This is a genomic window from Polyangium sp. 6x1 (assembly GCF_029946515.1).
In the GTDB taxonomy this organism is placed as follows: Bacteria; Myxococcota_A; Polyangia; order Polyangiales; family Polyangiaceae; genus Polyangium.
In genome coordinates this window covers 115,344-165,584 of sequence record NZ_JARZHH010000023.1, presented here as the reverse complement: position 1 = coordinate 165,584, position 50,241 = coordinate 115,344, and the positions used below count along the sequence as shown (strand labels likewise).

Here is a 50,241-nt window from a genome sequence, read left to right as displayed (position 1 = left end):
CGCCCTGGCCCCCCGCGCCGCCCTGGCCGCCCTGCCCCGCGACGCCGCCGGAGCCGCCCTGGCCCCCGATGCCGCCCGCGCCCGCGACGCCGCCCGAGCCCCCATTGCCGGCGGCGCCTCCCGCCCCGGGGGTGCCCGTGCTCGTGTTGGATCCTTCCCCGCCGCAACCCGCGGCAGCTGCGCCCACGATGAGAGAAAATACGCCGGCGACCAGCGCAACGCGCGTGAAGTTTCGCATGCCCGACTCCTGCAAGCGCCCCGGGCGAATGCTCGGGGGGAAAGCAATCGTCGCACGGGCCGGGCGATCCTGTAAAGAAAGGGGTTCCCCCGGGACGGGAGAAATGGCTTGCGAGACGCTGGAACGGCCCCCGGGCCACGGCCGAGATACGCCGCCGCAATGTGGTCATGGATGGTCGCGAAACTGACCACGCGGCGCGTCGTGCAGCGGAGAACGACGCGGGGCTTGCCGCGCCGGAATGGCGACGGGACACTGAGCGCATGTTGCATGCTTCTTCACGGTCCCAAGGCTTTCGTTTTGGTCGATGGACAGGCCTCGCCCGCGCGGGCAGGCTCACGGCGAGCAGCGCGCTCGTCGCGGCGCTGCTCGTGCTTTCGAGCGGCGGATGCGGGCAAGAGGGCCGCGTCCGGGAGGGCTCGAGCGGCGACGCCGGCGGGGGCGGCGGGAGCGGCGGGGACGGCGGCGCAGGCGGGAGCGGCGGAGGCGCGCCGCGGGATCCGATGCCGCTGCGCGTGGTCAACTGGAACGTACACAATTATTTGAACGACAAGAACGACAGCGCGGCGGTGGACGAGGTGGTGAGGACAACCGCACAATACGTCGCACATCGGAAGGCGATCGGCGCGGTGCTTTCGGTGATCGACGCGGACGTGGTGGTGCTCCAGGAGGTCGAGAACGAGGCCTCGCTGTCGGACCTCGTGCAGAGCGAGCTCGGGGGCAAATACACGGACATCGGTATTGTGGACGGGAACGACCCGCGGGGCATCGACATCGGGATTTTATCGAAACTGCCGCTCGACGAGGTGGTCTCGCACAAGGACGAGCAGTTCCCGCTGAATGGGACGGTGGGGCCGACCTATCGATTCTCGCGCGACTGCCCCGAGTACCACCTCACCTACAACGGGCGGAAGCTCGTGCTCCTCGGCGCGCATTTCAAGGCGAAGGAGGACGACAATCCGAACAAGCGCCTCGCGGAGGCGCAACGCACGCGCGCGATCGCGAACGCGCTCGTGAAGGAGGACCCATCGCGGGCGGTGCTGGTGCTCGGCGACTTCAATGACACGCCGGGATCGCCGCCGTACCTCGCGGTCCTGGGCGAGGGGGACGCGATGTACACGAATGCGCCCGACTTCGTGCCGGCGAACGACCGCTGGACGTACGATTATCAGGGAGCGCTGGAGCTGGTGGACCACCAGATGTCGAATCCCCTGCTCGCAGGAATGCTCGATACGACGTCCGTCACCATTCGCCACGGCAACGACGTGGACGACGCGACAGACCACGCGCCCATCGTGGCAACCTACAACGTCAAATAGTCGACGAGCAAGCTCAGCAGAGGCCCGAGAAACGCCGCGAACGCCTCGAAGCTAGGGAGGGCGACGCAGGAATACACATGTATTCCGAGGAGCCCGACCGACGATTCGAGGCGTGCAGCAAGTTTATCGGCCCTCTGCTAAGGGCAGATCGTGGTCGAGACGATGACGTCGTCGATGTTCCACGAGGCGTACGGGTAAACCAGCGTCGAGGCGATGTTGAAGCCCCAGCGAATCCGCATGTTGGCGTTCTTGTACTGGGAGATGTCGTAGGAGACCTTCGTCCAGGAGGAGGCCGTCGCCCCGCTCGGTCCGCTCTGCCAGACCTGGATCCAGGCCGTGCCGTTGAACACCTCGATGACGTTGTTCATGAACGGCGTCGTGTCGCTGTTCAGCCAGCGCTGGAACTGGAGGTAGACGCCGGGCGCCGCCGAGGCGTCGAAGGCCGGGCTCGTCAGGTAGTAATAACCGTGCGTCGTCGCGCTCTGCGAGGTCGTCGAGCAGCCGCCGATGACGACGCCCGCGATCTTGTTGTCGCTCGAAGACGTGGTGTCGTTCGTGGGATCGTTGTGCGTGCCGCTCAAGTTCGCGCAGCTGCCGCCGACGGCCGCCTTGATCTCCCACTCGGACCCGAGGGTCCACCCGGGGGCGTCGGCGAAGTCTTCGTAGAGGTAGGTCGTCGGGCCGCCCGTGCAGATGAGCTGGCCGCTCGCGCAGGCCGTCGTGCCGCCGCAGCCGCACGCGGCGCCGCCGCCCGGGTTGCCCTCGTCGATCTGGCCGTTGCAGTTCTCGTCGATGCCGTTGCAAATCTCGGGCGTCACCGACGAGTTCGGCTCGCAGACGAGCCCGCCGCTCGTGCACTTCAGCGTGCCGGTCGAGCAGCCGCCCGATTGACCCGTCTGGCAGGAGACGCCGCCCTCCGGGTTGTTCTCGTCGACCTCGCCGTCGCAGTCGTCGTCGACGCCGTTGCACTTCTCGGGCGACTGCGGGGTGATCGGGAAGCAGTCGATGGAGCTGCCGTTGCACGCGATCGCGCCATTGGCGCAGGCGCCCAGCAGGCCCGTGCCGCACTGACCGCCGGTGCCGGGGATGTCCTCGTCCGTGGTGCCGTCGCAGTCGTCGTCGACGCCGTTGCACGACTCGGGGACGGGCGTGACGTCGGGGATGCAGGTGAGCTCGCCGGTCGTGCAGGCGTACTTGCCCTTGGCGCAGGCGCCGAGCAGGTCCGACGTGCAGCTCTTGCCCTTCTCGGGGAACGAGTCGTCGACGAGCTGGTCGCAGTCGTTGTCGAGGCCGTCGCACTTCTCCAGCGTGGGCTGGAGCGGGATGCACTGGTTGAGCTGGCCGTTCTCGCAGGTGACGACCGTGACCTGGCAGGCGCCGAAGCCGCAGCTCGTCGTCGCCATGTCGTCGACGCTCCCGTTGCAGTCGTCGTCGATGCCGTTGCAGGTCTCCGCCGACTTCGGCACGACCTCGCCCACGCACTTGCTCCAGGTGCCGCTCACATCACACGTCTGCTGACCCGGGGTGCAAGGCCCGATGCCCTGCGTGCCGTCGGCGCCCGAGTAACAGGACTGCGTTTGCCCTTCGACGCAGGGGCAGTCCTCGTCGACCTCCTGGTCGCAGTCGTTGTCCATGCCGTCGCACAGCTCGTCGCTCGGCGTGCACGCCGCGCCGCCGCCGCCCCCTTGGCCACCGGCGCCGCCCTGGCCGCCGGTGCCGCCGGCGCCTCCAGCATTCGTCCCCGCGGAGCCGCCTTGCCCCGCACTCGTGTTTTCGTCCGTGCCACCTGCGCAGCCGAACGCATGAATTGCCAAGCAGCCAAGCGCCACCAGCGTGGCGGGGATCGTCGATCGCATCGGGCCTCCGAACAACACGGCTCCAGGCGCACGCGCACCCGGAACTCGCACGCAAGACCAGGATGTTTCCAGGATTCTCGGGCCGCGTAAAGCGCTGAAGGTGCATCGCGGACGGTGATCCCGGCACGGGGGACAGGGCTGAGGTAAGCTCGGCGTCATGGCTTCGGGCAGCTCGCCGACGAACAAACGCACGCGGAAACGCGGGCGTCGTGACGTCGGCCGCGCCTTCGCCATCGCGCTCTGCGCGCTGTTTGCCCTCGTGGGGGCCATCCCGCTCGTCCTCGGCGCCCTCGTGCGAACGGGCCCCGTGCGCGCGTGGGCCGCGCGGGAGACGGCGACGCTCGTGGAACGGGAGCTCGGGATCGTCGCGCGCTACCGGGTCGCCGTGCAGGCGTGGCCGATGGCGATCGATCTCGAAGACGTGATCGTCGACGCGACCGACGGCGGCGCGCCCGTGCTCGCGGTGGAGCGGATCAGCGTTCGTCCGCGTGTATTTTCCCTGCTCGACGGGCAGCTCGACGTGGGCGAGGTCGAGGTGCTCGGGCCGCGGATCCGCGCCGTCGTCGAGGGCGGCGCGCTGAAGAACCTGTCGTTCAAGCTGCCCGCCTCCGCGCCCTCGACCGAGAAGGCGCGGGCCCCGTTCTCCTCGCTCGCCGTGACGGACGCGCGCATCGACGCGCTCGTCGAGGGCGTGCACGTCGTGACGAGTGAGGTCGACGTCGACGTGTCCGCGGAGGACGACGGGGCCTTCGAGATCGCGCTCCGCGCAGGGAAATCGACGATCGTCCGGACGCACCCCATGCCGGGTCGGCCCGACGAGGACATGGTCGACGAGGACGTGATCTGCCGGCTCGACACGCGGGTGCGGCTCGACGCGGAGGGTCTGCTCGTCCGGCGTTTGACGCTGCTCGGCGCGGCCGATCTCGATCCGGACGCGGGGACGAGCCCGGGGTGCGAGCTGCCGCGCGAGGACTGGCGCTCGGTGGAGCTCGAGCTCGGCGCGCTGCGCGTGGAGCTGCCGTCGGGCGGCGCGCCGCTCGCGATGCCCGCGTTCCGTGGCCGCGTGCGGACGCGGCTGCCGGTGCCGATCGCGCATCGCTTCGTGGACACGCCGTGGCTCACGGGCGCCGTCGGCCTCGACGTGGAGGTCGAGCACGACGGCAAGTCCACGCTTCCGCGCGTGGCGGGGCGCATCGAGGCGGATCGGCCGGGTCTGTCGGGCAAGGTCTTCGCGACGACGTTCGAGGGCGAGCTGTCGATCGCCGAGGACGTGGTGCGCGTGTCGAAGATCGAGGTCGGGTGGGCCGACGGCAAGGTGTCGATCGCCGACGTGAAGATCGAGCCGTTCGCGACGGGCGCGCCGCTCACCGCAGGTCCGATCGAGATCCGTGACGTCCAGTTCCCCGGCCTCTTGCGGGATCTCGGCGTGCACCCGCAGGCGTACGTCGCCTGGCACCTCGAGCGAGGCCACTTCGAGCGGTTCGCCGGGACGCTCTCGCCGCTCTCGCTCGACGGTCCGATGGAGTTCACGACGCGGAACTTCGAGGTCTTCGACAAACCCACGACGGATCCCGCGCGCGGGCACATGATGGGCGTGGCCGAGGGCAAGCTGCGCGGCGCGTTCCGCGTGCGGCCGACGGGCATCGTGCTCGACGACCTCGCGATCGAGACGCCGAAGTCGGAGCTCCACACCACGGTCAAGCTGTTCTTCCGGGCCTTCCTCGACATCGAGATCGCGAAGGGATCGCACGTCGATCTGTCGGAGATCTCGCCGCTCAAGAACATCCCGATCGCGGGGCTCGCGGACATCAGCGCCTCGGCGCGCGGGCCGTTCACGCGGCCGAAGGTCGAGGCCGACGTGGCGATCAAGGGCTTCGAGTTCGCGGCGTTCTCGTTCGGCGACGTGGAGAGCGCGCGCGTGTTCTTCGAGCCCTTCGATCTGCGCCTCGCCGACGTGCACCTGCGCAAGGGCGACAGCAAGATCCGCGCGCCCGAGGTGCACGTCGACTTCGACGCGGGCCCGAACGTCGTGGTGGACGCGGAGGTCGACACGCAGAGCGCGCCGCACCTCTGGCTCCACGACTTCTACAGGATCGTGCACCTCGACGACGATCCGCGCTTCGCCGAGATCGACGGCAACGCGAGCGGGACGGCGCGGGTGCACTTCGTGGTCGGCGGGCCCGAGGATCGCTGCGGCGCGGGCCGCCTGCGCGTGAAGACGAAGATGCACCTCGAGGAGGTGGCGCTCTTCGGCGAGAAGTACTCCGACGGCGACGTCGACGTGGATCTCGACTGGGAAGATCGCGAGGCAGGCGCGGCGGGGATGAACCTCGACGTGCACGCGGCGAGCCTGCGCAAGGGCACGGGCTCCTTGCTCGCGACCGTGTCGGTTCGTCCGGGCGGTCGTGTCTCGGGGCAGGCGATCGCCACGGGGATCCCGATCGATCACCTCGACGCGCTCGGCCGCATGGGCAAACCGCTCGACGGCTCGATCTCGGCGATCGCGAACATCTCGGGCACGGTGAGCCAGCTCGAAGCGCAAGCCGACGTGCAGATCTCGCCGATCCGGATCGGGCCCTCGTCGCTGCCGTCGTCGCAGCTCCGCGTGCTCATGGGAGCCGAGGGGACGCAGGCCAAACCGATCGGCTGGACGCGCTGCGGCAACCCGCGCTCGGGGCCCTTCGATCGAGCGGAGTTCGACAGGGACACGTCCGCAGGCACGTTCCGCGTCGACGGTCTGCTCGCAGGCGGGCAACTCTCGCTCGAGGACGTGCGCATCACGCGGCAGAAGCACAAGGTCGTGACGGGCAAGCTCACGACGCGTGGTCTCGATCTCGGCACGCTCGCGAACCTGATCCCGGGCGTCGCATTCAGCGCCACGCCGCCGCACGGAAGCCTCGACGCAGCCCTCGAGATCCGTCGTCTGCCCCTCGACGATCTCGCGAAGAGCGACGTGGTCGTCGCGCTGACGGGGCTCGATCTCGATCGCGGCGGGCGTCGCGTGTCGCTGCGCGGAACGCCCGGGCCGATCGTCGTGCAGAACAACACGCTCACGCTGCCCGACCTCGAGCTCGTCGTGCAGAGCGGCTCGGGTTTGTCGGCGCCCATCGCGCTCGGCGGCCGCGTGCAGCGCCTCGTGACCGCGCCCGAGTTCGACGTGGGCCTGCGCGTCGGCCCGCTCGATCTCGGGCGTCTGTCCGCGGACATGCCGCAGGTCTCGCGCGCGAAGGGCTCGCTCGAAGCGAACCTGCGCGTGCAAGGCACGACGAACGCACTGCGGTACGGCGGTTCGGCGCGGCTGCGCGGCGGCGAGCTCGCGCTGCGAGGTTTGCCCGTATCGATCGACGACATCGAGGTGGACGTCGCCGTCACGAACAGCGAGGTGCGCATCCTGCGCGGCGCAGCAAAGGTCGGCGGCGGCGAAGTGAGCCTGACGGGGCGCATGCCGATCCGCGGCTTCGAGCTCGGCACAGCCGAGGCGTCGATCCTCGCACGCGGCGTGAAGATGCCGCTCGGCGACGGCATCAACCTGACCGCAGACGCCGACCTCTCCGCGTCCTTCCGGCCAAGCACATCCGACGAGGAGCGCGCAGAGAAGAACCTGCCCGAGGTGAAAGGGACGGTGTCGCTGACATCGTTCACGTACTCGCGGCCCATCGCGCTGAGCCTCGACCTGAACCAGCTCGCCGGCGGCCCAAAGCGCACCGCCGTCGAAACATACGACCCGAAGAACGACGCACTCCGCTTCGACGTGAACGTGGTCTCGCCGCGGCCCATGCGCTTCTCGAACGGCCTCGTCGACATGCTGCTCGAAGTGACGCCGCCCGGGCTCGCACTCTCCGGGACGAACCAGCGCTACGGAGCACGCGGCAACCTGCGCATCCTGCCAGACTCGAAGCTCCGGCTGCGCAACAGCGAGTTCACGGTGCGCGAAGGCTCCGTCCGCTTCGACGATCCCCTGCGCCTCGCCCCGCGCATCGATCTGCGCGCGCAGACCGAGTACCGGCGCTACGCAGCAGCCAGCGCCGCAGGCTCGGCCCCCGCCGACACGAGCACGAGCGCAGCAGCCACAGCGACGCTCGGCCAGCAGTGGCGCATCAACCTCTACGCCCACGGCGATCAGGAAAACGTGAAGCTCGACCTCACGAGCGATCCACCCCTCGGCCAGGAGGACATCGTCCTCCTGCTGACGCTCGGCCTCACGCGAGCCGAGATGGATCGCGGCCTCGCCTCATCCCTCGGCGAAACCGTAGGCCTCGAAGCACTCGCCGCACTCACCGGCGCAGACAAAGCCGTAAAGACGATCGTGCCCCTCATCGACGAGTTCCGCTTCGGCACGTCCTACTCGTCGCGCACAGGCCGCACCGAGCCAACCGTCACACTCGGCAAGCGCATCACGGAAGACGTGCGCGCCACCGTGACAACAGGCATCACCGAGAACCGCGAGGTCCGATCGAGCATCGAGTGGCGCCTCGGCAAACGCGTCATCGTGCAAGGCGCCTACGACAACACGAACGACGTCTCGAGCTCGCCACTCGGCAACCTCGGCGCCGACTTGCGTTGGCGGTTGGAGTTCGAATAGAGGTCGTTTCGCCGGGGTTTCACCCCGGACCCCGACCAGGGGTTGTCCACCCCTGGACCCGGACCAGGGCCTGCCCTGGACCTTTGGTGCATCGACCGCGATGCGGTCGATGCAAAGGATTTCAGCCGAAGCCAGGCAGGTCGTCGAGCGCTGCGCGGACCGGCGCGTAGCTCTGCTCGCGACCAGGCACCCAGCGGCGCAGCCCCTCCATGTCGAGCAGCCTCCGGTGCTTCGGGTTCGCGTACGCCATCTCCGAGAGGATGCGCTTGAACGCCTCGACCTTGTCCGCCGCGAGCGTGGGCATCGCGTCGAACATGCGCAGGTCGAACGTCGGCGTCGTCCAGAGGACGTCGACGATGCGCGGATCGACATGCCCCGCCGCCTGCTCGGCCTGAAAAACGAGGCTCCCAACCGCGCCCGCATGCGCCCGCCCCTCGTGCACCGCCGCGAGCACCGCAAGCTCACTCGCCCCCGTATCGCCGTGCTTGCCGACGTCAGAGTCGAACGCGAGGATCTTCACCTGGTTCAGATCCACGCCCGCTTGCTTCAAGTAGTAGAGCGGCAAAATCCGCGACTGCGCCGAGTCGCGTGTCCCCACGGCCAGGACCTTGCCATGGAGGTCCGTGAGCTTACGAACGACGACCTCCCGGCGGATGAGGATCTTCGAGCAGACGTCGCGATCGCGATCACGCATGGCGATGCCGATGGCCTTGCCTTCGGTACGCCGCTTCACACGCACATGGGAGATGCCAGAGTTCCAGGCGATGTCGACGTGCCCGTGGAGCAGGGCCTCGATCAGCCGCTCGTAGCTGGAGAAAAGCGCGAAATCGAGGGACACGCCGTGCTCCTGGAAGTGCTCACGCATCCCCTCCCAGATGGTCACGACCTTCGGGTCGTATGCGACCGCCCCTATCAGGATCGTCGGATCAGCCATGCCGTACCTTTTGGCGAGCAACTCGGGCGGACGGTAGCATCGGGACGGGCGTCTCCAAAGGGCCGCGAGCCCCTCTGTGCCCCCATCCACCTCGGCCCGTGCCCATCCCGCGTTTTTCCCGGTCCCAACGAGCCCGCTGCCTCACCGCGGCCAGCGCGCTCGTCTGCCTGCTCGGCGCAGCCGAGGCAGGGGCGCAAGCCGCGAAAAACCAGGGGACGAGCCCCGGCGAAAGCGCAGCACTCGCCGGCGAGGAGCCGCAAGCCGCGCTCGCCGCGCCGCAGCTCAGCCCACCGCCGGACACGAGCGCGCTCACGGGCAAACCGATCAAGCGCGTCGACGTCGTGACCGTAGGCTCGCGATGGAGCACGTCGCTGCGCGTCACGAAAGTCCGCGCCGGCGAGCCGTTCCAGCCCTCGGCCGCGCGAACCGTGATGCGCGAGCTCACGGAGACAGGGCAGTTCGCGCGCGTGACCGTCGAAGCGATCGCCGAAGGAGACGGCGTAGTGCTGCGCGCACACGTGCTGCCGCGGCGCATCGTCGCCTCGATCCGCCTCGCGGGCGCGACGCTGGATCGCGCGGCGACGCTCGACGCGGCGCGCGTGCGCGAAGGCGGCGAGATCACGGCCCCGATGCTGACGGAGATCGTGCAGCGGATCCGCCGGTACTACGCGGATCACGGCTACCCGCAAGCGAACGTCACGTCCGACGTCTCGGACACGGACGATCCGGGCCGCGTCGTCCTGCGCATCGACATCGACGCGGGCGCGCCGCGCACCGTGACGCGCCGCTCGTTCGTGATCACGCGCGGCATGGAGCGCGAGCTCCGCGGCCTCGAAGAGCGCTACCGTTTCGGCGTCGGCGCGCGCATCGACGAGCCGCTGCTCGAAGAGGCCGATCGCGAGCTCGCCGAGGTGCTGCGCGAAAGCGGCTTCTACCGCGCCGACGTCCGGCACGCGGTGCGGCTCACCGCGTCGAGCAGCGAGCTCTTCGTGTACATCACGCCGGGGCCGCGCGTCGTCCCCGTCTTCGAAGGCAACCGCTCCGTCGACGAGGTCGAGCTCTCCGCAGCGATCGCGCCGAAGAAAGGTCTCGAGCAGAAGACGCAGGAGCTCATCGACAGGCTCACCCGCTTCTACGTGCAGCGCGGCTTCTACGACGCGCGCGTCGAAGCCGAGGAGCGCGGCGGCCCGAACGATCCCGTGCACCACCTCGTGCTGCGGATCGACGAGGGCGATCAGGTGCGCGTCGTGCAGCGCATCTTCCCGTGCCTGCCGAAGACGTGGAACGCCGAGCAGGTGCGCGGCGAGATCGACAGCTTCCTCGTGGAGGATCTGCCCGGCGACAAAGGTTTTTCGCTGAAGGATCCGAACGCGGTCTCGGCGCTCTTCGGCGGGCGCGGGCCGCGCGCCGTGGCGAGGCCGCTCGATCTGAACCCGGCCGAGACGTACGCGCCCGAGACCTACGAGCGCGCGATCAAGCACCTGAAGGATCTCGCGTACAGCAAGGGCTACCTGAACGCCGTCGTCGGCCCCGTGCAGATCGAGCGCGCGACGTGCACCGCCCGCTCGCCCGCGGGCCGCTGCATCCCCGAGCCGCGCGAGCCGAGCGAGGCCGTCTGCGCAAAAGACGCCCTCGGCCTCCCGCTGCCCGAGCCCGATCCCCCGCAGACGCTCACGTGCCGCCCCGATCCGCTGAAGCACATCGAGTGCTCACGCGAGATCGCGCTGCGCATCCCGATGCACCTCGGTCCGCAAACCGTGCTGCACGACGTCGCCTTCGAGGGCAGCCGCACGCTCTCGGAGCAGGCGCTCTTCGAGACGAGCCGCCTCGAGCTCGGCAAGCCCCTCTCCACGATCGAGCTCGAAGCGGCGCGCCTCCGGCTCGTCGAGGCCTACCGCGATCGCGGCTATGCGTTCGTCGAGGTGAAGGCGTCGATCGAGCCCTCGCCCGATCGCACGCGGGCGCGCGCGCGGTTCGCGATCACCGAGCGCGATCAGGTCATCATCGGCGGCTTCGTCGTGCGCGGCGCGCTTCGCACGAGCGAGGCGCTCATCCTGCGCCGCGTCACGCTCCAGGAGGGCAAACCCTTCGTCGAGCGCGACGCGCGCCGCAGCGAGGAGCGCATCGGCTCGCTCGGCGCGTTCTCCAGCGTCTCGGTGGGCCTCGAAGATCCGGAGGTCCCGCAGAAGCAGAAGCGCGTGCTCGTCACGGTGACCGAGCAGATCCCGCAGTACCTCGATCCGCGCGTCGGCTTCTCCACGGGCGAGGGCCTGCGCTTCGCCGTCGAGTACGGCCACAAGAACATCGCGGGCCTCGCCATCGCGCTCACCTTGCGCGTGCAGCTCTCGTACCTCTTCGACTTCATCGTCCTCGATCCGGGCGTGCAGGCCGACTACAAGAAGCTCAGCGTCGGCCAGCAGCTCGAGCGCCGGAACTCCGCGTCGGTCACCTTCCCCGAGATCGGACTCGGCCCCCTCGTGAGCCTGTCGGTCGACGGCATCGACGTGCGCGACAACCAGCGAGGCTTCGGCATCAGCCGCCAGGCGCTCGTGCCCACGCTCGCCTACCGACCGACCCGCACGATCACGATGCGCCTCGGCGCGTCCGCGGAGGTGAACGAGGTCGACGTCTTCAACCCCGAGGCCGCCGCGTCCACGAGCATCGACGCGATCTACCGCGTCCCCTTCGGCAGCACGATCGCCTTCTCGCAGCGCTTGAGCTTCACGTGGGACGGCCGCAACAACCCGTTCGCCGCCACGAAGGGCGCGCTCGTCGCGCTCGGCACCGAGCACGTCAACGCGTTCCCCGCCGGCGGCTCGAACAACCCGGCGAAGGACACGAGCCATTTCCTCCGCCTCACCGGCCGCGTCTCCGGCTACGTCGAGCTCGCGAACAAGGGCCCGAGCATCGCGATGAGCTTCGCCACCGGCTACAACCTCCAGCTCGACGCGAAGAGCAAGACGTACCCCGATCGCTCCTTCTTCCTCGGCGGCGTCGACACCCTCCGCGCGTTCCAGGTCGACGCGCTCGTCCCGCAGGATCGCACGAAGGCCATCTACGCCTCCGGCCGCACCTCGCCCGACCAGGTCCGGCAAGACGTCACCGTGCGAGGCGGCAACTTCTCGCTCAACCCGCGCCTCGAGCTGCGCCTGCCCGTCACCGAGACCTTCCACACGGGCATCTTTCTCGACGCGGGCAACGTCTGGATCGACCCCTCCACCGTGAGCTCCGAGTTCGTCCTTCGTTACGCCCTCGGCGCGGGCCTCCGGATCACGACCCCGGTCGGCCCCCTCGCGCTCGACTACGGCATCAACCTGAACCGACGCCCGTGGGAAGACTTCGGCGCCTTCCTCTTCTCCATCGGCCTCTTCTGACGGAAATTTGGGGTCGGACATAGTCCGTCCGCTCTCCCGCCGTTCAGCCTTGCCTCCTGAACAGCCGGACAGTATACGCAGCCAAGACGAACGGTTCGTGGCGCAAAACCCGCGACCCATTACCCTCACTGCCCCCTGCCCCCCGAGGTCGCCATGAGTGACGAGAAGAACCCCAAGCAGAAGCTCGCCGCGCTGGAGCTCGCCATCGCGAGCGTCGAGAAGGAATACGGCAAGGGCGCGATCATGCGCCTCAAGGAGGGGCAGAGCCTGCACGACGACGTCGCCGCCGTCTCCAGCGGCTCGCTCTCGCTCGACATCGCCCTCGGGATCGGCGGCTACCCCCGCGGCCGCATCATCGAAATCTACGGCCCGGAGTCCTCCGGCAAGACCACGCTGACCCTGCACGCGATCGCCCAGATCCAGCGCACCGGCGGCGTCGCCGCCTTCATCGACGCCGAGCACGCGCTCGACGTGAACTACGCGAAGAAGCTCGGCGTGAAGACGGACGAGCTGCTCATCTCGCAGCCCGACTACGGCGAGCAGGCCCTCGAGATCGCGGACATGCTCGTCCGCTCGAATTCCGTCGACATCATCGTCATCGACTCCGTCGCCGCCCTCGTGCCCAAAGCCGAAATCGAAGGCGACATGGGCGACAGCCACGTCGGCCTCCAGGCCCGCCTCATGAGCCAGGCGCTCCGCAAGCTCACCGGCACCGTGGCCCGGTCGAACTGCCTGCTCATCTTCATCAACCAGATCCGCCTGAAGATCGGCGTGATGTTCGGCAACCCCGAGACCACGAGCGGCGGCAACGCCCTCAAGTTCTACTCCTCGGTGCGCATGGACATCCGCGCAATCGGCAAGATCAAGGAGGCGGCAGCGAGCGGCAAGGAGCCCGCCGTGGTCGGCAACCGCACCCGCGTGAAGATCGTGAAGAACAAGATGGCGCCGCCCTTCCGCGAGGTGGAGTTCGACATCCTCTACGGCCAGGGCATCAGCCACGCCGGCGACGTCATCGACCTCGCGACGGAGGCAAACATCGTCGAGAAGAGCGGCGCCTGGTTCTCCTTCCAAGGCGAGCGCATCGGCCAGGGCCGCGAGAACGCCCGCACCTACCTGGAGCAGCACCCGGACGTGCTCGAGCGCATCGAGGCCCTCGTGCTCGCCAAGCACGGCATCCAGCGCTCCGGCAAGCCGGCCGACGCCACGTCCGCCCCGGCCGGCAAGAAGGGGGACGCCACCCCCGCCGAAGGACGCCGCGCCCCCGCGAAGACCAACTGATCCATCCCCGAGGGGGCCTCCGTCGTGGCAGGCTCCCTCTCGCCACCATGAACCTCTACGTGATGCGCCACGGGCTCGCGGCCGACAGCTCGCCCTCCGGGCGGGACCGCGATCGTCCCCTCACCCCCGAAGGCATCCTCGGCGTCGAGGAAATCGGCAAAACGCTGCAATCCCAGCACAAGCCGACGCTCGCCCGCATCGTGGCGAGCACGTACCTGCGCGCCCATCACACCGCAGAGCTCATGGCCGGCACGCTCGGCGCCGCCGCGATCCCGATCGAGACCTTCTCGGAGCTCGAACCGGACGAGTCCCCGCCGCTCACGCTCCTGCGCGAGCTCGCCACGGCAGACGCAGACGCACTGCTCGTCGGCCATCACCCGATGGTGATCGCGCTGCTACGCATGCTCGTACGTGACGTCGCAGAGCTACCGATCGGCTTGCATCCGGGCATGCTCGTGGGCGTCGCGCGTCCGAGCGAGCCGAACGCGAAGGCACAGCTCGGCGGGTCCTTCCGCGTGACGACCGTGCTCCGCCCAGGCCGCTGACGCGCGCGCTCGCACTCGACAGGCAAGGCGCGCCGCGCTACGCCGTCCCTCCCCCATTTTCACCGAGATTTGCGCGTGCAGGAAGAGACGAAGGCGAACCCCCCCGATCCGCAGCGCGCCATGACGGCGCTCGCCTGGGCCGTCGAGCGCGCCGAGCGAGGCACGCCCCCGCCGCCCGCCGAGCCAGGCGCCGCGCCCACACATCCCGTCGCAGACACCGAAGACTTCCGCGCCGCCTCGTCGCTCTACCTCCCCGACGTCCGCCGCACCATCGACCGCATCATCATGTCGCGCGACGCCGAAGACGGCCTCGACGCGCTCCTCGAATGCGGCGCGCTCGCCGCAATGCTGCCCGAGGTCAAAGCAATGGTCGGCTTCGGCGACGGCGAGTGGCGTCACAAGGACGTCTGGAAACACACGAAGCAAGTGGTTCGTCAAGCCGTCCCGCGGCTCGAGGTCCGGTGGGCCGCGCTCTTGCACGACATCGGCAAGGTCAAAACGCGCACGATCTCGCCTTCGGGCGAGGTCCACTTCTTCGGCCACGCCGAGGTCGGCGCGCGCATGTTCGACCGGCTGGACCGGCGTTTGCCCATCTTCACGCCCGAGCCCGCGCTGAAGAGCTCCGTGCGTTTCCTGATCCTGCACCACCTGCGAGCGAGCCAGTACGAAGCCTCGTGGACCGACAGCGCCGTGCGCCGCTTCGCGAAGGAGATGGGCGATCAACTCCAGGACCTGCTCGACCTGTCACGCGCGGACATCACCACGAAGCGGCCCGAAAAGAAGAAGAAGGGCCTACGCCAGATCAGCGACCTCGCCGATCGCGTGGAGCAAATCCAGAAGCTCGACGCCGTCGTGCCCCCGCTACCGAGCGGCATCGGCGACGAGATCATGCGCTCCTTCGGCCTGCCCCCATCGCGCAAGATCGGCGACCTGAAGAAGGCACTCGAAGCAGCGATCGACAGCGGCGAGATCCCGTCGCACCAGTGTTCCGACGTGTACCTCGGGTTCTTGCGGGACAACGCGGGGCGGTTCGGGTTGTAACGCCGCGCCGGGGCGCTGCCCCGGACCCCGCGGGGGCTGTTCGCCCCTCGACCCGAACCAGGGCCAGCCCTGGACCTTTTGGGGAAGAACTGCGCGATGCGCAGTTCTTCCCACAGGCCGTCGCTGGTACCACGTCGCCCGTTGAACCATCAGCGCGGCTGTCTTGCTGGCAGGATCGCTCGTGGTCTTGACCCCGGCTGTTCGATGAACTGCGCGGAGCGCAGTTCATCGACCACGAGTCCAGCGCTTGCGCTGGTCCGGGTCCAGGGGCGGACAGCCCCGGTGGGGCCTGGGGCAAAGCCCCAGCGACGCGCTCCCAGACGCTATCGGCGTCGGTTCTCGACGAGCGAGACCACGAACTCGACGCCGCTGCGCACGCGCTCGGGCAGCACGCCGTCGATCCGCTTGCCGAGGCTCTGCTCGAACCTGGCGCGCTCTTCGCGCAGCTCTTCCCGCGTCCTTGCGAGGTCACGCTCGACGATTTCGAGCGCGGTTTGCACCCTGGCGACCTCACCAGCCTTCGCGTCGAGCTCGGTGTGCACCCTGGCAAGCTCACCAGCCTTCGCGTCGAGCTCCCCTCTCACCCTGGCGAGCTCACCAGCCCTCGCGTCGAGCTCGGTTTGCACCCTGGCGAGTTCACCAGCCCTCGCGTCGAGCTCGGTTTGCACCCTGGCGACCTCACCAGCCTTCGCGTCGAGCTCCCCTTTCACCCTGGCGACCTCACCACCCCTCGCGTCAAGCTCGGTTTGCACCCTGGCGACCTCACCAGCCTTCGCCCCAAGCGCCCCCCGCAGCGACTCGATCTCCTTGCGGAGCGCCTCGACCTCCTCGTTCGAAGCCCCCTGCACGACCGGCGCCGCGGGCTCCGCCTTCGGCGGCTCCGGCGCCGCGGCCACCTCGACGACCGCCGCGCGCATCACCTCCCCCTCGGCCGTCCCGATCCACAGCGACGTCGCCCCCTTCGTCGCCGTCACCAGGAGCACCCGCGGCCGGCCTTTCCCGCCTGTCGCCGTCGTGCTCACCGGCGCCTTCGGCCCGTCGCTCGGCGCAGCCAGGGCCGCTGCGTCGTACAGCGCGAGCTTCCCGTTCGCGAACGCCACGATCACGCTCGTGTCCGTCACCGCCACGTCCGCGATCGACGCCTCCAGCGTGACGAGCGACGCCTCCGCGCTCGCCCCGTCCCGCGTCACCACGCAGAGCCCCGCGCCGCCGCGCTTGTACACCACGCAATACACGCGGCCTCCGCGCACCTGATCGAACTCCGCCGCCTCCACTGGCAGCGCCACGCGCGCGCTCGGCCCGCGCTCCGGCGCCGTGCCCGGATACACGCGCAGCTGCCCGCCGCGCTCGCCCTCCGCGAGGAGATACGTCACGCCGTCGCCCGCGTCGCCCGCGCGCACGCGCCCCGGAATCTCGACCGGACGCGCGCCCACTTCCCCGCGACCGAGCGCCAGCGAGAGCACCTTGCCCTCGTCGCTGATCGCGAGCGTGCCCTCGCCGGAAGGACGCGCGAGGAGCGTCCGCATGTCACGCACGACCTCGCGCACCCGGTACGGATCGGCGAGCGGGACCGACCACACCGTTCCTTCCTTGTCGCGCACGAGCGCCACGTCTTTCGAGAGCAGCGCCACCTCCTGCGCCGTGATGCGAGGAAGATCGAGCGCGTCTCCGCTCGTCGCCGCCACGGGCGTGACCGCGACGCGGGCCGGCCTCGACGTCAAGAACGCGACGAGGCCCGGGCCCCCGAGCCATGCGCAGGCCGCGGCGCCTGCGCCGAGATCGAGGATCTTGCGCGGAGATTCGAGGTGCGAGGTCGACATGGCCCCGAGGTTACCCGAGGCCGCTCGTCCGTGTGCGGTCTACTTGAGCCGCGCGTCACACGTCGCGCAGCGCTTCGGCACGGCGTCCTTGTGGTAGACCTCGCCGCACCGGCCGCAGAGCCGTGCGTCGCGCTCGAACGCGATGAGCTTGCCGCTCGCCTTGCACTTGAGGCCCGCGACCTGCGCCGGTTCGAGCGGCAGCGTCTCGGCCGCGCCCTCACTCGCGTTCTCGAGCGCCCCCGCCGCGATGTCCTCCATCTTCGCCGGGATCCGCTCACGCGCCTCGCGCAGCACCTTGCCGGCTGCCTCGGGCAACGCCGCGAGGGAGATCACGATCGACGTCCCCTCCCCCTCCACCGTCAGCGTCCGATCGCCGAGCACGATGCGGCGCACCGCGTTCCACGCGATCCGCTCGATCTCGTTCGCCCCCTTCTCGACCGCGACGCCCGCGTCGCCCACGCGGATCGGAAGCGCCGGCCGCGGCCCGAACAGCGCCGTCAAGAGCAGCACCGCCGCGCCGGCCGCGAGCAAGTACGGCGCGGCCTTGTGCGGCCCGAGCGCCTCGTCGCGCAGCCATTGCCCGTACGTCCCGGCGCCGACGAGCACCGCCGCCACCGAAAAGGCGAGCACCGAAAGGATCGCCGAGGGCGAGCTCTTCGGCTCGAACCGCTTCTCCGTGCGCGGATCCGAGCGGAGCTTCAGCACGACCTCGTCCCCCGAAGACGCCTTCTTTCCGCCCTTCTTCGTCTTTGCCTCTCCCATCGTCCCTCGCGCTTGCTCTATCGGATGCGTTGCCCGAACGCAAACGGGCTCTCCCGAGGGGGACGCCTCGCGTCCCCCTCTCGGCCAGGCGGAGCCCGGCCGATTCACCCCCCGAGGCGAGCTCGCTGCGCGATCTCGCAGAGCAGCGAACGGTCGCTGCTCTGGGGTAAACTCGCCTCGTATGCTCGGTCGCCTGGCCACCTACGTCGTCCCCGCGGCCTCGGTGACCGTCACCGCGCTCGTGCTTTTTGGCCCGGGATCCCCGAACGCCGCGCCGTTCGTGCGGGTGCGTGGCGTGCCCGTGGCCGGCGGCCGGACGCTCGCCCTCCGCCTCGAAGGCGCGCGACGGCTGTTCGGCGTGGACGATGTCGCCGCGCTCGAAGGCGTGACCGTCGAGGGCACGGACGCCGGGACGCGTTTCGCGCCCAAGGCGGTCTCGCTCGGCCCGGACGGCGTGGGCGAAGCCTCCGTCGAGACGAATGCGCCGCTCACAGGCCCGCTCGACGTGCGGGTCGTCCAGGGAAAAACGGTCCTCGCCGAGGGGACGGTGCCGCTCCGGGCGCCCCCTCCGAAAGGCGCCCCCGCGGGCGACATCGCCGGCATTTCGAGCGGCCATTACCGCTTCTTCGTGCGCGCGCGCCGCGGCCACCTCGTCTCGCCTTTCCCCGAGGCGCTCGACGTCTCCGTGGGCTTGCCGGAGCACGCCTCGCCGTATCGGCCGGGGTTTGCTCGCATCGCTCTCTCGCTCTCGGGGCCGGGGGCGACGATCACGCCCGAGACAAACCAGACGGACGAAGAAGGGCGTGCGTCCTTCACGATCACGCCGCTCGCGCACCACGTCGAGCTCGTGATCGCCGCGCGGGATCCCGATGGCAACGAAGGTCGCTGGGAGGGCCTCTTGCCCGTGCATCCGGGCGCCATCTGGCTCGATCCCGACCTTCGCTCCGGCCTCACGTTCGTCTCGCCCGCCCCGCGTGATCGCGTCTACGCCTCCGTCCTCACCGACGCGGGCCGGATCCTCGGCGCAGTCGTCCCCATGACGCGCGACGACGCCGGGTTTTTCCGCGGCCGCCTCGACATCGCGCTGCCTGCGGATCCCGCGCAGATCGTCGTCTCCGGCGATCCCGGCGAGCGCGGCGACGCCACGATCGCCTGGCCCCTCGCGGATCGCTCTGCCTCCACCGCCGCGCCGCGCCTCGAGCTCTTGCTCGACGGATCGGCCGCGGCCGAAGCGCGCGAACACGCGCGGGCCTCCTCGGCGCGGCGCGCGGCCGTCTTCCTCGTCGCCGTCGCGGCCCTCGCGGAGGTCCTCTTGATCCTCGTGCGGACGCGCGCGTCGCAGCGCGACCTCGACACAAACCTCGCGGCGGCCGTCTCGCTCGAAACGAGCGACGAGGCGGGCGCGGCCATTCCGTCCGAAGATCAACAACGCATCGTTGCGTCCGCGCGCGACAGCCATCCGGCGCTTCGCGTCGCGCTCGTGATCACGCTCGTCACGCTCGGCTTTGCGCTCCTCGCGGCGCTCTCCACGTTCCGCCGCTGAGTCGTGGCACGGCTTGCCAACGTCCTCGGAGTCGTGTCTGATCGAGCTTCGCGATTTCCATCCACCATGAGGAATGTGCCGATGGCTCAGAGGCTCGCGTTCGGTCTGGTTCTTTTCCTGATGGGCTGCGGAGGCGGGACGCCTCTGCCGGAGACGAAGGAACCCTCGGCGCCCGCGGCCAAGGCCAACGTCCCGGAGATGCAGCGCAAGGCCACCGTGCGCGTCAAGGCCGAGCTGCCCGAGGACGTGAAGAGCACGTTCGTCGACACCGTGAAAAAGTCGCGCCTCCCGGACGCCATGGGCACCGTCGGCGTGGGCTGGACCTCGACCGGCAGCGGGTTTTTCCTCAAAACGCCGGACGGCAAGGGCCTCGTGCTGATCACGAACCGGCACGTCGTCGACAGCGCGCCGAAGGTCACGATCATCCTCGACGAGCACACCTCGCTGAACGATTGCGAGGTCCTTTATACCGACGACAAATACGACGTCGCCGTGGTGAAGGTGCCCGAGAGCCTGGCGACGAGCTCCATTGCGGTGGCCGCGCTCGCGGACGGCAGCGTGAAGAACGACGAGGCGGTGCAGGCCTCGGGGTATCCGCGCGTCGGCGAACAGCAATCGTACCGCCTCACGAGCGGCACCATCTCGAACGCCGATTTCTCGGTCACCGTGCGTGGCCACAAGTCCTCGTTCCTGCAGCACACGGCCGCGATCGATCCGGGCAACAGCGGCGGCCCCCTCTTCCGCAAGGACTCGCTCGACGTCATCGGCATCAACACCCTGACGATGCGCTCGAACGACAACCTCTACAGCGCCGTCCCCGCCGAGACGGTGAAGGGCGTGCTCGAGCGCGCCTTCAAGGTGCCGGCGAAGACCGACGTGAAGGCGACGATCAAGCAGATCCAGACCTCGTGCAAGGAGCTCACGGACGAGCTCAGCATCGGCGGCGAGCCCCCGGTCTCCACGGTCTCGCTCGTCTCGGATCGCCTCGTCGCCGAGCGCGGCGTGCCCACCTGGGAGCTCCGGTACATCGAGAGTGGGCCTCCCGAGCGCAACGACGAGACGGGCGAGGTGACGCCGGGCAAGCCCAAGGTCAACGAGGAGGCCTTTGGCGAGCTCGTGTCCGCCGTGAAAAAAGGCGACGTGATGGAGCACCTGCGCGGGCTCACGTTCGCGTACCTCTACGTCGACCTGAAGCGGCAAAAGGGCATCACGGGGGATCCTTGCTCGCGCGTCGTCGAGAAGGACGTGCGTGATTACGAGGATCGCGGCTTCGTGCGCGTCGGCATGGATCTCGGCTCGGGCGAGCGTCGGACGATGCGCTTCCGCTTCGAGCAGGGGCACTGGCGCCTCTCCGGATACGAATGAAATCCGAGGAGGCAGAAGCCTCCGTCTCTACAGCGCACTAAAAAGGATCCGGGCGGACGCGCCGCGGAAAACGAGACCTTTCGCGTTCACCGGATAGGCGCCCCTTTTTCTGGATCTGCTCCGGGTGCCCCGGCGTAGGAGCGCGAACGTGCCCCTGACGTCTCGAGCCCCATTTGACGACCACGGACGAGCCCCCTACCATTTTCGTGGGGCGACATGGGAGAAGCCTCCCGGGGGGCATCCATGCGAAATCATTCCCTGACCAGAATCGGGATGAGCTGGGTCGCGGTCGCGTTGATTTCGATCGGCGTGAGGAGCGCGGCGGCAGAGACCATTCGCCTGAGCGTGGACTTGAGCGAAGCGCCCCGCCGAATCTTTCATGCCCGGCTGGTGATCCCCGCGACGCCGGGGCCTCTGACGCTGGTGTATCCCAAGTGGATTCCCGGCGAGCACGGCCCGACCGGCCCGATCGAGAACCTCGTGGGCCTGAAGTTCACCGCCGCTGGCAAGACGCTCGCCTGGAGACGCGACGACGTGGACATGTATGCCTTCCATCTGGAGGCGCCTGCCGGAGCGAATGCCCTCGAGGTCGAGCTCGACTACGTCTCCCCCAGCCAAGCAGACCAGGGTTCGACGGCCAGCGCGCAGCTCGCTGTATTGAACTGGAACCAGGTCTTGCTCTCTCCCAAGGGTCGCGCGCCGGGCGAGCTGACCTATGCCGCCACGTTGCGCCTCCCTGCCGGGTGGAAGTTCGGCACCGCGCTCCCGGTGGCAAAGCAGAGCGGGGAGACCATCGAGTTTGCGCCCGTCTCTCTGACGACACTGGTGGACTCCCCGGTCCTCGGCGGGGCTCATTTTCGAACGATTCCGCTCCGCGTTTCCGGCCTACCGTCTCACCAGATCGACATGGCCGGCGATTCGGAGTCGGCGCTGGAAATGCCGGCGTCCATGGTCGAAAACTGTGGAAGGCTGGTCGCCGAGGCGAATGCCCTCTTCGGCACGCATCCCTATCGCAGTTACCGTTTCCTGCTATCGCTCAGCGATCACGTGGGCGGTTTCCTCGGGCTCGAGCACCATGAATCCAGTGACAACCGGACGCCGGAGCGTTCCCTCCGCACCGACGGCTTGCGGCAGTTGACGGGCAACGTGCTCGCGCACGAGTTCGTGCATGCCTGGAACGGAAAATACCGGCGCCCCGCCGGCCTGGCGACGCCCGATTTCGAGCAGCCGATGAAGGGAAACCTGCTGTGGGTCTACGAAGGACTCACAGAACACCTTGGAAACGTGCTCTCGGCCCGCAGCGGCCTCTACACGCCCGAGGAGTTTCGGGAGGATCTTGCGAGCGCCGCTGCAACGCTGGATCGCGCCCGGCCAGGACGCACGTGGCGACCCCTCGCAGACACGGCGGTCTCGGCGCAGGTTCTCTACAACGCGCCGGGGGCATGGATATCCTGGCGGCGGGGCACCGATTTCTACAATGAAGGCCTGCTGATCTGGCTGGAAGCCGACGGAATCATCCGCCGCCAGACCCAGAACCGGCGGTCGCTCGACGACTTCCTCCGCCGCTTTTACGGCGGAAGCAACGGCGTCCCAGGCCTCGAGCCCTACACGCTCGACGAGCTGGTCTCCGCCCTCCAAGCCGTGGCTCCCTACGACTGGAAGGGTTTCTTCGACGCTCGATTGAGCTCCACGTCGCCGCGCGCTCCCCTCGGAGGCATCGAAGCAAGTGGGTGGAAGTTGACCTACACCGACAAACCCAACGAAATCGCGGAGGTCATCGATAGGGAGTATCGACGGGTCGCAGACTTCAGCTACTCGATCGGATTGAGGGTCCGTACGCGCAACGAGGACGGGCAGATCCTGGACGCCGTCCACGGTATGCCAGCGGCGCGGGCCGGCCTTGCGCCCGGCATGAAGCTGATCGCGGTGAACGGACGGCAGTGGTCGGCCGACGAACTCCGAAGCGCCCTGCGGACAGCCAAGAAGACACGGAAGCCCCTCGAGCTGCTGGTGGAAAATGCGGGGTTTTACAGGACGTATTTCGTGAACTACACCGAGGGGGAAAAATATCCGCACTTGGTGCGCGACGCCTCGAGGCCCGATCTGCTCCGTGAGATCATCAAGCCTCGGGCGTCCGGCCCTGGGACGAGCCCGAACGAACAGCGCCAAAACGGACGGCCCGGCGCTTCCGCGCCCCTCCGCGAGCAGGCTCGCCGCGGCTCCACGTGATACCCTCCCGCTCGTGCGCTCCCACGTCCTCGCCGGCTGCCTGCTCCTCGGCCTGCCCTTCGCCGCGACCGTCCTCGCGCCGCCCGGCGCCGAGGCCGCGGACTTCGACCCGTCCGGGCGCAACCGCAAAAAGCCCCCGAAGCCGAACCCGCAGCCCGGCGGCGGGGGCGGTAGGCCCGCGCAGCCGAAGCAGCCGAAACAGCCCCAAGGCGACGCCGAGCCGACGGGCAAAGGCCCGGGCAGCGACGCGCTCATCGCGCGGTACACGGCGATCGTCATCTCGCAGCCGAGCGCGCCGTTCCCGCTCCAGCGCCTCTCGCAGCTCTATCGGGAGCGCGACGGCAACATCAAGAAGCTCGTCGAGGAGTTCGAAAAACGCGCCGCCACGCCGGGCGCCGACGCCTGGGCCGCGAAGGTCGCGCTCGCCGGCATCTACAAGCTCGACGGCCGCCCCGACGACGCGGTCAAGACGTACGAGGCCGCGATCGCCGAGAAGCCGAACGATCCGCAAGCCATCCTCGCCCTCGCGCAGCTCCAGGCCGAGCGCGGCGACAAGTCCGCCGCCCGCACGAGCTACGAAAAGGCCCTCGCCCTGCTCAAGCCCGGCCCGGACATGGAGCAGACGACGCGCACGCTCCTCGGGCTCTGCCTCGATCTGAAGGATTTCGAGGCTGCGAAGAAGCACCACGACGCGCTCGTGAAGGCCGCGCAAGGCTCGCTCTTCGTGAAGGCCGAGCTCGGCCGGGAGCTCTTGGCGCGCGGGATTTACGATCGCGCCGAGGTGGAATTCCGCGAGCTCGTGAAGGCCGCCGCCGGCGACAACCGCGCGCTCGCGCCTGCGCTCCGGGATCTCGGCCAGGTCCTCGCGCGGCAGAAGAAGACCGAGGAGGCGCTGAGCGTGCTCAAGCGCGCGCTCACGGTCGCGGGCGGCGCGGCCGGCGTGCGCGCCGAGATCCTGGTCATCATGACCGACGCCTTCCGCGCCGAGGGCAAGCTCGCCGAGCTCATCCCGATCCTCGAAGCCGAGAAGGCACAGGACGCGCAGCGCCTCGCCACGCTGGGCGGTCTCTACGAAGAGACGGGCGACGTCGACAAGGCGATCGCCACGTACCGCAAGGTGCTCGGCATCGACAGCCGCGCGATCGACGTGCGCCTGAAGCTCGTGCACCTCTTGCAGACCGCGGGCGAGCTCGACGCGGCGATCAAGGAGTACGAGGCGCTCATCAAGGCCGCGCCCGGCAACCCCGACTTCGTCTTCGAGCTCTGCGAGACGCTCATCCAGCGCGGCGATCGCCCGAAGGCGCTGAAGCTGCTCACCGAGCTCGAAGCGCGCGTCGGCAGCGAGCCCGAGATCCTCGCCGCCGTCGCCGACTTCTACGAGCGCGTCGAGGAGAAGGACAAAGCCCTCAAGGTCCTGCAAAAGCTCGCGGCCTCGGGCGGCGCCGACCACACGTACATCGTCGACCTCGGCGATCGGTACTACCAGGCCGGCGACAAGAAAAAGGCGCTGGAGACGTGGGCGCGCATCAAGCAGGTCGTGCCGAACCGCGCGCGGGCAAACTCCCTCCTCGGCGAGGTCTACCTCGACCACGACATGCCACTCGAAGCGCTGAACGCTCTGCGTGAGGCCGTCCAGCTCGAGCCGACCAACGTCCGGTACAAGAAAAACCTCGCGGTCGCGATCGAGCGCACGGCCGCGTCGCTCGGCGGCGCCGGGACGCGGTACGCCGAGGCGCGCGTCATCTGGGAGGAGCTGCTCGCCGGCGCCCAGAACGACAAGCTGCTCGCCCGCGAGGCGCGCACGCACATCGTGAGCCTGTGGTCGCTCGCGCACGAGCTGCCGAGCCGCGTCGCGCCGCTCACCGCGCGCTTCAACCAAACCCCGCCGGATCTCGAAGCCGGGAGGCTGCTCGCCGAGGTGCAACGCCGCCTGCATCGCCTCCCCGACGCCGAGGCCACGCTGCGCAAGGTCACCGAGCTCGCGCCCGGCGACGAAGAGAGCCTGCTCGCGCTCGAACGAATCCTCGTGCTGGAGCAGAACCTGCTCGGCGCGATCGGCGTGCTCGAAAAACTCGTCGAGGTGAACCCGAAGCGCGCGCGCGAGTTCTACCAGCGCATGGCCCAGTACGCGGCCGAGCTCTACCGCGACGACGACTCGATCAAGTACGCAGCGCGCGCCGTCGAGCTCTCGCCCGAGGACGCGAACGGCCATCAGAAGCTCGGCGACATGTACCGGCGGAGGCAGGACTACGTCCACGCGATCGCCGAGTACCGCCAGGCGATCCAGAGGAACGACCGGCTCTTCCCAGTCTACTTCGACCTCGCCGAGCTGCTCCTGTCGAGCGGCCAGGTCGACGAGGCCGATCGCCTCTTCCGCCGCGTCGTGCGCTCGTCCCCCGACGAGGAGCTCGTCTCGCGCGCGGCGCGCATGAGCATGCAGATCAACCTCGGCAAGAACTCGCTCGAGTCACTCGAACGCGAGCTCTTACCGGTCGCCGTCGGCAACCCGCAGAAGGGCATCTACCGGCGCCTGCTCGTCGAGCTCTACGGCGCGATGACCCTGCCGCTCGTGCAAAAGGTGCGGCACGAGGGCGGCGCGTCGCCCGCGGCGAAGGCGGCCCGCGCGGAGCTCGGGAAGATCGGGGCCCGCGCGATCAAGCCGCTGCTCGACGCGCTCGCCGACGACAAGGAGTCGCAGCAGAAGATCGCGATCGAGGTGCTCGCGTACGTCGAGAACAAGAGCGCAGGCCCGGCCCTCTACAACTACGCGACGGGCCAGGCCGACAAGAGCCTGCGCGTGCGGGCCATGATCGCCTGCGGCGCCCTGCGCGATCCGTCGATCCTGCCGCGCTACGAGCAGATGCTCGCGCCGAAGGACACGGGCGCAGCGCTCTTGCCGAGCGACTCCATCGCCGTCGCCGCGGCCTGGGGCGTCGCGCGCATGGGCGACAAGAAGGCCGAACCCTTGCTGGTCAAACTGCTGGGCTCGACCTCGCCGGAGGTGCGCGGCGTCGCGGCCCTCGGCCTCGGCCTCACGCACGACAAGAAGTACGCCCCCGCGCTCGTGTCCCTCGCCCGCGCGCCCGAAGCCGGCGCCACCGCGCGCGCAGCAGCCGTGCACGCACTCGCGGAGCTCGGCATCGCCCAGAGCGAGAACCTGCACATGCTGGTCGCGCTCGCGGACGCGAACGAGCCCGTCCTCCGGCAAGCGGCCCTCGTGGCCCTCGCGCGCCTCGCGCCGAAGGGCGACGCCGCGCAGAGCGCCTCCGCCGAGAACGCCCTCGCATCGAGCCTCTTCGCGACCGACGAGTCGATGCGCCGCACCGCCGTCGCCGCCGCAACCGCGCTCGCCACGAAAAACTTCTCCCGCACGGGCGAGGCCCTGCCAGTGCCGGATGGTCCGCTCTCCATGAAGGAGATCCTCGCGGGCCTCGGCCCCGACGCAGCGCGCCTCGCATCAGCCCGCGCCCGCGCGCTCGTCGCCCTCGCGCCCTCGCTCGAACGAGCAGCCGTGGCCGCAGCCTCGACCTCGCCCGATCGCGCCCGCGTCGTCGCAGACGCGCTCCTCGCAAGCGACGTGGATCTCTCGCTCGCGCCCTTGCTCGGCCCCGACGACAAACTCGATCCCGAGTCAGCGCGCGCGAGCTCAGCCGCAATCGAGCGCATCGCCGCAGCCGTCGTGCCCGCATTCGTCGCACTCGTCCGCCACCCAGCGCTCGAGGTCCGCACACGCGCAGTCGAGCTCCTCGCGCGGAGGCACGAAAAAGAGGCGCAGGACGCCGTGATCGACGCACTCTCCGATCCCGAAGAGAGCGTGCGACGGGCAGCGCTCGCCGCACTCGGCAAGGTCAAGCACCCGGCCACCATCGCCGCCGTCGCGCGCCTCGGCCGCGAAGCACCAAGCTGGCCGCTCCGCGTACGCGCCGCCGAAGCGCTCGGCCGCCTCGGCGCAGGCGCCAATGGCCGGGTCGCCTTCGAGACGCTCACCACGATCGCACAAGACGACCCGTACGCCCTCGTGCGCGAGGCCGCAGCCCTCTCCATGGCCTCGCTCGATCGCGCCGCCGCCGAGCCCATCCTGCGCAAGCTCTCCACGAGCGACCCCGAGCCCCGCATCCGCAAGACGGCCGCAGATCTGCTCGCCGGAAAAGCCACGAACTGAGCTGAGGGCGCCTCGCCGGGGCGCTGCCCCGGGCCCCGCGGGGGCTATCCGCCCCTCGACCCGGACCAGGGCCAGCCCTGGACCTCTGGGCATCGACTGCGCAAAGCGCAGTCGATGCGGGGAGAGTTTTTTAAAGCTGTCCGCCCCCTCTTTGCAGGGCCAGCCCTGGACCTTTCGTGGAAGAACTGCGCTGCGCGCAGTTCTTCCAACAGGCCGTTGATACCGCGGCGCCAGCTGAACCGTCAGCGTTGCTGTCTTGGTTGGCAGCGGCGCTCCTGTTGGAACCGCGGTGCCAGCCGAACCGTCAGCGTTGCTGTCTTGGTTGGCAGGGCTCGTGGTCTTGACCCGGCCCATTCGATGAACTGCGCATCGCGCAGTTCATCGACCCCGAGTCCAGCGCTTGCGCTGGTCCAGGTCCAGGAGCGGACAGCTCCTGGTGGGGCCTGGGGCAAAGCCCCAGCGAGGCGCCTCCTCGATCAAACCCGCTCCGGGATCGGCCCTTCCATGTTCATGATCTCCATCCGCACCGAAGCGCCTGCATCGATGAGCATGCGCTTCGTCGCGGGGTCGTTCTCCACGACGACCTGCGTGAAATCGTCCTCGGGCCGCGCGTGAGGCCGGACGGCTTCGAGCAGTGGCTTCACGAGCGTCGGCCTTGCCACGCGGAACGGGAACGACCCTGGGAACGACGGGTTGAAGCAGGCGAACCCCACGCGCGCCTCCTCCGGCCGCGCCGCGTCCACGAGCCGCAGCAGCACCCACCCTGCTCTCGCGCGGCTCGTCGCGATCGAACCGATCGGCAGGCCAAACGCTGCCTCCAGCGCCGCGTCCTCCCGGGGCTCGATCCTCCGCGCCGTGATGCCCTCTTCCCCGCTTGGCAGGCGCTCGACCACGTCCCATCCGAGCCGCATCGGCGTCGACTCGTACGTCTTCTCCAGGCCGACCGACGAATACATCGCGATCGCCACGGTGTTGTCGACCTTCACGTTGAGACACCAGCGCGAGCAGCCGGCTGCGCGCAATCGCTCGGCGCTCGCCCGCATCAGCGCGCGCCCTGCGCCTCGGCCGCGGGCCTCCGGCGCGACGACCACGTGGCGCACGTATCCCGTCTCTTTCAGCGCCACCACGTACGCGTACCCCACGATTTCGCTCCCCTGCTCCAGGATCAGGGTCTGGGGCATGAGCTCCGCGCCCCAGACTTCGCGCGGCAGCGTGGGATCGTCCGTCGCGAGCTCGGGAAACAGGCGGGCGTACGCCTCGTAATCGGCGGCCGTCGCGGGCCTCGCCGTGAAACACGCGGGCATGGGCGGGAGCGTATCATCGAAGTCCTGCCACGCGCCTTCGCGCGGGCCTCGTCAAGCTGCCCGGCGGGCCCCTCGGGCTTCGGCCGACAGCTCGCGGATCTCGGGCTGCTCGACGTCCCAGCCGCGGAGCAAGACGGCGCCGCGGATCCAGCTCATGTGCCGCCGCTCGTCCTCGAAGTTCGACGCGACGAGCGAGCGGATCTCCTCTGGCAGCCCCGCTTGCAGCGCCGACGCGTACGCGTTGTTCGACAGCTCCTCGTTGCCGCGCATCGCGAGCACGGCCGTCCGATCCTCCTGCGAGGCGAGCATCGTGAAGCCCCGGATGACCAAGCCCTTCGTATCGAGCTCGGTCGGCGGCGTGACGCCTGCGCGGCGCACGTGCTCGCTGAGCTCGCGCACGTGCCGGAGGTGGTCCTCCTGGAACTCGGAGAACTTCCCCTGGATCTCCTCGTCCCTCGAGACCGCACGCGCGATCTCGTAGGCCGCGATGCACGCGAGATCGAGCTCGATGAGCTCGTTCAGACACTGGATGATCTTCTCCTCCATGTCCCGCCTCTTCCCCTTTCATCCCGTGGAGGGCCCCGCGCCCTCGGGGGTTACGTGGCGAGGCCGCGCATCGCCCGCAAGCGTCGCGCGCGCCTCGGAAGGTTTTTCCTGCCAGACGCGCCTCCCGGGCTCGGCCTTTCGAGAGGCGCGCGAGCCCAGGCAAAACCGTGCGCCCTGGTCGCCCTCCCGGCCCTCCCTTGCGTTCCCCCCGCCGTGTCTGCTACATGGCGCCCCCTACCCATCACCGTGCGAGTGATCTCGCGCAACAACGGAGGAAAGACATGGCACGCAAGGCACCGCTCTCGATCGTCAAGGAGAAGTTCGGCGAGAAGGCGAAGCTCGTCGAGGCGCTCAAGGGCTTCATGACGGAGGACCTGTGGGTCGGCCGTACGAGCGCGGACCGCGGCGGCGACAAGGGCCTCGATCACGTCTCGAACGCCAAGCTCCTGCGCCTCCACGCGACGTTCTCCGAGGTCAAGGAGAAGTTCGGCACCCGGGCCAAGCTCATCGACGCCATCCTCACGGCCGAGAACCGGTCGAAGGACGCGGGGTACAAGAAGCGCCTCGAGGCCTACCCCGTCCCGCGCCTCTACGACCACTACAAGGCCGCTTCCAAGCGCGCCAAGGCGACCCCGGCCGCCAAGGTCTGAGCCTGCCCCTCCCAACTCCTCTCGCCCCCTCCTCTCCCGTCCGTCTGTCCCGTCCCCTCGGCCCTGCACCCCACCCTTGAAGGTTCGGCCTTCCTGGCGTATTGAGCCGCAGCACGGACGTACCGGAAGACCGACGTCCATCGCACAGCATTTCTCGCTCAAAGCCGCCCCAGGCTTTCTCGCGCGCTGCGAGGAAGCTCTGCCTCGAACAGCACGTCGCGCAAGGGCCATGGCCCTCGGATCCCAAGGGAGACGAAGACGTTGACCAGCAGCCATCACGACACCGACACCGACGCGTGGAGCACCGACGACGCGAAGGCCCTTTACATGATCGACCGCTGGGGCCGCGGCTACTTCGACGTGACCCCCTCGGGGAACATCACGGCGGCGCCTCTGCAAGATCGTGGTCGCAAGATCGCCCTCATCGACGTCGTCGAAGAGGCGCGTGATCAGGGCCTGCGCACGCCGCTCCTGATCCGCTTCCAGGATCTCTTGCACCACCGCGTGCGCACGCTGAACGAGGCGTTCAACCGCGCCATCTCGGACCTCAAGTTCCGCGGCACCTACCGCGGCGTGTTCCCGATCAAGGTGAACCAGCTCAAGGAGGTCGTGGAGGAGATCCTCGAAGCAGGCCGGACCTACCACTACGGCCTCGAGGTCGGCTCGAAGCCCGAGCTCTTCGCCGGGCTCAGCGTCCACACCGACAACGAGTCGCTCATCGTCTGCAACGGCTACAAGGACGAGAACTTCATCCGCACCGCGATGATCGGCCGCAAGCTCGGCAAGAAGGTCATCCTCGTCGCGGAGAAGCTCTCCGAGGTGCGGACGATCGTTCGTGTTGCAAAGGAAATGAACGTGGAGCCCATGCTCGGCCTCCGCGTTCGGCTCATGACGCAAGGCGCCGGCAAGTGGGCCGAGAGCGGCGGCGAGCACGCGAAGTTCGGCCTGTCGACGGCGGAGATCCTCGCAGCCTGCGGGATCCTCGCAGAGGCAGGCATGAGCTCGGCGTTCAAGCTCCTGCACTTCCACATCGGCTCGCAGGTCCCGGACATCCTCGTCATCAAGCGCGCAGTGCGCGAAGCGGCGCGGCACTACGCGAAGCTGCGCAAGATGGGGCACCGCATCGAGTACATGGACGTCGGCGGCGGCCTCGCGATCGACTACGACGGCTCGCGCTCGACGTTCCATTCGTCGATGAACTACTCCGTCGAGGAGTACGCGCGCGACATCGTCTTCAACATCGCGGACATCTGCGACGACGAGAAGGTGCCGCACCCGAACATCGTGAGCGAATCAGGGCGCGCGATCGTCGCGCACCACTCCGTGCTCGTGGTGCAGGCGTTCGGCTCGATCGAGAAGACCCCAGAAGCGCCGATCGACATCCAGACCGAGGAGCACAAGCTCATCCGGAACCTGCTCGACACGCGCGACACGCTCTCGGTGCAGAACCTCGCCGAGTCGTGGCACGACATCCTCCAGGCGAAGGAGGAGTCGCAGAAGATGTTCGAGCTCGGCCTCCTGAACCTCGACGTGAAGGCGCGAGTGGAGGCCCTCTTCTGGGAGACCGCCGAGCGCATGCAGAAGCTCATCGCAGCGCTCGATCCCGCAGAGATCCCGGAGGACGTCGTCGAGCTCCGAAACAAGCTCGCCGACCAGTACATCTGCAACTTCTCGGTGTTCCAGTCGCTGCTCGATCACTGGGCGCTCGGCGCGCTCTTCCCGGTCGTGCCGATCCACAGGCTGCACGAGCGGCCCGGCGCAGAGAGCACGCTCGTCGACATCACGTGCGACTCGGAGGGCAAGGTCTCGAAGTTCATCGACCTCTCCGACGTGAAGGAGACGCTGCCGCTCCACGCGCTGCGCGGCGACGAGCCGTACTACCTCGGCATCTTCCTCACCGGCGCCTACCAGGACATCATGGGCGACATCCACAACCTGTTCGGCCGGGTGAACGAGGTGCACGTCTTCCTCGATGACGACGAGGAGTGCGGCTACTACATCGAGGAGACCATCGCGGGGAACCAAATCCGCGAAGTCCTCGCGATGACGCAGTACGACACGCAGAGCCTCATCGCAAAGGTGAAGGCCCAGGTCGACGGCGCAATCAAGCAGGATCTCTTGAAGCCCACCGAGGGCATGCGCCTGCTCGCCGACTACGAGCGCGGCCTGAAGGATCAGACCTACCTGAGCTTCTGACGTAGCGCCGGGGTTTCACCCCGGACCCGACCAGGGGCTCTTCGCCCCTGGACCCGAACCAGGGCCAGCCCTGGACCTTTTGGGGAAGAACTGCGCGATGCGCAGTTCTTCCCACAGGCCGGTGGTAGCGCGTTGCCGGTTGAACCGTCAGCGCTGCCGTCTTGGTTGGCGGCGTCGCTCGCGATCTTGACCTGGTCCGTTCGATGAACTGCGCATCGCGCAGTTCATCGACCACGAGTCCAGCGCTTGCGCTGGTCCGGGGTGAAGGGGGCGGACAGCCCCCTCTGGGGTTTGGGGCAACGCCCCAAAGTTCACGCAACGGAAGGGCATATTCGCACCGCCTGTGTCAGGATGCGCGCCCAGCGCCACCCAACGCCTCGTGGCGCGCCGTACGAACGAGGCGAGCCGTCGATGCGATCTCCGCTTTTGCCGATATTCCTCACCGTCTTCGTCGACGTCCTCGGCCTGACGCTGATCCTGCCGCTGCTGCCGTATTACGCGAAGGATTACGGCGCGTCGGATTTCCAGGCGACGCTTTTGACCTCGGTTTATGCGGCGGCGATGTTCGTCTCCGGTCCGATGCTCGGCCGGCTCTCGGATCGCATTGGCCGAAAGCCCGTGCTCCTGCTCAGCCAGGTCGGCACGCTCATCGGCTGGCTCACGCTCGCGGCTGCCCACAGCCTGGAGATGCTCTTCGTTGGCCGCATCATCGCGGGCCTCACGGCGGGCAACCTCAGCATTGCCCAGGCGTACATCTCCGACGTCACGAAGCCGAACGAGGAGCGCACGCAGGCCTTCGGCTTCTTCGGGATCGCCTTTGGCACTGGCTTCTTGCTCGGCCCTGGCATCACGGCGCTGCTCACGTACCTGTTCCGTGATCACCCCGATCCGCTCTTCAAGTACAAGCCGCCCACGCTCGCGGCCGCCGGCCTCAGCCTGCTCGCCATCCTGCTCACGGCGTTTTTCCTCCCGGCGCGCAAGCCTACGGCCCAGACGGGCCGACGCCTCTCCGGGATGGCCGAGTACCTCGCGCGCCCTGGCCCTCGCAAGCACCTCGCCGAGTTCTTCTTCTTCAGCCTCTCGTTCGCCGCGCTCACGGGCGCGCTCGGCGTCTACCTCAAGCGCCAGTTCAACTACGAGCTGCACCAGGCGGGCCTCATCTTCGGCCTCTCGGGGCTCATCGGCGCGATCGTGCAGGGCGGGCTTTTGAAGCGGCTCGTGAAAAGGCTCGGCGAGGAGCGGCTCACCGCGATCGGCCTTGGGACCATGGTCCTCGGCTACTGCTTGCTCGGCCTGGCGACGAACCTCGGGTTTCTGCTGGTGCTCGTCGTGCTCGGCTCGTTTGGCGCCGCTGTGGTGCGTCCGAGCGTGACGACGCTCATCACGAGGAGCGTCACCAAGGAAGAGCAAGGCACGGTGCTCGGCGTGAGCCAGTCGCTCGGTAGCCTCGCGCAGATCGCGGGCCCCGCGGCGGCCGGCTGGCTCATCGATCGCAACCAGGTCGTGATGTACGGCCTCTTCTGCGCCGGATTCAGCCTGCTCGGCCTCCTGCTCGCGCTGCAGCGCCGCGGGGACGAGCGCCGCGTGGAGCAGGCGCCCGTCGAGGGATAGTCACCGATTCGCCTCGCGTAGGCAGTACCGGAGACCATCTTTCAAGTTTCGCAGCGTCTTCACCTCGCCCATCGCGACCCCGAGCGTCACGACGGTCTGCGCGACCGCGGGCCGGAGCCCGGTGATCACGGTCTTTGCGCCGACGAGGCTCGCGGCGCGGGCGATCGCGAGCAGGCGATCGGCCGTCCCTGTGTCGAGCACCGGCACGCCCGTCAGGTCGATGATCAGGAACCGCGCCTGCAGATCGACCACGCTCCCGAGCGCGGCATCCATCATCTCGGCGGCGCGACCGCTGTCGACGACGCCGATCACGGGCAAACACAAAACGCCCTCCTGCACCTCCAGGATCGGCGTCGAGAGCTCCCGGATCGACGCGGCCTGCCGCTCGATGACCGCGAGCTTGTCCCGCAGATCCGCCTCGGTGCTCTTGCGCTCGGTGATGTCCACGATCGCCGTGGCGAGCCGCACGAGCTCGCCACTCTCGTTCCAGAGCGACTGGAACGTGCTGGCGACCCACAGGTACGAGCCGTCCCCGCGGACGAGCCGCCCCTCGAAGTACGTCTCGTCCTTACGCGACGTGATGTGCTCCGCGAACGTCTTTTTCACGCGCGAGCGGTCCTCCGGGTGCACGAACGTCTCCCACGCGCCGAGCACCTTCGGCGCCTCCTCCGCCGTGATGCCGAGCAGCCTCGTGAGCCCGTCGGACACGTAGATCGGCTGCGCGGGATCGGCCGGGTTCTTCGGATCGTCGGGCACGTAATCCCAGAGGCCATTCTTCGAGCCTCGCATGAGCAGCTCGAACCGCGCGAGGCTCTCCTCGGCCCGCGCGCGCTCGTGCTCGACCTCGGTCCGGTCGAGGGCGATGCTCAGGACCCCGCGCACGCGCCCCTCCTCGTCCGCGAGCGGCGCGTTGTGCCATTCACACACGACCGCCCGGCCGTCCTTCGTGAGGTTCTCCATCGCGCCGGAGCGCCCCGAGGGGCTCCGGCCGTCGCGGACCGCGAATGCGGCTTCCTGGACGGACTCGCGCTGCGGCTCGGCCACGATGAGGTCGACGAGCCTCCTGCCGAGCGCCTCGGTCCGCGTATAGCCGAAGATTTGCTCGGCGCCCGAGCTCCACTCGACCACGCCGCGGCCGACCTCGGTCTCGATCACCGCGACGGGCGCCTTGCGCAGGTACGCCTCCAGGCGCCGCGCGGCCGTGACGGTGGCGCGGCGCGGCTGCTCGATGGAGCGCGCGCAGCAGAACACGAGCCCCCGCTCGAAGACGACGCGCATGGTCCATTCGAGCCACTTGTACGTGTCGTCTGCGCAACGGAAGCGCGTCTCCTGCACGATCGCGCCCTGGGCCTCGACGGAGATGCGCGAGGTGCGCCGGGTCGGATCCCGGTCCTCGGGGTGCAAACGGTCCTCGAGCCGCATGCCCTCGAGGGCCTCGAGCGAGAACCCGGTGACGCGCTCCCAGGCACCGTTCGGCTGATAGATCCGGTTGTCCGAGTCGAGGACGCAGAACAAGGCCGGGGCCTTTTCGAAAAACTCGCGCGGATCGATCCGGGGGCCTTGGGCTTCGGTTTCCATCGAGGGGTGGGCAGTCTATCAAGGGCGCGCGGAGAGGGGTGGCGGGAGAGGGGGGGCGAGGGCACAATCCGCGCCGATGCGCGCGGGCCGGCCGTGGAAGACTGGAAAACAGGCGCGACGAGGGATCCTGTTTGCGCAGCTTCTCGTCGCCGGGGCCACGCTCGCCGGGTGCAACGACGTCGCGCGTTTCTCCACGCACCCGCACGAGGCGTACTGCGGCGCCATCACGCTCGGCAGCCCTTTCCGCGAGGGGATGAGCCCTCGGGTGCAGATGCGCCTGACGCTCGACGCGACCCGGCTCGACGGCGATGAATCGCCGGGGAGGCTCTGGACGTTCGAGGCCGCAACGCAGACGAGGCCCGAGCGGCGGCTCTTCGACGGCGCCGAGCTCCGCCCGATCCGGCCGCTCGCGCACGATCCGCTGTCGCAGTTCGAGATGGGCGACGGGCGAGTGCGCAACACGCTCTTCGCGGTCTCGCCGAGCGAGCCTTTGGCCGAGGCGATGCTCGCGTTCCTGTCCTTGCGCTCGGACGGGGGCGTGGAGGTGCGGCTCGTGCGCGCGGGCTCCGAGGACCCGGACGCGGACGAGGGACGGAGGCCGATCTTCGGGATGTTTTCGCTGGTGCGCCGGGAGGGCGAATGCGGGTTCTAGGGATCGAGACGTCGTGCGACGAGACGGCGGCCGCCGTGGTGACGGAGGACGGCGTGGTGCTCTCCGACGTCGTACGCAGCCAGGTCGAGGCGCACGCACCCTACGGCGGCGTGGTGCCGGAGATCGCCTCGCGGGACCACGCGCGCGCGATCGTGCCGGTGATCCGCGAGGCGCTCGCGCGGGCCGGGATGAAGCCGGGTGACGTCGACGGGATCGCGGTCACGTCGCGGCCGGGCTTGCTCGGGGCGCTGCTCGTGGGCCTTTCGGCGGCGAAGGGATTGTCCTTCACGACGGGCAAGCCGATCGTCGGCGTGGATCACCTCGTCGGGCACCTGCTCGCGGTGTTCCTGCGGCGGGGCGAGGCCGAGGCGGAGGCGCCCGTGCCCTCGTACCCGTTCATCGCGCTGCTCGCCTCGGGCGGCCACACGGCGCTTTATCGCGTGGACGCGCCGCGGCTCTCGGCGATCCGCGAGCTCGGGGCGACGCGCGACGACGCCGCGGGCGAGGCGTTCGACAAGACGGCGAAGCTCCTCGGGCTCGGGTATCCGGGCGGCCCCGTGGTGGATCGGCTGGCGGCGCAGGGCGATGCTTCCCGGGCGAAGGACGCGGTGCCGCGCTCGATGGCGCACCGGGAGAGCCTGGAGTTCAGCTTCTCGGGGCTGAAGGCGGCGGTGATGCGCCACGTGACGACGCTGGGCAAGGCGCCCGAGGGGCAAGCGCTCGCGGACCTCTGCGCGGCGTTCCAGGCGTCGGTCGTGAGCACGCTCGTGGACAAGGCGGTGCGCGCGGCGAAGGTGGAGGGCGTGCCGCGGATCGTGCTCGCGGGGGGCGTCGCGGCGAACCGGGGGCTCCGCGCGCGCATGGCGGAGGCGTGCGCGCGGCAGAAGATCGCGCTGTTCGTGCCGTCGTTCGCGAGCTGCACGGACAACGCGGCGATGATCGCGTACGCCGGCGCGCTGCGGCTCGCGGCCGGGGAGGCGGACGACCTCGCCCTCGAGCCGTCGACGAAGACGGCGCTGCCGCGGGTGACGCGGAAGGGGGCGGGGCTCCGGTGAGGGCCCTCCCCCATACCCCGCGCCCGTGATACCCTGGCTCCCGTGTTCGAGACGCCGCAACAGATCGTAGGAGCGGATCAGGATCCCTACGACGCCGACGGGATCGATCGCTCGCTCATTCGCTGGATGCTCAGCCTGTCGCCCACCGAGCGCCTCGCGGTCGCGCAGGGCTCGATCGACCTCGTCGAGAGCGTCCGCCCGCTGCCCGATGGCGCTGGCTGACATCCTCCGGACGCTCCTCCACCATCGGGTGGATTTCGTCGTCGTTGGAGGCATGGCCGCGGTGCTGCAGGGGGCGCCCGTGCACACGTTCGACATCGACATCGTTTATTCGCGCGCCGAGGACAACGTGGCGCGCCTGCTCGCTGCGCTGCGGGATCTCGACGCGGTGTTTCGTACGGATCCTCGAAGGCTCGTGCCCAACGAGTCCCACCTCCTCTCCGCTGGGCACAAGCTCCTCTCGACGCGCCACGGCGTGCTCGACGTCCTCGGCACGATCGAGGAGGACACGTCCTACGAGGACCTGCTGCCGGATACTTTGTGGCTGGAAGTCGCCGGCGCGCCGATCCGCGTCCTCTCGCTCGAACGCCTGATCCAGATCAAGGAGAAGCTCACGCGCCCGAAGGATCGCGCCATGCTCCTCGTGCTGAAGGCGACGCTCGAAGAGAAACGCCGCCCGCAATGATGCATCCGGCAGCGCCCCATTGCCCCCCGCCGAGCCCCCATGCAAATTGCCCTCCCGTGCCCACCGCCCCCACACCCCCTCGCTTGCGAGCCTCCTTCCCCCTCGCCCTGACCGCGGCGCTCCTCCTTGCCGCCTGCCACAAATCCGGCCCCACACCTCCCCAGTCGGTCGAGGGTGACGCCGCTGCCGCGGAAATCCCCGCCGGCTCCGTCTCCCTCGAGCTCCGCAACGAGCCGGTCGACTCGGTCGCCCAGAAGCTCGCGTCCGCCGCGGGCAAGGCCATCGTGATCGACGCCGACGCCCAGGCCGTCGCCCATTGCGCGCGGATCACCCTGCTCACCGGCGGCCCCATGCCCGTCCCGAATGCGATCCGCCTCCTCCGCGAGGCCCTCGAGCCCGCTGGACTCTCGCTCGTCGAGAGTGAAGCCGGCGGCATCGTCGTGCGTCGTATCCCGGACAAACCCTTGCCCGATACCTGCACGGGGGGCGCAGACGGGAATTCGGCGTCGTCCGAGGGAGTCCAGACGCCGGAGAGCGCGGTCGCGGAGAAGTTCGCGGCCGGCGTGCGGAAGATATCGGAGACCGAGTACGAGCTCACGCAAGCATCGGCCGATCTCCTGGTCGGCGATCAGGCGATGCTGCTCCGATCGGCCCGCCTCGTTCCGTCGTTGAAAGACGGGACGCCCGTGGGCGTGAAGCTCTTTGCCATTCGCGCCCGGAGCGTCCTCGCGACGCTCGGGTTCAAGAACGGCGACCTCCTGACGGACATCGGGGGATACAAGCTCACGAACCCCGAGTCCGCGCTCGAAGCGTACACGAAGCTCCGAGCCGCGAAGAAGATCGAGGTGACCCTCGAGCGGCGCGGGGCCACGCAGAAACTCATCTATCGCATCGTCGAGAAATGAGCGCCCTCAGGCGCCGTCCTCTTCCATCACGCGGAGCAGCGCCCAGAACATCGCCTCGCCGTCCCGCTCGCGTTCGAGCGTCTTCCCATGCGCGCGCGCCCATTCGAGCGCGAGCGGCAGCGGGACGCCCGCTTGCCGTTTGCCCGTGAGCTCCCCCGTCACCTTCGTGAGCACGTCGCCCATCGGCGACGGCCGCGGCGCGATCTCGATCCCCGGATCGAGCGCCTCGCAGAGCGCAGGATCCGTCACCGCATTGTATTCACGGCACGCGATCGGTCGCTCCTCGTAAATGCTGCACAGCTCGCCGTCGAGGAACGGGCAATCGATCCGGAGCTCGTAATACCGCCGGCTCACGTCGTCCCACGCCAGCGCCGACGTCGCCTCCTTCGAGACCAGCGCGGCCCGCCCCTTCGGCGCCTTCGGATCCACGAGCCCCGCCCGTTCGAGCCGCTCGATGGCCCGAACAAACCGCTCGCGCACCTCCGTCCGACGCGGCTCCGGCATCGCGGCCACGACCTCCGCGAGCCGCCGCGCCTCGAGCGGCGAGGTCGGCACGAGCTGGCGGCAGCAATGCGTGCAGCCCTTCTGGCACGAGATCTCCTTGCCCTGCGCCCGCGCGTGCGCCGTCGAGATCGCCAGGATCGACGCCGAGAGCGACCGCGCGAGCGGCAAGAGCTCGTGCACCTGCGTGCGCCCGACCCGCACCTTGCATTCGATCTCGTGCTCCTCGCCGAGCACGTGAAGGTGCACCTTCGCGTCCTCGTACGCCTTGCGCGGGCCCTTCACGGGCACACCGCCGAGAGCTCGCCGAGCGAGGGCAAGAGCGTGCGATAATCGTCGTGCTTCACCCCGCCCCGCGCGTCGTCGTCGAGCTTGTAATAAAACGTTTTCGGGATCCCCGAGCTCGCATACGCGGCCACGTCGCTCGGCATGTTCCCGAACGCGAGCTCGGGCGCGAGGCCCGTCGCCGTCTTGAGCAGGCCGAGCTCGCCCATTTTGAACGACGCGGCCGCCTCGCCCATGCGCCCCGTCGACGTCACCGAGGTGTGCACGATTCCCGGCGGGAATCCGCGCAGCGCGAGCCATTCGCGCGTCCGCGGCTCGAGCCAGTGCGGCCGCGCCGTCAGGTAAAACAGGAAAAACCCACGGCCCGAGAGCGCCCGCATCACCTCCGCCGCGCCCGGGTGCGTCGCGGAATGGCCGCCCGTGAGCACGTCCCCCACGAGCGCCTCTTCCTTCTCGGTCAACGTGCCGTCGATGTCCGTCACCGCGATCCGCGCGCCCTCGGGCAGCACTTCGAGGAACACGTCCGCGCTCGTCCCGTCGCCCGCGACGACCATTTTGATCCGGTGCCGCCCCACGCCGAGCGGACCGCCGGGCAGGACCTGCGCGAGATTCACGAAGATCTGCCCGCCCCTGTCCGCCACGCCGTGCACCACGGGGTGCGCGCCCTCGTCCTCGCTCGTGCGGTACGTCCCGACCTTCTCCCACGACGCCCCGCAGCCGCGGAGCAAATATACGTCGATGTCCTCGTCCTTCAGATCCTTGTCCGAAAGCCCATACGCGAACTTGCCGAGCACCCATTGCGGCGTGCCCGGCAGCAGGAAGAGATCGCGACCCCGGTGCCGCGCGTGCTGCGTGCTCGAAAGGAACGAGGAGCCGTGGTGCCGAAAATCCCGCTTCGATTGCTTGGGAAATGGCGTGTCACACGAGGGCCGGAGCGCGCAGGGGCCCGGCGGAGCCGTGAAGATCGGGGCTGCCGCCGGCTGCGCGGCCGTGACGGGAGGACGGCTCTGCGCGGGCGCATCCGCGCAAGCGGAGAGGGAGGCGACGAGGCCTGCGATCACGAGAGATCGAACGAAGGAATTCACGGGGGCCGGATGATGCCAGAACCCACGGGACGCGAGAAGCGCGTCGTTCGCTCGATCGTCCAAGCAGGCTGTCGAGAAACGCCGCGAGCGCCCTGGAGCTAGGGAGGAGGACGCAGGAATACAGGCGTATTCCGAGGACGACGACCGACGATCCAGGGTGCGCAGCAAGTTTATCGACAGCCTGCTAGCCGGCGCCGTCGATCGCCGCCGTCTCGTCGGTCTCCAGGAAGGGCCGCACCTCATCGATCGATTCCCGCGAGACGATTGCCTTGCCCGCCGGCGACAGGTGGACGAGGAGCTGCACGAGCGGGGGCGCCGCCTCCGTGACTGCTTCTTTCAAGAAGTCGAGGTCGGGCGAGCGCTGCGAAAGCAGGACGTACGCCGCCGCCGCGCGGTGCTCCGCGGTTTGTCCGAGGTCGACCACGAGCGACGTCAGCTCGCTGAGGTCGATGGGCGCCTGCTCCCGGTAACCCGCCCGTTTGTCCCACGCGGCCGCGAGCGCCGCGAGCGCTTCGAGCCACGCCGAGAGCGGCCGACCCTGCCGCGCGAGCGCCCGCGCCACGGAAGGCGCCGGCGCGATCGGCTCCTTGCGGCGTCGCTCGTGCGATCGCGCGAGCGCGGTCCCGTTCGCTTCAGCGCCCTTCCCGAGCAGCGGGACGTGCGCGAACGGGCGCCCGCTCTCGTTCGTGAGGATCAACGTGGGAATGCCGCGCCAATCGGGCTCGATGGTCGCGGGGCCGAGCAGCACCCACGGGTAATACGCGACGTATTCCTCGACCTCACAACGCAGGCCGCCCTCGTCGAGCGCGACGGCCACACGCAGGGCCCGTAAAAAGGGGCCCACGAGGCCGATCGCCGCGGTGAGGAGCGTGGCCCCGACGAACACGAGCGGAATGAGGTAGAGATCCACCCATTCGAAGCTCCGCTGCACCACGGAGCCCCACACGACATACGCCGTGAGCCCCGCCGAGGCCACGCCGACGGTCAGGGCCCGCTTCACGGGGTTCACGGGCAGCCCCGAGGGCCGGAGCGAGGGCGCGAAGAGGCCTTTTCGAGGGCTCACCTGCGCGCCTTGCTCCGTTTTCGGAAGGGCGTCGAACAGCAACGGAAAAGCTCGATTACCGCTTTCCGAGGTTGACCTTCGGCCGCCCGGTCGGCCCGACCGGCGCGCCCTTCGTGGCTTCCTTCTTCGGCTCCGGCTTCGCGTCCTTCTTCGCCGGCGCCTTGCGCACCTCGACGCCGCCGAGATCCAGCGCCGCGAGCTCCTTCTCCACGACGGCCGCATCTCCGACCACGATCACGCGCATCAGATCCGGCCGGAGGTACTTCTCGGCCACCCGCTTCACGTCCTCGGCCGTGATCTTCGAGATTCGCGAGGGGCGCGTGGCGAGCTCGTCGAGCGGGAGCCCTTGAATCGAGAGCGACGCGAGCGTCCCGGCCGTCTCCCCCGCCGTCTCGAAGCGCGCCGGGAGCTGCCGGACGAGGTTCGCCTTCGCGTCGGCGAGATCCTCGGCGGGCACCGCTTCCTTTCGCAACCGCTCGATCTCGGCGAAAATCTCCTTCACGGCCTTCGCGGTCGCGGGCGTCATGATCGCCCCGCCCGCGGTGAAGGGCCCGGGGCCGTGGCGCATGTCGAACCCGCTCCGCGCGCCGTACGTGTAGGCGTGCTTTTCGCGCAGGTTCAGGTTGAGCCGGCTCGTGAATTGCCCGCCGAGCAGCGTGTTCATGACCATCAGGGCGTCGAAGTCCGGGTTTTTCCGGGGCACGCCCGCGAGGGTCACGGCGACGTACGATTGCGTGGCGCCCGGACGATCCACGAGGAAAACCCGCTTCTCGCCCTTGCCGACGGCCGGCGGATCCGCCGGTGCTTTGGCCTGCGTCCCCTTGCCCGTCCACGTGCCAAAGCTCTTCTCGACGAGCGCGATGGCGGCGGCCTTGTCGATGTCGCCCGCGATCGTGACCGTGGTGTGCTCCGGCCGGAAGAGCGCCGCGTGCTGGCGCGCGAGATCCGCGGGTTTCATCGCCTTGACGGACGCCTCGGTGCCGATGAGCGGCTCGCGGTAAGGGTGCCCCGCGGGGTAGAGCCGCTCGGTGATGGCATTCTGGAGGAGCGCGCCGGGCTGATCGGCCTGCTGCAGGATCGACGTGAGCCGCCGCGCGCGCTCGCGCTCGAGCTCCGCCGGATCGAAGGCCGGATGCAGCACCACGTCCGCGAGGATCTCGAAGAGCTCGGGCGTCTTCTCGCGGAGCGCTTGCGCCGAGAGGGCCACGCCGTCGTGATCCGCCCACGCGCCGTACCGCGCGCCGAGCGCGCCGAGCTCCTCGGAGAGCTTGATGGCCGATCGCAGCTTCGTGCCCGAGAGCATCATGGCCGCCATGGTGCTCGTCAGCCCCGGCGAACGCTCCTCTTCCGCGCCGCGGTTCACGACGATGTTCACCGCGACGACCGGCATCTCGCGCCGCAGGACGTACAGGACACGCACCCCGTTCGAAAGGCGCGCCTCGTCGATCTTCGGCGCAAGGAACGGCATGTCGGCCCCCGCTTGCGGCGGGGTCTTCCGGAACGAGGGATCCTCGGGCGGAGGCGCGGCCGCTTCCTTCGGCGCCTCCTGCGTGGCCCCCGGCTCCGGCGGGGGATCGGGCGGCGGGGGCACCACGGGCGCGGGCGTCTGGCATGCCGCGAACGAGAGGAGCGAGAGGCCGAGCAAGGCCCCGATGTGCGAACGGCGAGCGAGCTTCTTCACGGCATCCCTCCCACGAGGCGACCGGCGCGCGGCGCGTCCGCGACGGGCCGCACGAACGTGACGACGCGTTTGTCCTTCGGCAGGTACGTCGCGAGCGCCCGCGTCACGTCGCCGGCGGAGACCTTCTCGTACCGGGCGAGGTCTTTCTCGAAAAACCCGGGATCTCCGGCGCGCCGATTGTAGTTGTTCAGGAGATCGGCCCGCCCCGTGACGCGCTCGGCGCCGAAGACGAGCCCCGAGAGCGCGCGCGTCTTGGCCCGATCCACCTCCGCGGCGGACGGCGGCGCAGCGCGCAGCTTGTCGAGCTCCTCGTCGACGACCTTGAAGACCTCGTCGAGGTTCTTGTCTTTCTGGAGCGTGATCGTGATCTCGAAGACGCTGCCGAGCTCCGCGGACTCCTGCGCGGCCGTGACGCTCTGGGCGATCTGCATGTCGTAGACGAGCCGCTTGTACAGGCGGCTCGATTTGCCGCTCGCGAGCACGTCGGAGACCACATCGAGCTCGGCGTCGCCGGGAGCGAAATGCGCCGGCGTGGTCCAGGAGAGCACGATCCGCGGCAGCGTGACGCCCGCCTCGACGTCGAGGCGCTTTTCCTTCGTGAGCGGCGAGGGCACCGGCCCGCGAATGGGCTTCGCGTCGGCCCCGCGCGTGAGGCCCCCGAAATACTTCGCGACGAGCTCCTTCGCCTTCGCCGGCTGGAAATCCCCCGCGATGACGAGCGTCGCGTTGTTCGGCACGTAGTACCGCTTGAAGAACGCGCGTACGTCCTCGAACGTCGCGGCGTCGAGGTCCTCGGGCGTGCCGATCGTGAGCCTGTGGTAGGGGTGCGTGGACGGATAGAGCGCCGAGCGCACGAACTGCCGCACGAGGCCATACGGCGCGTTCTCGTAGTTCTGCCGGCGCTCGTTCTTGACGACCTCGCGCTGGCTCTTGAACGTCTCCTCGTTGGCGTGATCGAGGAGGAAGCCCATGCGGTCGCTCTCCAGCCAGAGCGCGAGGCCGAGCTCCCCGGACGGTACGGTCTCGTAATAGTTCGTCCGATCCGTGTTCGTCGTGCCGTTCCTGTCGCTCGCGCCGGCGCGCTCGAGGTATCGGAAGAACTGATCCTCGCCGACGTTGCGCGACCCCTGGAACATCACGTGCTCGAAGAGGTGCGCGAAGCCGTTTTTCCCGGGCCCCTCGTCCTTGGATCCCACGTGGTACCAGACGTTGACCGCGACCACGGGCGTGCGGTGATCCTCGTGCAGGATCACCTCGAGGCCGTTCGAGAGGACATACTTCTCGAAAGGCAAAGCCACGCGCATGCCCTGTGTCGCGACGGGCGCGGACGCGGGCGGCGGGGTGGCGGCTACCTGGGCCAGCGAGAGGCCCGTCGGCACGGCGAGCATGGCGAGGGACACGAGCCCGAAGGCGGCCCTCCTCGGTGAGCGGCGAAGCATCGCGGCCCTTGTAGCAAATTCTCGGGCCGGCGGCCCTCGGGATCCGCCCCTCCCGGCCTTCCGGGAACTCCGCGCAGCAAGCTGTTGTCGCGCTCCGAAGACCAGCCTAAGCCAGGCACAACGAGAGCGAGATACCCATGCGAAGGCTCTTTCCTCTGATTCTTCTCGTCGCCATGGCCGGATGCAGCGCGTCCCCCACCCCCGGCCCCCAGACGCCCGCGAACGCGGGCAACGAAACTCCCCCTCCGGACACCTCGAAGACGCCCCCGCCGGATACGACCGCCAAGCCCGACGCGAAGCCCCCGCCCGATCAAGGCAAGCCAGTCGGCGTCGAAAAAGCGGCCTATCGCGAGGAGGACCTCACCGAGCCGAAGTTCGATCTCGTGATCACGCCCCTGCCCGCGGCCCCGAAAGGCCTGGCCGCGGCGCCCAAGACCTGCGACGCGTTCGTGAAGCGAAAGCCCGCGGCCGCGCCCGTGTGCGCCGAGCGCGCGCAGGCGCTCGAAGCGCTCGACAAGGCCCTCGCCGAAGGGAACGCGGACAAACGCGACGCGGCCCTCGTGGGCCTGGAGTCGTGCGCGGGCTTGCCTCTGGGCATCACGCGCGCGCTCCGCGCCGAGCTCGCGCCCACGGCGTGCGCCGACGTGATCCTGGAGCCCGTGATCGCCGCGCCCCCGAAGGGCATCGACGGCGCCGTCTACACCACGATGCGAGGCCTCGCGACAGCGGCCCGGCTCTCGCGCGCCGGCGACGCGCCCCCGAAGATCGCGGCGCCCTACGACAAGAAGAAGCTCCTCGCGTTCATCAACGGGCCCATGAAGGACTGGGTCGCCGAGCAGGCGACGGCCATCCAGGCCCTCTCGAACGAGGGCGCGGGCCTGCGCTACTACGCGCGCGGCGTCGCGGCCATCGAGGCCGGGATGGCCGATCTGCGGCTCGTCGAGGCCGTCCGCGCGGTGCCACTTCCGCCCGAGCTCGCGAAGGAGCCCGAGGCCCGGGACATCTACTACGCCGAGCTCGATCAGACGCTCGACCCGCGCAAGGACCGCGGCCGCGACGCCGTGCTCGTGGGCCTGCGCGACCTCGCGTTCGTGGGCGTCCTGCGCGACGCGCGCATCGACCGCGCCCGCGCGTTGCTCGCGCGCCTCTACGGCGGAAGGCGCATCGACGCGCTCGACGGGCTCGTGGTGCCGCCGCTGCCGAAGGCCACGCCCGCCGACGTCCAATCCCGGCTCGCGGCGAAGCTGCCGACGTTCTACGCGGGCCAGCTCCTGCCGAAGGACGCCGCGACGAACCCCGTCGTGCTGCGCGCCCTGATCGAGCGAGGCATGCCTCTGCCGCAGCGCGCCGCGTTGAAGAACGAGAAGCTCTCCGACGACGCGCGCCGCATGTATGCGCGCGCGCGTGTCGAGCTCGGTCGCGTCTACCTGCGCGCCGTCGATTTCGATCAAGCCGCGTCGCTGTATGCCGGTCTGCCGGAGGGGGCCCGGACGGACGAGGACGCGTTTTTCGCCGCGCTCGTCACCGCGCTGCGAAACGGGCCGGAAGACGCGGCCGCGATGGTCCGCTCGGCGCCCGTGTCGATGCTCGGCATGGGGCAGATCACGGCCCTCGACGCGCTCACGAAGGCGAAAGGCCCCTTCGCGGGCGCCGCGGCCTTCGACGCCGCGCTGATCAGGCAGATCACGGCGCCCATCGGCGCGGACGCTTCCTATTTCCGTGACGTCGCGGCGCGATTCCGTGAGGCCGCTGGCCTGCTCGGCGACGCGGCCCAGCGCAAGGCCGCCGAAGAGCGCGCCAAGGCCGCCGAGCTCACGGCGAGCGCCATTCGCTGACCCGCTTTCCCTCCCGATTCTGTCCCACCTCTGCATAGGCCGTCCCCACGCGAATTTGCGCGCTATCGAACGGGGAGCGAAGACGATTACGCACGCCAGGTCGATGACGCGACGTTGACGCGAACGTGAGGGGCTCGATACCTTACGAGGCCCCTCGCTTACCCGCAGCCTGATGCTTCGCCCGCGATTGGGTCGAACGGCGCGTGGTGCGTCCCAGGAAACCTCTCGTGGAATCGATAGCGTCCCACCGCAATGCGACGCCGCCCGCCGCGGCACACCCGAATGACGATGCGCTCCTCCGGCTGGAGAGCGCGATGCTCCGCGTCGCGGCCGGCGGCGCGCCCGAGCTGCTCCTGGTAGGCGGCGGCAGCAGCGCCGCCCGCGCAGAGCTCCTGCGCTCGTTCTGCGAGAGCGCGATCGGACGATGCACGCTCGTGCTCTCGGGCGAGGGCAACCTGATCCACGCGGGCGAACCCTATGGCCCGCTCGTCTCCGCGTTCGGCCGCGTCGCCTCGACGCTCGGCGCGGAGCCCGGCTCCCTCGGTCCGCTCCTCCGCCAGCGCGTCGACGAGGCCATGCTCGGCAACGGCCGCCTGCTCTGCGATCTCTGCCCGGCGCTCGCCTCGCTCGTGACGGCCGATCGTCCCGTCGAACCCCTGCCCCCCGCGTTCGCCGACGAGCGCACGACGACGACCCTGCTCCGCCTGCTCGCGGCGCTCGCCGTGCCCGAGCGGCCGCTCGTGCTCGCGCTCTCCCACATCGACGCGGCCGACAGCGCCACGCTGCGCCTCGTCATGCGCCTGCTGGAGAGCACGGAGTGCCGGTACCTGCTGATCGCCGCGACGTTCTCGGACGGCGCGCACCCCGCCTGGAAGGAGACGCTCGGGCCGTGGCTCCAGACGAATGGCCCCCGCGTGGACGGCGTGCACCTCGGCCCGCAGAGCGACGCGGTGATGACGGCGAGGCACGCCGCCGTCGCGCGCCTCCAGGAGCCCTCGCGCCACGCGCTCGCCGCCGCCGCTTGCCTCGGCCGGACGGCCGATCTCGACGCCGTCGCGGCCGCGCTCGGCGCGACCCCGGACGAGGCCGCCGCGCGCCTCGCGCCCGTCGAGGAGGCCGGCTTGCTCGGCCGCGACGGCGCCGCGTACGTGTTCGCCGACGCGCTCACCGCGCGCGACGTCCGGCGCGAGGCCACGAAGGACGATCCCGCGCTCCTCGCGGCCATGCACCTGCGCCTCGGCGCCTTCCTCACCCGCGGGATGGGCGAGGGCGAGCCGAACGCGTCGCTCTACGACGCGGCCGGGCACATCCTGCTCGCGCGATCCGTGGCCTCCCGCGCGCCGCTCGCCCCCGCGGAGAGGGCGCGGCTCTGCGCGATCACGTTCGCCGCCGCCCGGCGCGCGCGGAACGCGGGCGCGTCGAGCGTCGCGGCCGACTACCTCGGCGCGGCAGCGGACCTGCTCGAAGGCCACGACGATTCCGCGGAGATCCCGCCCGATCTCGCCTGGAAAATCCGCCTCTCGCAGGCCGAATGCTCGGCCAAGCGCGGCGATCGGCACGGGACCGAGGCGCGCGTCGCGGAGCTCGAGCGGCGCGCTCGAAGCGAGATCGAGAGACAAACCGCGGCGCGGATCCTCATCGACCTGCACGCGAGCCTCGGCGAGCACGAGCAGGCCTACGCGCGCGCGGCGTCCTGCCTCGCGCCCCTCGGCGTACGCTTGCCCGAGCGGCCGGGCCCCGACGACGTCGCGGCGGCGTTCGCGGCGACCTGGGACGCGCTCGGGGACCGCGCGATCGAGGAGATCGCCGACCTCGAGCCCATGACGAACCCCGAGGCGCTCGCGGCCACGGCGGCGCTCTTCGCGGTCCACCCGTCCGCGCAGGCGCTCGGGCCCGACGTCGCCGACGTCGTGACATGCCACCTCGTCCGGCTCGCGCTCCTCCACGGCAACGCGTCCGCGTCCGTCGTGGGGCACGTCGCGTTCGGCGCGGCGCTCGTGGGGCGCCACGGGGATCACCGGGCCGGCTACCGCTTCGGCAAGGTGGCGATGGACCTCTGCGAGCAGATGGGCTCGGCGCTGCTCCAGGGCATCGTCGGCGCGTGCTTCGCCACGAACATCTCCATCTGGACGCACCACCTGCGCGCGAGCATCGCCTATTCGAGGCGCGCCCACGCCGCGGCCCTCGCCTCCGGCAACACCCCGTGCGCGCGTCGGAGCGGCGCCCTCGTCGCGCTCTTCATGCTCCTGAAAGGCGACCCGCTCGACGACGTCGCCCGCGAGGTGCGAACCCACGAGGAGGCGCGACGCGATTCAAACGATCCCGAAGGAATTGGCGAGCTCATAGGCGCGATCGAGCGATTCGTGGGACAGCAGAAGGGTCGCGCCGCGCCGCCGCCCGGGCGTCGCGACGATCTCGCGCCCGCGCCGAACCTCGACGCGCAGCCTCCCCCGTCCACGATGCGCTTCGGCGCGCTCGTGCGCCGCGTGCTCGACCTCGCCGCCCTCGTCCTCGCCGGCGAGAACGACGACGCGCTCCTCGCGAGCGCCTCGCTCCGGGCCCACGCCCCGGCGTTCGCCTCGCAGGTCCTCCTCTCGGAAAAACGGTACTTCGCGGCCCTCGCCGAGGCCGGCCGCCGCGGCACCACCACGCTCGCCGCCCGCCTCTCCACGCTCGACGAGCTCGCCGCCGACCTCGAGCGCTGGGCCGATCGTTGCCCCGAGAACTTCCAGCACAAACACGCGCTCGTCCTCGCCGAGCGCAGCCGCCTCGCCGGCCGCGACGTCGACGCGATGCGCCTCTACGACCAGGCCATCGCCGCCGCCCGCGACAACGGTTTCACCCATGGCGAGGCCCTCGCCGCCGACGCCGCCATCCGCTTCTACGTCGATCGCGGCTTCCCCACCATCGCCGCGGCCTACCTGCGCCTCGCGCGCGCGGCCTACGCCCGCTGGGGCGCGGGCGGCAGGGTCGAGAAGCTCGATCGCCGCTACGCCAAGCTCATCGAGGACCCGGTCACGGGCGCCTCGAAGCCCCCGCGCGGCGGCGCGGGCCTCGACATCGACGTCCTCGCCGCGGTCCAGACCGCGCACGCCGTCTCCGAGGAGATCGTCCTGCAGCGCCTCATCGTCACGCTCATGCGGATCGTGATCGAGCACGGCGGAGCCCAGCGCTGCCACGTCCTGCTCGTGACCGACGGGAGCGAGCTCTCCCACGCGGGCCGCGCCCTCGTCACCTCGCAGGGCCTCGACATCGAGGTCCCCGGCGGCCGCAGCCGCGATCTCGCCACGCTCCTGCCTGCGTCCGTCGTCGGCTACGTCCGGCGCACGTGCGAGCCGATCCTGCTCGAAGACGCCACGGCCGAGCCGATGTTCTCGGCCGACCCCTACGTCGCCCGCGCCCGCCCGCGCTCGGTCCTGTGCATGCCGATCCTGCGGCAAACCGAGCTCATCGGCATCTTCTACATGGAGAACAACCTCGTCCCGGGCGCGTTCACCCCGCGGCGCCTCTCGCTGCTCGAGTTCCTCGCCGCACAGGCCGCGATCTCCCTCGATCACGCCAAGCTCTACGCTGACCTCGCCCGCGAGAACAACGAGCGGCGGCGCACCGAGCAGACCCTCCGCCGCAGCGAGGAGCGCATGCGCCGCCTCGTCGAGATCGCCGGCGTGATCCCCTGGGAGGCCGACGCCGAGACCGAGCGCTTCACCTACGTCGGCCCGCAGGCCGAGGAGCGGCTCGGCTGGCCCACGAGCGCCTGGTACAAGCCGAACTTCCTGCGGGATCACGCGCACCCCGAGGACCGGGATCTCGCCCTCGCGGCCTTCACCCGCGCCTCCGCCGACGAGACCCCCGGCGGCGTCGAGTACCGCCTGCGCACCAAGGACGGCCGCGCCGTGTGGCTGCACATGGTCGTCAGCGTCTCCGAGCGCGAGGGCGGGCAAAGGCTCCTCTCGGGCTTCTTCTTCGACGTCACGGCGCGCAAGCACGCCGAGGAGACCCTGCGCGAGCAGCTCGAGATCATCCACCAACAGCGCGAGGACATCCGCACGCTCTCGACCCCGCTGCTCGACGTGTGGGACGGGGTCGTCGCCATGCCCGTGCTCGGCGCCCTCGACGAATCCCGCG

At 69.6% G+C, this 50,241-nt stretch carries 32 protein-coding genes and 1 pseudogene (1 of these 33 cut by a window edge); 20 read left to right on the top strand and 13 right to left on the bottom strand.

Annotation, left to right across the window (positions count from 1 at the left end):
• Positions 1–238 (bottom strand): annotated as a pseudogene (locus QHF85_RS22495) (RNA chaperone Hfq); the annotation flags it as partial.
• Between the two features lie 260 nt (positions 239–498).
• Between QHF85_RS22495 and QHF85_RS22490 the strand changes: the two are divergent.
• A complete protein-coding gene (locus tag QHF85_RS22490) occupies positions 499–1,554 on the top strand; it encodes an endonuclease/exonuclease/phosphatase family protein (protein ID WP_281329325.1) in 1,056 nt (351 codons plus the stop codon).
• Between the two features lie 137 nt (positions 1,555–1,691).
• Here the strand turns inward: QHF85_RS22490 and QHF85_RS22485 are convergent, their stop codons facing one another.
• On the bottom strand, positions 1,692–3,410 hold the full coding sequence (locus QHF85_RS22485; RefSeq protein WP_281329324.1) for a MopE-related protein: 1,719 nt from the start codon (positions 3,408–3,410) through the stop codon (positions 1,692–1,694).
• A 157-nt stretch (positions 3,411–3,567) separates the two neighbouring features.
• Here QHF85_RS22485 and QHF85_RS22480 point away from each other — a divergent pair, with 157 nt between their 5' ends.
• Positions 3,568–7,992, top strand: a complete 4,425-nt coding sequence (locus QHF85_RS22480) for a translocation/assembly module TamB domain-containing protein (RefSeq protein WP_281329323.1) — start codon at positions 3,568–3,570, stop codon at positions 7,990–7,992.
• A 121-nt stretch (positions 7,993–8,113) separates the two neighbouring features.
• On the opposite strand, the gene QHF85_RS22475 is transcribed toward QHF85_RS22480, so the two are convergent.
• Positions 8,114–8,926 (bottom strand): PhnD/SsuA/transferrin family substrate-binding protein, encoded by an 813-nt coding sequence (locus QHF85_RS22475; protein ID WP_281329322.1) that lies wholly within the window; start codon positions 8,924–8,926, stop codon positions 8,114–8,116.
• A 98-nt stretch (positions 8,927–9,024) separates the two neighbouring features.
• Between QHF85_RS22475 and QHF85_RS22470 the strand changes: the two genes are divergently transcribed.
• The 4 genes from QHF85_RS22470 to QHF85_RS22455 all read left to right on the top strand — a co-directional run bounded on the left by QHF85_RS22470 (position 9,025) and on the right by QHF85_RS22455 (position 15,164).
• The gene (locus QHF85_RS22470) at positions 9,025–12,300 is read left to right on the top strand and encodes an outer membrane protein assembly factor (RefSeq protein WP_281329321.1); all 3,276 of its coding nucleotides are present in this window, start codon (positions 9,025–9,027) and stop codon (positions 12,298–12,300) included.
• A 153-nt stretch (positions 12,301–12,453) separates the two neighbouring features.
• The gene (gene recA, locus QHF85_RS22465) at positions 12,454–13,578 is read left to right on the top strand and encodes a recombinase RecA (protein WP_281329320.1); all 1,125 of its coding nucleotides are present in this window, start codon (positions 12,454–12,456) and stop codon (positions 13,576–13,578) included.
• Positions 13,579–13,625: 47 nt separating this feature from the next.
• Positions 13,626–14,123 (top strand): histidine phosphatase family protein, encoded by a 498-nt coding sequence (locus tag QHF85_RS22460; protein ID WP_281329319.1) that lies wholly within the window; start codon positions 13,626–13,628, stop codon positions 14,121–14,123.
• 75 nt (positions 14,124–14,198) lie between these two features.
• Entirely contained in the window at positions 14,199–15,164 is a 966-nt protein-coding gene (locus QHF85_RS22455) for an HD domain-containing protein (RefSeq protein ID WP_281329318.1), read from the top strand.
• Between the two features lie 323 nt (positions 15,165–15,487).
• On the opposite strand, the gene QHF85_RS22450 is transcribed toward QHF85_RS22455, so the two are convergent.
• Both QHF85_RS22450 and QHF85_RS22445 read right to left on the bottom strand, forming a co-directional pair.
• Complete coding sequence (locus tag QHF85_RS22450) at positions 15,488–16,984, bottom strand: hypothetical protein (protein ID WP_281329317.1); 1,497 nt, start codon at positions 16,982–16,984, stop codon at positions 15,488–15,490.
• Between the two features lie 39 nt (positions 16,985–17,023).
• On the bottom strand, positions 17,024–17,746 hold the full coding sequence (locus QHF85_RS22445) for a hypothetical protein (protein ID WP_281329316.1): 723 nt from the start codon (positions 17,744–17,746) through the stop codon (positions 17,024–17,026).
• A 181-nt stretch (positions 17,747–17,927) separates the two neighbouring features.
• Between QHF85_RS22445 and QHF85_RS22440 the strand changes: the two genes are divergently transcribed.
• The 4 genes from QHF85_RS22440 (at position 17,928) to QHF85_RS22425 (ending at position 27,045) form a co-directional block, all read left to right on the top strand.
• Positions 17,928–19,289, top strand: a complete 1,362-nt coding sequence (locus QHF85_RS22440) for a hypothetical protein (protein WP_281329315.1) — start codon at positions 17,928–17,930, stop codon at positions 19,287–19,289.
• A gap of 81 nt (positions 19,290–19,370) precedes the next feature.
• Positions 19,371–20,654 carry a serine protease gene (locus QHF85_RS22435; RefSeq protein ID WP_281329314.1) on the top strand — a complete coding sequence of 428 codons (1,284 nt, stop codon included), beginning with the start codon at positions 19,371–19,373 and terminating at the stop codon, positions 20,652–20,654.
• A gap of 273 nt (positions 20,655–20,927) precedes the next feature.
• On the top strand, positions 20,928–22,883 hold the full coding sequence (locus QHF85_RS22430; protein WP_281329313.1) for a hypothetical protein: 1,956 nt from the start codon (positions 20,928–20,930) through the stop codon (positions 22,881–22,883).
• 13 nt (positions 22,884–22,896) lie between these two features.
• The gene (locus QHF85_RS22425; protein WP_281329312.1) at positions 22,897–27,045 is read left to right on the top strand and encodes a HEAT repeat domain-containing protein; all 4,149 of its coding nucleotides are present in this window, start codon (positions 22,897–22,899) and stop codon (positions 27,043–27,045) included.
• Between the two features lie 476 nt (positions 27,046–27,521).
• Here QHF85_RS22425 and QHF85_RS22420 read toward each other — a convergent pair whose 3' ends face one another.
• Complete coding sequence (locus QHF85_RS22420) at positions 27,522–28,349, bottom strand: GNAT family N-acetyltransferase (protein WP_281329311.1); 828 nt, start codon at positions 28,347–28,349, stop codon at positions 27,522–27,524.
• 51 nt (positions 28,350–28,400) lie between these two features.
• The gene (locus tag QHF85_RS22415; RefSeq protein WP_281329310.1) at positions 28,401–28,895 is read right to left on the bottom strand and encodes a ferritin-like domain-containing protein; all 495 of its coding nucleotides are present in this window, start codon (positions 28,893–28,895) and stop codon (positions 28,401–28,403) included.
• A 281-nt stretch (positions 28,896–29,176) separates the two neighbouring features.
• On the opposite strand from QHF85_RS22415, the gene QHF85_RS22410 reads away from it, so the two are divergent.
• From QHF85_RS22410 to QHF85_RS22400, 3 genes are all read left to right on the top strand, one after another.
• A complete protein-coding gene (locus QHF85_RS22410) occupies positions 29,177–29,545 on the top strand; it encodes a hypothetical protein (protein ID WP_281329309.1) in 369 nt (122 codons plus the stop codon).
• Between the two features lie 261 nt (positions 29,546–29,806).
• Entirely contained in the window at positions 29,807–31,741 is a 1,935-nt protein-coding gene (gene speA / locus QHF85_RS22405) for a biosynthetic arginine decarboxylase (protein WP_281329308.1), read from the top strand.
• Positions 31,742–32,152: 411 nt separating this feature from the next.
• Positions 32,153–33,352 carry an MFS transporter gene (locus tag QHF85_RS22400; protein ID WP_281329307.1) on the top strand — a complete coding sequence of 400 codons (1,200 nt, stop codon included), beginning with the start codon at positions 32,153–32,155 and terminating at the stop codon, positions 33,350–33,352.
• On the opposite strand, the gene QHF85_RS22395 is transcribed toward QHF85_RS22400, so the two are convergent.
• The gene (locus QHF85_RS22395) at positions 33,353–34,930 is read right to left on the bottom strand and encodes a PAS domain S-box protein (RefSeq protein WP_281329306.1); all 1,578 of its coding nucleotides are present in this window, start codon (positions 34,928–34,930) and stop codon (positions 33,353–33,355) included.
• A 76-nt stretch (positions 34,931–35,006) separates the two neighbouring features.
• On the opposite strand from QHF85_RS22395, the gene QHF85_RS22390 reads away from it, so the two are divergent.
• From QHF85_RS22390 to QHF85_RS22370, 5 genes are all read left to right on the top strand, one after another.
• Entirely contained in the window at positions 35,007–35,582 is a 576-nt protein-coding gene (locus QHF85_RS22390) for a hypothetical protein (protein WP_281329305.1), read from the top strand.
• Positions 35,570–36,637, top strand: coding sequence for a tRNA (adenosine(37)-N6)-threonylcarbamoyltransferase complex transferase subunit TsaD (gene tsaD, locus QHF85_RS22385; RefSeq protein ID WP_281329304.1), 1,068 nt, complete (start codon positions 35,570–35,572; stop codon positions 36,635–36,637). The genes QHF85_RS22390 and tsaD overlap by 13 nt, the downstream gene beginning before the upstream one ends.
• A 42-nt stretch (positions 36,638–36,679) precedes the next feature.
• Positions 36,680–36,859 carry a hypothetical protein gene (locus QHF85_RS22380; protein ID WP_281329303.1) on the top strand — a complete coding sequence of 60 codons (180 nt, stop codon included), beginning with the start codon at positions 36,680–36,682 and terminating at the stop codon, positions 36,857–36,859.
• The gene (locus QHF85_RS22375; protein WP_281329302.1) at positions 36,846–37,322 is read left to right on the top strand and encodes a DUF6036 family nucleotidyltransferase; all 477 of its coding nucleotides are present in this window, start codon (positions 36,846–36,848) and stop codon (positions 37,320–37,322) included. The genes QHF85_RS22380 and QHF85_RS22375 overlap by 14 nt, the downstream gene beginning before the upstream one ends.
• 83 nt (positions 37,323–37,405) lie before the next feature.
• The gene (locus tag QHF85_RS22370; RefSeq protein WP_281329301.1) at positions 37,406–38,227 is read left to right on the top strand and encodes a hypothetical protein; all 822 of its coding nucleotides are present in this window, start codon (positions 37,406–37,408) and stop codon (positions 38,225–38,227) included.
• Between the two features lie 6 nt (positions 38,228–38,233).
• Here QHF85_RS22370 and QHF85_RS22365 read toward each other — a convergent pair whose 3' ends face one another.
• From QHF85_RS22365 to QHF85_RS22345, 5 genes are all read right to left on the bottom strand, one after another.
• A complete protein-coding gene (locus QHF85_RS22365; protein WP_281329300.1) occupies positions 38,234–39,013 on the bottom strand; it encodes a YkgJ family cysteine cluster protein in 780 nt (259 codons plus the stop codon).
• Positions 39,010–40,098: a phosphatidylinositol transfer protein gene (locus QHF85_RS22360; protein ID WP_281329299.1), complete on the bottom strand. Its 1,089-nt coding sequence runs from the start codon at positions 40,096–40,098 to the stop codon at positions 39,010–39,012. The genes QHF85_RS22365 and QHF85_RS22360 overlap by 4 nt, the downstream gene beginning before the upstream one ends.
• Positions 40,099–40,282: 184 nt before the next feature.
• A complete protein-coding gene (locus QHF85_RS22355; RefSeq protein WP_281329298.1) occupies positions 40,283–41,161 on the bottom strand; it encodes a hypothetical protein in 879 nt (292 codons plus the stop codon).
• A gap of 55 nt (positions 41,162–41,216) precedes the next feature.
• Complete coding sequence (locus tag QHF85_RS22350) at positions 41,217–42,842, bottom strand: insulinase family protein (protein ID WP_281329297.1); 1,626 nt, start codon at positions 42,840–42,842, stop codon at positions 41,217–41,219.
• Entirely contained in the window at positions 42,839–44,281 is a 1,443-nt protein-coding gene (locus QHF85_RS22345) for a pitrilysin family protein (RefSeq protein WP_281329296.1), read from the bottom strand. Before QHF85_RS22345 ends, QHF85_RS22350 begins: the two co-directional genes overlap by 4 nt.
• 137 nt (positions 44,282–44,418) lie before the next feature.
• Here QHF85_RS22345 and QHF85_RS22340 point away from each other — a divergent pair, with 137 nt between their 5' ends.
• Together QHF85_RS22340 and QHF85_RS22335 are read left to right on the top strand one after the other, a co-directional pair.
• Positions 44,419–46,116: a hypothetical protein gene (locus tag QHF85_RS22340; protein WP_281329295.1), complete on the top strand. Its 1,698-nt coding sequence runs from the start codon at positions 44,419–44,421 to the stop codon at positions 46,114–46,116.
• 227 nt (positions 46,117–46,343) lie between these two features.
• A protein-coding gene (locus QHF85_RS22335) for a GAF domain-containing protein (RefSeq protein ID WP_281329294.1) crosses the window boundary here: on the top strand, positions 46,344–50,241 show its 5' portion. The gene runs 344 nt beyond the window's last position; only the first 3,898 of its 4,242 coding nucleotides appear in the window; its start codon is at positions 46,344–46,346; its stop codon lies off the right edge, out of view.

Coding starts and splice junctions, on each gene's coding strand:
- QHF85_RS22490 (WP_281329325.1), top strand. CDS start 499: ATGTTGCATGCTTCTTCACGGTCCCAAGGCTTTCGTTTTGGTCGATGG.
- QHF85_RS22485 (WP_281329324.1), bottom strand. CDS start 3,410: ATGCGATCGACGATCCCCGCCACGCTGGTGGCGCTTGGCTGCTTGGCA.
- QHF85_RS22480 (WP_281329323.1), top strand. CDS start 3,568: ATGGCTTCGGGCAGCTCGCCGACGAACAAACGCACGCGGAAACGCGGG.
- QHF85_RS22475 (WP_281329322.1), bottom strand. CDS start 8,926: ATGGCTGATCCGACGATCCTGATAGGGGCGGTCGCATACGACCCGAAG.
- recA (WP_281329320.1), top strand. CDS start 12,454: ATGAGTGACGAGAAGAACCCCAAGCAGAAGCTCGCCGCGCTGGAGCTC.
- QHF85_RS22460 (WP_281329319.1), top strand. CDS start 13,626: ATGAACCTCTACGTGATGCGCCACGGGCTCGCGGCCGACAGCTCGCCC.
- QHF85_RS22450 (WP_281329317.1), bottom strand. CDS start 16,984: ATGTCGACCTCGCACCTCGAATCTCCGCGCAAGATCCTCGATCTCGGC.
- QHF85_RS22445 (WP_281329316.1), bottom strand. CDS start 17,746: ATGGGAGAGGCAAAGACGAAGAAGGGCGGAAAGAAGGCGTCTTCGGGG.
- QHF85_RS22440 (WP_281329315.1), top strand. CDS start 17,928: ATGCTCGGTCGCCTGGCCACCTACGTCGTCCCCGCGGCCTCGGTGACC.
- QHF85_RS22435 (WP_281329314.1), top strand. CDS start 19,371: ATGGCTCAGAGGCTCGCGTTCGGTCTGGTTCTTTTCCTGATGGGCTGC.
- QHF85_RS22430 (WP_281329313.1), top strand. CDS start 20,928: ATGAGCTGGGTCGCGGTCGCGTTGATTTCGATCGGCGTGAGGAGCGCG.
- QHF85_RS22420 (WP_281329311.1), bottom strand. CDS start 28,349: ATGCCCGCGTGTTTCACGGCGAGGCCCGCGACGGCCGCCGATTACGAG.
- QHF85_RS22415 (WP_281329310.1), bottom strand. CDS start 28,895: ATGGAGGAGAAGATCATCCAGTGTCTGAACGAGCTCATCGAGCTCGAT.
- QHF85_RS22410 (WP_281329309.1), top strand. CDS start 29,177: ATGGCACGCAAGGCACCGCTCTCGATCGTCAAGGAGAAGTTCGGCGAG.
- QHF85_RS22400 (WP_281329307.1), top strand. CDS start 32,153: ATGCGATCTCCGCTTTTGCCGATATTCCTCACCGTCTTCGTCGACGTC.
- QHF85_RS22395 (WP_281329306.1), bottom strand. CDS start 34,930: ATGGAAACCGAAGCCCAAGGCCCCCGGATCGATCCGCGCGAGTTTTTC.
- QHF85_RS22390 (WP_281329305.1), top strand. CDS start 35,007: ATGCGCGCGGGCCGGCCGTGGAAGACTGGAAAACAGGCGCGACGAGGG.
- tsaD (WP_281329304.1), top strand. CDS start 35,570: ATGCGGGTTCTAGGGATCGAGACGTCGTGCGACGAGACGGCGGCCGCC.
- QHF85_RS22375 (WP_281329302.1), top strand. CDS start 36,846: ATGGCGCTGGCTGACATCCTCCGGACGCTCCTCCACCATCGGGTGGAT.
- QHF85_RS22345 (WP_281329296.1), bottom strand. CDS start 44,281: ATGCTTCGCCGCTCACCGAGGAGGGCCGCCTTCGGGCTCGTGTCCCTC.
- QHF85_RS22340 (WP_281329295.1), top strand. CDS start 44,419: ATGCGAAGGCTCTTTCCTCTGATTCTTCTCGTCGCCATGGCCGGATGC.